A 55976-nucleotide genomic window follows, 5' to 3' on the forward strand; every position below is an offset into this window, starting at 1 on the left:
CGAAATCGACATTCATGCCGATCCGCTTCAGCAGGTCGGCGGTGACGTCGCCCATCGCCTTGGTGATCGGCTGGTCCTGCGCGACCAGGCAGGTCACCGGCTGACCGGCATAGCCGGCCTCGCGCAGCAGCGCGCGGGCACCCTCGACGTTGCGCGGCCCCTTGAGGATGTCGCCGCCCTCTTCGGTGTAGAGCGGCGTGTTCGGCGTGAAGAAGCCGGGCAGCGGGCTCCACAGCGCGCGGTCATTGCCGACCAGCGCGGTCATGTAGTCTTCCTGGCTCAGCGCCATCAGCACCGCGCGGCGGATGCGCACGTCGTTGAAGGGCGCATGCAGGTGGTTCATGCGGAAGCTGCCGATATTGCCGAGCGGATCGGCGATGTCGACGGCGATGTTGCGGTTGCGGCGCAGCACCGGCACGAGGTCGGTGATCGGGTTCTCCCACCAGTCGATCTCGCCGTTCTGCAGCGCGGCGGAGGCCGTGGCCGGGTCGGGCATGATGACCCACTCGATGCGGTCCACGCCCATGCGCTTGCCGCCGGCCAGCCAGCTCGCCGGCTCGTTGCGCGGCACATACTGCTCGAAGCGGCTGAACACGGCGCGCGCGCCGGGCACCCACTCGCCGCGCTCGAAGCGCATCGGGCCGGAGCCGACATACTCGTTGATCTGCGTGAAGCTGTCGAAGCGCGTGGCGATGCGCTCGGGCATGATGAAGCACATCGGCGTGGCGTTCTTGCCCAGCGCCATCGTCATCTTCGGGAAGGGCGCCTTCAGCTTCCAGCGGAAGGTGCGGTCATCGACGGCGACCAGCTCATCGGTCGCGGCGCGCAGCAGCTGGCCCATCGGGTCGCGCGGCATCCAGCGGTTGATGGAGGCCACGCAGTCGCGCCCGCGCACCGGCTCGCCATCATGGAAGCGCAGGCCCTCGCGCAGGCGGAAGGTCCAGGTCTTGCCAGCGTCCGTAACCTCCTCGGCCTCGACCATCTGGCGCTGCGCTTCGAGCTTGTCGTTGAAGCCGTAGAGCGTGTCCCAGACCATCGCCGAGGCGTTGCGCACGACATACTGCGTGCCCCAGATCGGGTCGAAATTGGCGAGGTTCGCCTGCGGCACGAAGCGCAGCGTGCGGTTCGCCGCCTGGCTATAGGCCGGTGCGGCAACGCCGCCCGTGGCCAGCGCCGCGCCGGCGGCCGCGCCGCTCTTCAGGAATGACCTGCGATCCATGTTCACTCGATCCCTTCTTGTCCCAGACGCCCCAGTATTGGGCAGGATGCCTTATCCCTGAGCGGCGCGCCAGCGGGCAGACGGCTTCATGCCGCCTGCGCCACAACCACGCGGAAGGCGAAGCACGTGCCGTGCCACTCCGGCGCGGGTCGCTCAGCCCTTGCCGATGTTCCAGAACACCGTCGCCGGCGCGCGGAACACGCCGGTGAGGTTGCGGCGCCAGGCACTCGGCTGCCAGTAATAGCCCAGCGGCATGTAGTGCATGAACTCCATCGCGCGGCGGTTGAGTGCCTCCGCGATGCGCCGGCTCTCCGCCGGGTCGCCGGTCTCCACCCAGGCGCCGCGCAGGCGCTCGATCTCGGGATCATCGGGCCAGCCGAACCAGGCATTCGCGCCATTGGTGCGCAGGAAGAGGTGGAACACCGGCAGCGCCAGCGACTGGCCCGAGGAGGTGGTGTGGATGATGCTCCAGCCGCCGCGCTCCACCGGTTCCTTGCTGGCGCGGCGCTGCACCAGCGTGCCCCAATCCGTGGAGATCACCTCGAGGTTCATGCCCATGCGCGTGAGGATGTCGGCGGTCACCAGGCTCAGCGCATTGATCTGCGGATAGTCGCCGGGCGCGATCAGCACCACTTTCTCGTTGTTGTAGCCCGCCGCGCGCAGGGCCGCGCGCGCGCGCTCGATGCTGCGCGTCTTGAGGATCTCGCTGCCGGCCTCGTTCGCCAGCGGCGTGTCGCAGGTGAACACGCCCTCGCACACGCCCCAGCCCGAGGGCTCGTTGCCCGCCACCGCGCGCAGATAGTCGCGCTGGTCCACCGCCATCGCCACGGCGCGGCGGATCGCGGGGTTGTTGAAGGGCGGCTGCAGCGTGTTGAAGCGCGCAATGCCGTAGGTGCCATCGAGCAGCCGCTGTTCCACCACCATCTCTCGGGAGCGGCGCAGCAGCGGCAGCAGGTCGTGCAGCGGATATTCCCAGTAATCCTGCTCGCCCTGGGTCATCGCATTCGCGCTGGTCGCGGGATCGGTGATGATGGTCCACTCGATCCGGTCGATGCGCGGGGCCCGCCCGCCGGCGAGGCCATCCACCGCCTCCTGCCGCGGCACATAGCGCTCATTCTTCGTCCAGACGGCGCGCTGGCCCGGATTCCACTCGCCGGGGACGAAGCGGAAGGGCCCGCTGCCCACTGCCTCGCGGATCTGGGTGAAGGCGTCGATGTTCGCGATCCGCTCGGGCATCACGAAGCAGGGGAACTGTGTCTGGCCCAGCGCCATGGTCAGCAGCGGCACGGGGCGATGCAGGCGGAAGCGGAAGCGGCGGTCGTCCAGCGCCTCGACCTCGGCCACGGAGGGCCAGAGCACCTGCATGAAGGGATCGCGCCGCGCCCAGCGCTTGATGGAGGCCACCGCATCCTTCGCGAGAACCCGCTCCCCATCATGGAAGAACAGGCCTTCGCGCAGCGTGAAGGTCCAGGCGAGGCGATCATCCGCGACCGCCCAGCCCTCCGCCATCTGCGGGCGGATGTCGCCGGCCGCGTTCTGCGCGCAGATCTGGTCGTAGATCATGAAGGCGTTGTTGCGGGTGACCACCGCGGTGGTCCACACCGGGTCGAGCGAGGTGAGGTTGGCCTGCGGGATGACGCGCAGCACCCGCGCCGCGCCACCCTGCGCCCCCACCACATTCGGGGCCATGACCGCCCCCGCCCCCGCCGCCAGAACGCCGCGCCTGCCGATCATGCTCGCCTCCCGATGTTCGTGGTGATCTCAGCCGCGCCGGATGCCCCAGTAGAGCGCGAGTCCCGGCACGCGGCCCGTCAGATTCGTGCGCAGCGCCGTCATGGAGAGATAGGCGCCGACCGGCACATAAGGCAGTTCCTCCATCGCCTCGGTCTGCATCTCCCGCGCGAGGCGCTGCTCGGTGGCGAGGTCGGGCGCCTCGAACCAGGCGTCGCGCAATTCCTCGAGCTTCGGCGCCGTGGGCCAGCCGAACCAGGCGCCCGTGCCATTGCCGCGCAGCGGGAAATGCGCCGCGGGGTTGGCGAAGTCGAAGGAGGCGAAGGCGGTGAACAGCATGGACCAGCCGCCGCGCTCCACCGGCTCGCGCGAGGTGCGGCGCTGCACGGTGGTGCCCCAATCGGTCAGCACGATGTCGGCATTGAAGCCCAGGCGCCGCGCGAGATCCGCCCCCACCTGCGTCATCGCCGCGGGCGCGAGGATATCGGTGGGGCCGATCAGGCGCATCGGCTGGTTGGTGTAGCCGGCGGCGCGCATCAACTCCCTCGCCCGGTCGATGCTGCGCGGGCTGGTGAGCGGGCCCATCGCGGCGTCGTTCGCGAGCGGCGTGCCCGGCGTGAAGAAGCCGCAGCTGGAATTGTAGGTCGCCGGGTCAGTGCCCACGATCGCCTGCATGAAATCCTGCTGGTTGATCGCGGGCAGGATCGCCTTGCGCAGCGCCTTGTTGTCGAAGGGCGGATGCAGGTGGTTGAAGCGCAGGATGCCGCAGAGCGGCAGCGGGTCGATCGCCTCGATCTTCACGTTGCGGTTGCGGCGCAGCAACTGCTGGATCTCGGGCGGCGGCTGCTCGTACCAGTCGATCTCGCCGGTCTGGAGGGCGGCGGCGGCGGTCGCGGCATCGGTGATGATGTGCCACTCGACGCGGTCGAAATGCGCCACCTTCGGCCCCGCCGTCAGGCTCGTCGTGCCGCTGGAGACGGGGACGTAGTCGGCGTTGCGCGTGTAGACCACGAGGCTGCCGGAGTTGAACTCATCCGCCTTGAAGCGGAAGGGGCCGCTGCCGATGGGCTCGCGAATCTGGGTGAAGGCGTCGGTCGCCGCGATGCGCGCGGGCATGATGAAGGCCGGGCTGTTCGAGACCTGCGCGAGGGCCGCGAAGATCATCGGGAAGGCGCGCTTCAGGCGGAAGCGCAGCGTGGTGTCGTCCACCACCTCCAGCGCGTCGGTCAGGCTGGCGAGCTTCTGGCCGAAGGGGTTGCGGCGCATCCAGCGCTGCAGGCTCGGCACCACATCCTGCGCGCGCACCGGCTCGCCATCATGGAATTTCAGCCCGGGACGCAGGCGGATGGTGACGATCTTCCCGCCATCGTCCAGCACATGCCCCGCCGCCATCTGCGGCTGCGGCACGAACTGCGCGTCCATGCCGTAGAGCGTGTCGTAGATCATGTGCCCGTGGTTGCGCGTGATGTTGGCCGTGGTCCAGATCGGGTCGAGGCTGGTGAGGTTGGCCTGCGGCACCATCTTCATCACACGGTTCTGCGCCGGCTGCGCGATGGCGAAGCTCGGCGCCGAAGCACCCGCGCCGAGCGCTGCGCCGGCCTTCAGCAGGTCCCTGCGTCGCATATCCTGTCTCCCGATCAGCATCCCGGGCAGGATCAGAACAGGGGATCGCCGATCCCGCAAGCAGGAAGGGCGCCGACCTTGCGATCGACGCCCCCCACCTTGCGCACATCCGGTCCGCGCTCAGCCGCGCTGCACGCTCCAGAACAGCGGCAGGCCCTTGAGAATGCCGGTCAGGCCGCGGCGATAGGCGGTGGCCTGGAAGTATTGGCCGAGCGGCAGATAGGGCACCTCCTGGAAGGCGACCTCCTGGATCTGCCGTGCGATGGCCTGCTGCGCGGCCAGGTCCGGCGCGTCGAACCAGCCCTGGCGCAGTTCCTCGAGCCGCGGGATGGTCGGCCAGCCGAACCAGGCCTGCGCGCCATGTCCGCGCAGGCTCTGGTGCACGCCGGGGTTGAACATGTCCACGCCCGCCCAGAAGGTGAAGAACACGTTCCAGCCGCCGCGATCGCCCGGCTCGCGCGACGCACGCCGCTGCACCACCGTGCCCCAATCGGTCGAGACATAGTCCACATTCATGCCCGCCCGGCGGAACATGTCGTTGCCCACCTGCGCCAGCGCGTTCAGCGAGGGGAAGTCGGAGGCCGCGATCAGCACGATCCGCTCGCCATTGTAGCCCGCGGCGGCCAGGTCGCGCTTCACCTTGTCCATGTCGCGCGGGCCGGTCAGCGCGCCCATCCCGACATCGGAGGCGAGCGGCGTGCCCGGCGGGAAGAAGCCGATCTCCTCCCGCCAGAGGCTGCGATCCGTGCCGATCACCGCCGTCATGTAGTCGGCCTGGTTCACCGCACCGAGCAGCGCACGGCGGATCGCCGGGTTGTTGAAGGGCGGATGGAGGTGGTTGAAGCGGCAGATCGCCATCAGCCCCGTCGGGTCGGGAACCTCAAGCACCACGTTGCGGTTGCGCCGCAGCACGGGCTGCAGGTCGCCGGTGGGCTGTTCCCACCAATCCATCTCGCCATTCTGCAGCGCGGCGGAGGCCGTGGCCGGGTCGGGCGTGACATGCCACTCGACGCGGTCGAAGTTCACGCGCTTGGGGCCCGCGGTCCAGCTCGGCGTGCCTTCGGGGCGCGGCGTGTAGCCCTCGAAGCGCGTATAGACCACGCGCGCGCCGGGCACGCGCTCATTCGCGGCGAAGCGGAAGGGACCACTGCCGATGAGGTCGCCGCGCAGGGGCGTATTGGCGTCCTGGCTGGCCAGCCGCTCCGGCATCATGAAGGCGACTGGCGTGGAGGGCTTGCCCAGCGCCTCGAACATCAGCGGGAAGGGCCGGCGCAGGCGGAAGAGGATGGTGCGGTCATCCGGGGCGGAGAGTTCCTCGGTGACGCTCATCATCACCTGGCCCAGCGCGTCACGCGCCGCCCAGCGGCGGATGGAGGCGACGCAATCGCGCGCGCGCACCGGCTCGCCATCATGCCAGCGCAGGCCCTCGCGCAGGCGCATGGTCACGCGCTTGCCGTCATCCTCGATGCTGTGGCCCTCGACCATCTGCGGCTGCGGCTTGTAGTCGGCATCGAAGCCGTAGAGCGTGTCCCACACCATGTAGCCGTGGTGGCGCGTGACATAGGCGGTGGTCAGGATCGGGTCGAGCACCGCGAGGTCGGCCTGCGGGATGAATTTCAGCACCCGCGCGGCCGCGCCCGTGCCCTGGCCGAGCGCCGGGCCACCGAGGGCGGCCGCACCCATCGCGGCGCCCGCGCCGGTCATCAGATGGCGTCGCAACATCATCTTCGCTCCCTGATCGCGGCGCGCCTTCCTTGGCCGCGCCCCGGCCTGCATCGACGCAAGGGCGCCGGGCCCCGCAAGGCCCGGCGCGCGCGCGCCTCAGGCGCGGCGGATGTTCCAGAACAGCGGCGGCTGGCCCTTCAGCATGCCGGTCAGGTTCCGGCGATAGGCCGTGGGCTGGTAGTACATGCCGGTCGGCACATAGGGCACCTCGTCGAAGGCGATGCGCTGCATCTCCGTCGTCGCGGCCAGGGCGGCGGCGTCGTTCGGCGCGTCGAACCAGGCGTTGCGCTGCGCCTCGATGGCCGGGATGGTGGGCCAGCCAGGCCAGGCATTCTCGCCATGGCCGCGGATCGAGGCATGGCTCGCCGGGTTCCAGTGGTCCACGCCCGACCAGAAGGTGAAGAAGCCCGACCAGCCGCCCTGCTCGAGCGGGTTGCGGCTGGCGCGCCGCGCCACCAGCGTGCCCCAGTCGGTGCTGACCAGATCCACGTTGAAGCCCATGCGGCGGAACAGATCCGCGCCCACCAGCGTCGCCGCGTTGATCGAGGCGAGGTCGGTGGCGTTCAGCAGCACCAGCCGCTGGCCCATCGCGCCCGCCGCCTGCAGCTCGGCGCGCGCGGCGTCGATGCTCTTGCGCAGCCGGTCGAGCCCGACGCGGGAGGCCGAGGGCGATTCCGGGGCGAAATAGCCGATCCCCTCGCGCCGCAGATCCGGCCGGCCCTCGACGCCGGACTGGCCGATCACGGCCGTCATGAAGTCGATCTGGTTGATCGCGGTCAGCACGGCGCGCCGCACGGCGGGGTTGTTGAAGGGCGCCGTCAGGTGGTTCGGGCGGAAGATGCCGATGAGGCCCGAACCGTTGATGATGTCCACCGTGATGTTGCGCGCCGCGGCGCCACGCTGGAAGAGCGGGAAGAGATCCGCCGTCGGCTGCTCCCACCAATCGATCTCGCCCGATTGCAGCGCCGCCGCCGCCGTCGCCTGGTCGGACATGATGTGCCACTCGACGCGGTCGAAATGCGCCACCTTCGGCCCCGCCGTCATCGAGGGCGTGCCCGAGGGCAGCGGCACGTAGTCCGGGTTGCGCGCATAGGCGAGGCGCGAACCCGGCACCCACTCATTCGCGATGAAGCGATAGGGACCGCTGCCGACCGCCTCGGTGATGTTGGTGAAGGGATCCACATTCGCCAGCCGCTCGGGCATGATGAACAGGCAGCTTGTCGTGACCTTCGAGAAGGCCTCGAGCATCTTGGGGAAGGGCCGGTTCAGCCGGATCGAGAAGACGCGGTCGCTCTCCTCATTCATCTCGGCGACGCGGGCCAACAGCTCCTGGCCGAAGGCGTCGCGCCGGCCCCAGCGGCGGATGGAGGCCACGCAGTCGCGCCCGCGCACCGGCGTGCCGTCGTGGAAGCGCAGGTTCTCGCGCAGCGTGAAGCGCCAGAGCAGCCCGCCATTCTCCACCACATGCCCGGCCGCCATCTGCGGCTGGATGCGGAACTGCTCGTCCATGCCGTAGAGCTGGTCATAGACCAGGAAGGCATGGTCGCGCGCGACGAAGGCCGTGTTGGTGAAGGGGTCGATATTGGGCAGGTTCGCATGCGGCACGTATTTCAGCGTGCGCGCGGCGGCGGGCTGCGCGATGGCGAAGCGCGGCAGCGCCGCAGAGGTGGCGGCAAGCGCGCCACCGGCCAGCAGGTCGCGACGTAGCATTTTCTTGTCTCTCCAGAGTGACGTGGCGGGAGGCTAGCGGAGCAGCGGGGCGGCACTCAAGGCCCGTCCGGCCGGTGCCCGAAGCCGAGCGCCGGGCTGGCCGCGGTCTCGACCCAGACGGCCTTGGATTGCGTGTAGGCGTTCAGCGCCTCTATTCCCGAGGAACGCCCATGCCCGCTCGCCCCGAAGCCGCCGAAGGGGACGCTCACATGGATGGTGCGGTAGCCATTCACCCAGAAGGTGCCGGCGCGCACCGAAGCGGCGACGCGATGCGCCCGCGCCCCGTCGCGCGTCCAGACCGCGCCGGCCAGGCCGAAGGGCGTGGCATTGGCCAGCGCGATGGCCTCTTCCTCCGTGTCGAAGGGGATGGCGGCGACGACGGGGCCGAAGACCTCCTCCTGCGCCAGTCGCGCCGTGTTGGGCAGGCCGGCGAGGATGCTCGGCGCCACCCAGAAGCCGCCCGCGGGCAGCCCCGGGTCGCGCGGCGGCCCCAGCAGCGCCCCACCCTCCGCGACCCCGGCGGCGAGCAGCGCCTCGACATGGGCGAATTGCCGCGCATTGCAGACCGGCCCGGCCTCGGTCGCGGCATCGAGCGGATCGCCCAGCCGGATCTTCGCCGAGGCGGCGGCGAGCTGCGCGACGAAGCGGTCATGCACCGAACGCTGCACCAGCAGGCGCGAGCCCGCCACGCAGCTCTGCCCGCTGCCGGCGAAGATCGCCTGCTGCGCGCCCTGGATGGCGGCGGGCAGGTCGGCATCGGCGAAGACGATGTTGGCCGACTTGCCCCCCAGTTCGAGCACGCAGGGGATCATGCGCGCGGCACAGGCGGCGGCGATGCGCGCCCCGCTCACCGCGCCGCCGACGAAGGTCACCATCGCCACCTCCGGGGCGGCGAGCAGCGCCTCCCCGCTCGTCGCCCCGGCACCGGCCACCACCTGCACGAGGCCCGGCGGCAGCCCGGCCTGCACGGCGAGGCGCGCGAAGACCAGCGAGGTCAGCGGCGTGTATTCGCTCGGCTTCAGCACCACCGCATTGCCGGCGGCGAGCGCCGGCAGCACGTTCCAGCCGCAGGTGAAGAGCGGCGCGTTCCAGGGCGTGATGGCCAGCACCACGCCCATCGGCTCCCGCCGCACATAGACGAGATGGCCGGAGGGCACGGGGATGGTGCGGCCCTCGATCTTGTCGCACCAGCCGGCCCAGTACTCGGCCATCTCGGCCACGCGCGCGACCTCGCCCCGGCAATCGCGCAGCGGCTTGCCGGCATTGGCGGATTCGAGCCGCGCCAGCGCCTCGGCCTCGGCGCGGATCGCCGCGCCGAGCGCCCAGAGCCGGCGGCCACGCTCGGCGGCGGGCAGGGCGATCCAGGCGCGCTGGGCCATGGCGGCGCCGACCGCCGCCTGTCGCGCGAGATCAGCGCCCGCATCGGCATAGGCGAGCAAGGCGCCGCCCGTGGCCGGGTCCTGCAGCGCGATGGCCGCCCCCTGCCCCGCGACGATCTCACCGCCGATGACGCTGCCCACCTGCCCGCCGAGCAGCTGGGCGATGCCCTGTTCCACCGTGGCACGCGCGGCGAAGGCGTTCATGCGGCGCCCCCTTCGCGGATAGCAGCGGGCAGGCGGTTGAAGTCGGCGGCATCCGGCACGGTGGCGTCCTCCCACAGGGCGACGGCCGCGGCGCAGGCCGGTAGCGGCGCGCCCAGCGCCTCGGCCAGGCCCAGGGCGAGGCGGGCATCCTTGCGCATCAGCCCCGCCGTGAAGCCGGAATCGAAGGTGCCGGAGAGGATCCAGCGCGGGAAATTCACCTCCGTCGCGGCCGAGCGGCCCGAGGCGGCGTTGATCACGGCCAGCAGCGCCTCGGCCCCCACGCCCGCACGCTCGCCCAGGCGCAGCGCCTCCCCGGCCACGGCGAGGTGCGTCGCGACCAGCAGATTGTTCACCAGCTTCGCCACCTGCCCCGCGCCGCTCTCGCCCACATGGAGGATCCGCGCGGCGAGCAGGGCGAGGCCCGGCCGGGCGCGTTCCAGCGCCGCTTCCTCGCCGCCCAGCATCATGGTGAGCGTGCCGGCCGCCGCCCCGGCCGGCCCACCGGAGACGGGGGCATCGAGATAGGCCACGCCCGCCGCCGCCGCCCGCGCCGCGAAGCCCCGCGCGGCCAGCGGGTCGAGCGTCGAGGTATCGGCGATCACCGCGCCGGGCGGCAGTGCCGGCAGCAGGGCGTCGAGCACCGCCGCCACGGCATCGGCCATCGGCAGGGAGAGGATGACAAGCGGCGCGGCGGCCCCGGCCGGGCCGGCGGCGGGGGTGACGCCCCGCGCGGCCGCGGCGGCGCGCTTCGCGGGGTCCAGGTCGAAGCCCGTCACCGCCGCCCCCGCCGCCACGGCACGCCCGGCCATGCCGAGGCCCATCTGGCCCAGCCCGATCACCCCGATCCGCATCTCGCCTCCGCAAATTGCGCGCGGCGAGGGTTGCAGGCGCGCGGCGGCGCGTCCATCCGCCCCGCCGGTGTCCCGAGCCGCCGCTTTTCCGTCACCAAGGCATGGTCTACGCCGCCGCCATGGATCCCCTGCCCCTGCTCGAACGACTCCTTGGCCCGGCGCGCGCGCGGCTCGCGCTGCAATTCCTGCAATTCGGCGTGGTCGGCACGATCGGCTTCGTGGTCGATACCGCCGTGCTCTATGGCGGGCTGGCGCTGGGCCTCGGGCTCTATGGCGGGCGGGCGCTGTCCTACGTGGCGGCGGCGACCACCACCTGGGCGCTCAACCGCGCCTGGACCTTCCGCGCGGCGGATCGCGCCCCGGCGGCGCGGCAATGGGCGGTCTTCGTGCTGGTGAACCTGCTCGGCTTCGCCTGCAACTACGGCACCTACGCCCTGCTGGTGGCGGGCGTGCCCTTCGTCGCGGCGCATCCGGTGCTGGGCGTGGCGGCAGGCTCGCTGGCCGGGATGGTGGGCAATTTCGTGCTCTCGCGCCGTTATGTCTTCCGCAACGCCTGAAGGTGTCCCTGGCGGGCATGCCGCGAAGCACACGAAACAGCCTGGCAACAAATCGGCGCTTTCTGGCCGAGGCAGCGGTTTGTCGGCCAGGGGCACCGTGCTAGGAAAAGGGTTGAGGCGGGCTTTTCGGCACGCTGCATGAACGATGGTCGGTAAGAGCATGTCGGACAGCGAAACTCGAGCGGCGCCCCCGATGGCGGCCGAAGCGGCGGAGGCGGCAACCCCGGCCCCGGCCGCGCGCGGCGAGCCGCGCCCGGCCCTGCCTGCCGCCCAGCCCCTGCCCCCCCCTGCCGACGCCCCGCCCCCTGCCCCCACCACGGGCCCCTGGCCGACACCGGCGCCGGACGCCAACGCCTTCCGCTCCGACAATCCGGAGATGCGCCTGCGCGACCTGCTGGCCTTCGCCATGGCGGCCGAATCCGGCGCCGCCGCGCCGGATGTGGCGGCGCTGCGCCTGAAGGCGGAGGGCGAGCTGAACGCCTACGCCTTCCGCCTGCTGCACAACCGGGTCGAGGAGATCCGGCGCGAGGCGATGCAGGAGCAGATCGCGGGCCTGCGCCCCACCCTGGGCTTCACCACGCTGGTCGCCGCCAATGCGGTGGCCCTGGCCGCGGCGGGGCTGATCGCGGCCCTGCTCTGGGGCCTGCTCGCGGCGACGGGGGGGCGCTGAGGCCATGTTGCGCCCGATGGCCCTGATGCCCGGCATGCAGGAGAAGACACCCGAAACCGTGCTCTCCAAGGCGCTGGCCAGTTGCAAGCAGCAGCTGGTCGCCGTCGCGCTGTTCAGCGGCGTGGTGAACCTGCTGCAGCTCACCGTCTCGCTCTACATGATGCAGGTCTTCGACCGCGTGCTGTCCTCGCGCAGCCTCGAGACGCTCTACTACCTGACCTTCATCGCCATGTTCGCGCTGCTGATCATGGCCGCGCTGGACGGGCTGCGCAGCCAGGTGATGCAGCGCATCGCCGGATGGGTCGAAGGCAAGGCCGCGCCCGAGGCCTTCATCCGCGCGATCGAGAGCCAGCTGCGCGGCCGCCCCTATCGCATGGAGGCGCTGCGCGACCTCTCCATGTGCCGCAACTGGCTGAGCTCGCCGGCCTCGCTCACGCTCTTCGACGTGCCCTGGGTGCCGATCTTCCTGGCCGTCATCTTCATGCTGCACCCGGTGCTGGGCTGGATCGCGCTGATCGGCGCGGCCATCCTGTTCCTGCTGACGCTGGCCAATGAGTGGACCACCGGCGCCCTGGTGCGCCAGGCCTCCACCGCAGGCATGGCCAGCCAGCGCCGCGCCGAGAGCATCGTGCGCAATGCCGAGGTGATCGACAGCATGGGCATGGCGCCCGCCGTGCTGCAGCGCTGGCGCGAGGGCCTCGCCTCCTCCATGCCGCCGCAGGAGCGCGCGGCGGATCGCGCGGCGATGCTGCTCTCCATCACGCGCTTCTTCCGCCTGACCATCCAGGTCGCGGTGCTGGGCGTGGGCGCCTATCTCGTGCTGGAACAGCAGCTGACCGCCGGTGCCTCCATCGCCGCCTCGATCATCATGGGCCGCGCGCTGGCGCCGGTGGAGCAGATGATCGGCGGCTGGAAGCAGCTGGTACAGGCGCGCCAGGCCTATCGCCGCCTGGTCGGCTTCATGGCGCTGCCGCGCATCCGCCCGCCCGGCATGGCCCTGCCCGAACCCACCGGGCGCATCGCGGTGGAGCGCGTGACCTTCGGCTTCCCCGGCCAGCCCGTGGCGATCATCAAGGGCATCAGCTTCAACCTCGCCGCCGGCGAATCGCTCGCCATCATCGGCCCCTCGGCGGCGGGCAAGACCACGCTGATCCGCCTGCTGATCGGCACGCTGCAGGCCTCGGCCGGCACGGTGCGTCTGGATGGCGCCGACGTCTTCACCTGGCAGCGCGAGGATTTCGGCCGCTATGTCGGCTACCTGCCCCAGGATGTGGAGCTGTTCGACGGCACGGTCATGCTCAACATCGGCCGCATGCGCGACACCGAGCCCGAGCAGGTCTTCGAGGCCGCGAAGCTCGCCGGCTGCCATGAGATGATCCTGCGCCTGCCGCAGGGCTACGACACCGAGATCGGCGATGGCGGCCAGCACCTCTCGGGCGGGCAGCGCCAGCTGATCGGCCTGGCGCGGGCCATGTTCGGCAACCCGCATTTCGTGGTGCTCGACGAACCGAATTCGAACCTCGACGGCGATGCCGAGCAGGCGCTGATCCGCGGGCTCGAGGCGCTGAAGGCGCGCGGCACCACCGTCATCCTGGTCTCCCACCGCCCGACCCTGGTGCAGGGCGTGGACAAGGTGCTGCTGATGCGCGATGGCGCGGCCGAGGCCTTCGGCCCGCGCGCCGAGGTGCTGAAGCGCCTGGTGCAGGGCGCGCCCGGCCGGCCGACGGAAGTCGTGCCCGGCCGCGCGGCAGGAGCTTGAGCCGATGAGCGACGCCACCTTCCCCCGCAGCGCGGTCGTCCCCAAGCCCGCCGGCGGTCCGCCCGCGCTGTGGCAGCCCGAGGGCGAGCAGCTGATCCTGGATGCGCCCAAGCCGCGCACCCGCCTCGCCGTGCTGATGGGCTACATCATCTGCGGCGCCTTCGTCTTCGGCCTGGGCCTCTGGGCGGCGCTGGCGCCCCTGGCGGAAGCGGCGATCGCGCCGGGCATGCTGAAGGTGGAGGGCACGCGCCGCACCGTGCAGCATTTCGAGGGCGGCATCGTGCGCGAGATCCTGGTGCGCGACGGCGATGTGGTGCGCCAGGGCCAGCCGCTGCTGCGCCTGGAACAGCCCCAGGCCTCTCAGCAGACCGAGACGCTGCGCAGCCAGCGCTTCGCCCTGCTGGCGCAGGATGCGCGCCTCGCCGCCGAGGTCGCCCGCGCGCCGGAGATCGTCTTCCCGCGCGAGCTTCTGGTCTCCGACCACCCCCGCGCGCAGGAGGTCATCACCGGCCAGCGCGCGCTGTTCGAGGCGCGGCGCATCGCCCTCGACAGCCAGTTCCAGGTGCTGCGCGCGCGCATCGAGCAGCATGAGGCGACCATCCGCTCCGCGGGCGCGCAGATGAACGCGCAGCGGCGCATGCTGGTGCTGCTGAAGGCCGAAGAGGAGAACACGGCGATGCTGCTGCGCCAGGGCCTCGCGCGCCTGCCGCAGCTGCTCGCGCTCCAGCGCCAGGTCGCCTCGACCGAGGGCAATATCGAGGACATCACCAACCAGACCACGCGCTCCCGCGCCCAGATCGCCGAGGCCGAGCGCGAGATCACGCGCCTGGGCGACACGCGCCTGCAGGAGGCCTCGACCGAACTGCGCGAGGTGCGCGTGCGCCTCTCCGAGGCCGAGGAGCGCCTGCGCGCGGCGGAGAACGTCTCCACCCGCATGGAGGTGACCGCGCCGGAGGATGGCGTGGTGCTGAACCTGCGCGTCTTCACCACGGGCGGCGTGGTGCGCCCCGGCGACCCGCTGCTCGACATCGTGCCCGAGCGCGACCGGCTGCTGGCCGAGGTGCATGTCCAGCCCAACGACATCGACGTGGTGGTGACCGGCCTGCAGGCGGAGGTGCGCCTGCCCGCCTTCAAGCAGCGGCTGGTTCCCTATCTGCACGGCCATGTCGTCTTCGTCGCCTCCGACATCACCGAGGATGAGCGCCGGGGCCTCGCCTATTACCGCGTGCAGATCGAGATCGACGCCGACCAGCTTCGCTCGCTGGAGGGCGTGACGCTGCGCGCCGGCATGGCGGTGGAAGCCATGATCCAGACCGGCACGCGCAGCTTCGGCCGCTACCTCATCCAGCCGCTGCTGGACAGTTTCCACCGCTCCTTCCGCGAACAATAGGAACCCCCGACATGACCGGCATCCCTACCGTCTTCGGCGACGGCGTCATCGATGTGCATGTGGCCAATGGCGTGGCACGCATCACGCTCGGCGCCGCGACCGGCCAGAAGGACGCGAAGCCCAGCCCCTCGGGCCTGCTGATCGTCCCCGTGCTGCAGATGCCCACCCTGGCGCGCGTGCTCGTCGAGGTGACGAAGCAGATCGAGGCGAAGGCGAAGGAAGCGATGGCGCAGGCCCAGGCCAATGCCGCCGCCGGCCCTGCCGCCGAGCCCGCCCCGGCGGCGCCCTCCGACCATGTGGCCGGGGCGTTCCGCTTCAACGGCTGAAGGTCACCCGCGGTCGGCGTAGCCCTTGGGGTGCGCCGACCGCCACGCATAGGCGGTGCGCACGATGTCCTCCAGCGCGGGGAAGCGCGGCGTCCAGCCCGTCTCTTCGCGCAGCCGGGCGGAGGACGCCACCAGCACCGCCGGGTCACCCTCCCGCCGCGGACCCAGCGTGTGCGGCACGGGGCGGCCGACGATGCGGCCCACCGTCTCGATCACCTCGCGCACCGAATAGCCGCGGCCGTTGCCCAGGTTGTAGCGCCGCGAGCGCTCCTCCAGCAGCGGCAGCACGCGCAGATGCGCCTCCGCCAGGTCGGAGACATGCACATAGTCGCGCACGCCGGTGCCGTCGGGCGTGTCGTAATCCGTGCCGAAGACGGTCAGCGGCCCGCGCAGGCCAAGCGCGGCATCGATCGCGAGCGGCACCAGATGCGTCTCCGGCTCGTGATCCTCGCCCGCCCGCCCTGCCGGATCGGCGCCGGCGGCGTTGAAGTAGCGCAGCGAGGCGAAGCGCAGCCCATGCACGCGATCCGCCCAGTCGAGCGCGCGTTCGCAGAACAGCTTGCTCTCCCCATAGGGCGAGACGGGGCCGAGGCGCTGTTCCTCATCGATGGGGATGCGCTCGGGAAAGCCGAACAGCGCGGCGGTGGAGGAGAGCACCATGCGCCGGCAGCCCGAGCGCACCGCGGCATTGGCGACGGCGGAGGTCGTGGCAAGGTTCTCGGTCATGTAGCGCAGCGGCTCGCGCATGCTGTCGCCGACCAGGGACAGGGCGGCGAAATGCAGCACCGCGGCGAAGGGCCCCTGCGCGAAGGCGGCCTCGAGCGCCGCCGGATCGTCGCAGCGCCCCCGCACCAGGCGTGCGCCCGCCGGCACCGCGCCGGCATGGCCCTTGGAGAGATCGTCCAGCACCACGACCTCATCGCCGCGGTCGAGAAGGGCCAGCACGGTATGGCTGCCCACATAGCCGGCACCGCCGGTGACGAGATAGCGACCCAAGGGCGGAATCCTTCGGCGAATCCGGATGACGCAAAGTTGTAACGCGGGAGTGTGGCGCGTACGAGGCAGGGCGCGGTTGAGCGCCCCGGCGGGCCACCGCATGATTGCACGATGCGCCCTCTCCTGCTGCTGCTGTTCCTGCTGATGCTGCCGGCCCCGCCCGCGCCAGCCCAGGCGCCGCCGGCGCGCGCCGCCGATTGGGCAAGCCGCCCGACGCCGAGTCCCGGGCCCAGCCGCGCCATCGGCGGCACGGCACTGGGCTGCCTCGCAGGGGGGGTGCAACTGCCCAGCGACGGGCCGGGCTGGCAGGCGGTGCGGGTCTCGCGCAACCGCCATTGGGGGCACCCGGCGACCATCGCCTTCGTGCAGGACCTCGCGGGCCGCGCCCGCGCGCAGGCCTTCCCCGATCTGTGGATCGGCGACCTCGCACAGCCGCGCGGCGGGCCGATGCCCTGGGGCCATGCCAGCCACCAGAACGGGCTCGATGTGGATGTCTGGCTCGACCTGCGCCCCAAGCCGCGCGTGCCGGTGGCGGCGCGGGAGGAGTTGACCATCCCCTCCCTGGTCCTGGCCGACGGCCAGGGCGTGGACCCCGCGCGCTGGACCGCGCGCCACGCCACGCTGATCCGACTCGCGGCCGAGACGCCGGGCGTGGACCGGCTGCTGGTGAACCCTGCCATCAAGCGCCGGCTCTGCACCGACCACCGGGGCGAGCCCTGGCTGCGGCGGGTGCGGCCCTGGCGCGGCCATGACAGCCACATGCATATCCGCCTGCGCTGCCCGGCCGACAGCCCCGAATGCCGCGACATCGCCCCCCCGCCGCCGGGCGATGGCTGCGATGCCACGTTGGACTGGTGGTTCTCGGCGGAGGCCCGCCGGCCGCCCCCGCCGCCGGGCCCGCCCGGCCCGCCCCCTGCCCTGCCAGCCAGTTGCGGGCCCGTCTTCGCCGCGCCCTGAAGCGTACGATTGCCTAATTATGCAGCAACATGGCCCGGCATGCGGCAAGATGACGCAGCAGACAGGTTGCCGCACCGCATCATCCGCCAAGCGCTGCTTGCGCGGAGGGGGGTGCCTGCCGCACACAGGCACCACGCGCGCCGGCGCTCGGCCAGCGCCACCTTCCTCTGGGGGAGTCGATGGAGCGTCCTTTCGTCGAGATCAACGAGGTCGCCATGCGCTACGGCGGCGTCGAGGGCACGCTGGCGCTGAAAGGCACCACCCTCTCGGTCGCCAAGGGCGAGTTCATTGCCGTCGTCGGCCCCTCGGGCTGCGGCAAATCCACCCTGATGCGGCTGGTGACGGGGCTGTGGCCGGCCACCTCGGGCAGCGTCATCGTCTCGGGCGCCGAGGTCGCGGGGCCGCTCAGCGTCGCCGGCATGGCCTTCCAGAACCCGACCCTGCTGCCCTGGCGCAACATCCTCGACAACGTGATGCTGCCGCTGGAAGTCGTGGAGCCGCACCGCCGCCAGCTGCGCAGCCAGCGCGGCATGTATGAGGCCAAGGCCAAGGACCTGCTCAAGCTGGTCGGCCTCGGTGGCTTCGAGAAGAAGTTCCCCTGGCAGCTCTCGGGCGGCATGCAGCAGCGCGCGAGCCTCTGCCGCGCGCTGATCCACGACCCCGCGCTGCTGATGCTGGACGAGCCCTTCGCCGCACTCGACATCTTCACGCGCGAGGATCTGTGGTCCGTGCTCCAGGATGTCTGGATGGCGCGCAAGCCGACCGTGATCCTGGTGACGCATGACCTGCGCGAGGCCACCTTCCTGGCCGATCGCGTGCTGGTGATGTCGGCCCGCCCGGGCCGCATCATCGCCGAGCGGCAGGTGGAACTGCCCCGCCCGCGCACGCTCGAGACCACCTACCTGCCGGAATTCGTCTCCATGGTGCATGACCTGCGCGAGCACATCAGCGCGGCCCGCAAGGGCGAGGAGGTTGTCCATGCCGCGTGATACCGTCGCCAACGACCCGACCATGTCGCCCGAGGCGCTGGCGCGCCTCGATGCGATGATCGCCGCCGCGCGCCGGCGCCGCCGCATCCAGGCCTGGCTGCCCTACCTGGTGATCGCGGGCATGTTCCTGTTCTGGGAAGTGGCCGTGCAGGCCTTCGACGTGCAGCAATTCATCCTGCCCGCGCCGAGCGACATCGCCGCGAGCATGGTGAAGTGGTGGCGCCCGCTGCTCGACAATTCCTGGCAGACGCTGATGACGACGCTGATCGGCTTCGGCCTCGCCATCGTTTTCGGGCTGCTGCTGGGCATCGCGATCGGCAGCTCGACCATGCTCTATCACGGGCTCTATCCGCTGCTGATCGGCTTCAACTCGATCCCCAAGGTGGCGGTGGTGCCGATCCTGGTGATCTGGTTCGGCATCGGCACCGTGCCGGCCGTGATCACCGCCTTCCTGATCAGCTTCTTCCCCATCGTGGTGAACGTCGCCACCGGCATCGCCACCGTGGAGCCCGAACTGCGCGACGTGCTGCGCGCGCTGGGGGCGCGGCACTCCGACATCATCCGCAAGGTCGGCCTGCCGCGGGCGATGCCCTATTTCTTCGCCTCGCTGAAGATCGCGATCACGGTGGCCTTCGTCGGCTCGATCATCGCGGAGACGGTGGCCGCCAACAAGGGCATCGGGCACCTGATGATCCTGGCCAGCAGCCGCTTCGACGTGCCGCTGGTCTTCGCCGGGCTGATGGTCACCGCGGTGATGGGCATCCTGATGTATGCCGCCGCCGTGACCATCGAGAACCGCACCACGGGCTGGGCGATGCGCGGGCAGAACGACCAGCAGGTGCAGCTCCCGGGCGGCGGCTGAGCCGCCCTGTCGAGAAGAAGCGGGCGGTGGCTCACACCGCCCGCTTCGCCTCCACCACCTCCTCATCCTCCGGGCTGCGCCGCGTGGTGAAGCCGAGCCGCTTCACGAAGGCGAGCATCGGCGCGTTGTCCGCCAGCACCTGGCCGGAGATCGTGCTGATGCCCCCGCTCGGCGCCCAGTCGAACAGGCGCTGCATCAGATGCGCGCCCAGCCCCTGGCCCTTCATGCGCGCATCGACGATCACGGCGAATTCGCCCGTCTCGCCATCCGGCTCGCGGATCAGGCGCGAGACGCCGAGCATCTCCTCCCCGCCGCCGGACAGGGGGCGCATGGCCACGAAGGCCATCTCCCGGTCGTAGTCGATCTGCGTCAGCCGCGCGATCTGCACCGGCGGCAGCTCCTTCAACTGCGAGAAGAAGCGGTAGCGGATATCCTCGGGCGACAGGCGCGCGATGAAGGCGCGATGCGCGTCCGCGTCTTCCGGGCGGATCGGGCGGAGCGTCAGCACCTCGCCGGATTTCGTGGCCCAGCGCGTCACCCATTCCTCCGGGTAGGGCGGGATGGCGAGCATCCCGCGCTCGCCCGCCGGGCGAAGGTCGAGGCTGGCATCGCCCGCCAGCACGCCCTCGGCATCGACGAAGAGCGGGTTGACGCCAAGCGAGGCGACTTCCGGGAAATCCACCGCGATCTGGGAAAGCCGGACCAGCGCCTCTGCCACCGCGGGCTCGGCCGCCGCCTCCTGGTCCCGATAGCCGGCCATGAGCCGTGCCGCGCGGGTGCGCGCGATCAGCGCATGCGCCAGCGTCATGTTCAGCGGTGGCAGATCATGCCCCGCATCGCCGAGCAGTTCCGCCGCCGTGCCGCCCAGGCCGAAGCCGAGATAGGGGCCGAACATCGAATCCTCGGCCAGCCAGAGGCGCAACTCCAGCGCCCGCGCCGCCTGGCGCTGCACGAGGAAACCATCGAGCCGCGCGCCCGGGCGCAGCCGCTCCAGGCGCGCCAGCATCTCCGTCGCCGCCTCGCGCACGGCCTCGGGATTGCGCAGGCCGAGTGCGACGCCGCCCACATCCGTCTTGCGGGAGATCTCGGCACTGCGCAGCTTCAGCACCACGGGAAAGCCGAGCATGGCGGCCGCGTCCACCGCCTCCTCCACGCCCGCCGCCACGCGGCCGGGCACCACCGGCAGGCCATAGGCGGCCAGGACGCAGAGCGCCTCATCCTCCGTCAGCGAGGCCCGCCCTTCGGCGCGCACCGCGGCGAAGAGCCGGGCGACGGCGGCACGGTCGGGCTTGAGCGCCAGCACCTCGCGCCCCGGCAATTCGGCGGCCGCGGCGCGGTTGCGCCGGTCCGCGAGCAGATGCAGCGCGCCATGCACGGCGGCCTCGGGCGTGGGAAACACCGCCAGGCCCGACGCGGCCAGGGCGGCGCGCTGCACCCCGGCCGTCGCCTGGCCCGCCCAGCACAGCAGCACGGGGGCAGCGCGGGTCGCCTTGGCGGCGGCGGTCAGGGCGGCGGCGATGGCCTGCGGATTCTCGCCCGCCACCGGCGCGTGCAGGGCGATCACCGCGTCCACCTCCGGCACGGCGGCCAGCAGGGCGGCTGCCTCGCCCAGCGCCATGCCGGCCAGCGGGGGCAGGATGATGGGGTTGCGCCCCCGAAACCCGCCGGGCAGCGCGATGGCGAGGCTCGCCAGCGCGGCCTCGGGCAGCGGGGCCAGCCGACCGCCCTCCACCAGCACCGCATCGCCCGCCAACTGGCCGAGCCCCGTGCCATTGGCGACGATGGCGATGCGGTCCCCCACCCCGGGCCGGGTCGCGAGCTTGGTGCGCGCCAGCGTCTCGGCGGCCGAGAGCAGATCCTCGAGCCCGCTGACGCGCAGCACGCCGGCGCGGCGCAGCGCCGCCTCCATCACCGCATCGCCCGTGCCGGAGCGCTCCACGAGCCGCCCGCCGGCCCGCAACGCGACCACCGGGCGCGTGCGCGCGGCGGCACGGGCGGCGGAGATGAACATGCGCCGGTTCTTGATGCGCCGCAGGTCGAGCAGGATCGCCCCGGTCCCGGGATCGCGCGAAAGCCAGTCCAGCGCATGGGCGAAGCCGAGATCGCTGTTGGCGCCGATGCCGATGACATGGCTGAAGCCCACGCTCTCGGCCTCGGCCCAGTCCAGCACGGTGCGAATGATCGCCGCCGATTGCCCGACCAGCGCCAGCTTGCCCGCGCGCGGCGGCACATGGCTGAGCGAGGCGTTGAGTCCGATGGCCGGCACGCAGATGCCGAAACTGCCCGCGCCCAGCGCGCGCACGCCGGTGCGGCGGCAGATGGCGGCGAGGTCCGGCGCATCGCCCGGCACCACGGCGGCGAAGCAGCCGCGCGCGGCCAGAGCCACCATGGCGGGCTCCAGCGCCGCCTCCGGCAAGGCGAGCACGGCGAGATCCGGCAGGTTCGGCAAGGCGGCGATGCTTGGCGCCTCGGTCAGCCCCTCGGCGGTCATGCCCACCACCGCGAGCGAGCCGCGGAAGCCGCCCGCCGCGAGGTTGCGCGCCAGCAGCCCGGCGATGGGCAGGGCCGGATCCGCGATCAGGGCGACATGCCGGGGGCGGTAGAGGGCGCGCTCATCGAAGCGGCCGGGGCGCGGGGCCAGGGAGGTCAGGGTCATGGTGCGATGCAGCATGTGGGGTCGCGCGGGGCGTCGCAACGCATCATCGCATGACGCTTCGGCCATATCCCAGCCTGAAGGGGTTGCGGTGTGCGGCGGCGCGCCATTCCATGGGCCTCGAGTCAGCATGAGGAACGCCATGCCCGCCCCCGATCCCCGCTGGGACCCCGAGATGCTCGCCTTCAGCGCGATGATGGAGGCGGAAGGGGCGCGGCACCCGCCCATCGAACTCGCCCTGCCGCTGGATGGCGCGCGCGCGACGACCGAGGCGCTGAACCTGCCGCTCTGCGCCGGCGGGCCGACCCTGCAGGAGAGCGCCGATCTGTGGCTGCCGATCCGCGGCCGGCGCCTGCAATGCCGCTTCCACCGCCCCAAGGACGGCGCCTTGCCCGTGCTCGTCTACATCCATGGCGGCGGCTGGATCTGGAACAGCATCGATACGCATGACCGCATGATGCGCGAATATGCCCAGGGCGGGGGCTGCGCCGTGATCGGCCCCGACTATTCGCTCAGCCCCGAGGCCGCCTTCCCCCAGGCGCTGGAGGAATGCGCCGCGGTGGTGCGCTGGGTGGCGCGGGAGGGCGCGGCACAGGGCCTCGACCCGAGCCGCATCGCGCTGGGCGGCGACAGCGCCGGGGCGAACCTCGCCATGGGCGTGGCGCTGCTGCTGCGCGAGACGGATCCGGACCTCAGGCTCTCGGGCCTGCTGCTGAACTACGGCGTCTTCGATTCGCGCACCGACACGCCGAGCTACGCCGAATTCGCCGATGGCTACTTCCTGACGCGCGAGAAGATGCGTTTCTACTGGAACTGCTACGCGCCGCGCCCGGCCGACCGGGTGAACCCGCTCGCCGCACCGCTCCGCGCCGATCTGCGCGGCCTGCCGCCGGTGCTGCTGCACATCGCGGAGCTTGACGTGCTGCTGAGCGAGAACCTCGCCATGGGCGAGAAGCTGCGTGCCGCGGGCGTGGCGGTGGAGCAGGCGGTGTTCGCCGGCACCGCCCATGGCTTCCTGCGGGCGGCCAACCATGTCGCCAAGGCGCGGGACTCGCTGGCCCAGGCGGGGGCCTGGCTGGGGCGGGTGTTGGGTTAGCGCCCGGCCAGGGCGCGCTTCGCCACCTCGGCGAGGAAGCCGCTCGCCGTCGGCAGGATCGAATCGTTGAAGTCGTAGCCGGGGTTGTGCAGTTCGCGCCCGCCCTCGGCCGGGCCATTGCCGATCCAGACGAAGGCGCCCGGCGCCTCCTTCAGGAACCAGGAGAAATCCTCCCCCGTCATGGCCGGCGGCACGTCGCGGCGCAGCGGTGCGACGGCGGCGGCCGCGGCGGCAGCCAGGTCGCGTTCCTCCGGATGGTTGGCCGTGACCTCCACCCCCTGGCGGAAGCCCACCGTGGCGCGCACGCCGAAGGTGGCGCCGATGCCCTCCCCCACGCGCCGGATGCCCTCTTCCAGCGCCGCGCCGGCGCTGTCGTTCAGCCAGCGCGCGGTGCCCTTCAGCACGACGCGGGAGGGGATCTGGTTCTGCGCCTCGCCGCCCTCGACCACCGTGACGCTGACCACCCCGCCCGAGAGCGGGTCGATGTTGCGCGCCACGATGCTCTGCAGCGCGACGATGCAATGCCCCGCCGCCAGCATCGGGTCGCGCGAGAGGTGCGGCAGCGCGGCATGGGCGGCGTGACCGTCGAAGGTCACGTCGAAGCGCGCGCCGGCGGCCATCACCGGGCCGTCATGCACCGCGATGGTGCCCGCCGGCAGGCCGGGCCAGTTGTGCCAGCCGAAGATGCGCTCCATCGGGAAGCGCTGGAACAGCCCCTCCGCCACCATGCGCTTCGCGCCGCCGCCGCCTTCCTCCGCCGGCTGGAACACCAGATGCACCGTGCCGGTCCAGCCCGGATCGTTCAGCAGGAGCTGCGCGGTGCCGAGCAGCGCGGTGGTGTGGCCATCGTGCCCGCAGGCATGCATCACCCCCGGGATGGTCGAGCGATAGGGCAGGCTCTCATTCAGTTCCTGGATCGGCAGCGCGTCCATGTCGCCGCGCAGGCCGACGCTGCGGTTGCTCGCGCCGCGCCGCAACGTGGCGACCACGCCATGCCCGCCCACACCTTCCGCGATCTCGGCCACCCCCATCTCGCGCAGCCGGGCCACGACGAAGGCGGCGGTCGCGCCCTCCTGCAGGGTCAGGCCCGGATGGGCATGCAGGTGGCGCCGCCAGGCGGTGAGAGTCTCGGCGAAGGGCTTGTCCATGTCATAATCCTAGCCCGCCCGCGCCGGCCTCTCCACCCCCGAGATCGCCGCCCGGGCCCAACCAGAGGGAATCGCCGGATCTTCGCCGCCCGCCTGCTCCTGGCCCTGCTGTTGCTGATGGGCGTGCTCCCCGCGCAGGCGCAGGAGCGCGCGGCTGACTCCAACCCCGAATCCGTGCCGGGCGCCCTGCCCGTCGCCATCACGCTGCTGCCCACGGGGATCGAGCGGCTGGACGATCTGCTGGCCGCCACCTCCAACCTCCGCCGCCTGGCCGAGCCCGCCCCGGTCGATGCCTATGGCCTGGTCGCGCGCGCCGGCGCCGAGCCCGCGGTGCTGGAGGAGGTGCTTCGGGCCGAGGGCTATTGGGGCGGGCTGGTGGAGATCCGCCTCGCCGGCCTGCCGATGACGACACCGGGCCTCGCAGAACGCCTGGCCGCCGCGGGCAGCCCGGTGCCGATCGAGATCAAGGTCACCCCCGGCCCGCTCTACCGCCTGCGCCAGATCGACCGGCGGGTGCGCGACCCGGCGGAGGCCGAGGCGCTGGCGGCGATCACCCCCACCCCGGCCCTCACGCCCGAGGACCCGGCCCGTGCCGGCGCCGTGCTGGATGCCGAGGCGGGCGTGATCCAGGCGCTGCGCGAGGCCGGCCACCCGCTGGCCAGCGTCGTCTCCCGCGACGTGACCGTGGACCATGACGCCAAGGTGATGGATGTCGCCTGGGTCTTCGCCCCCGGCCCGCAGGCGCGCTTCGGCACGCCCGAGATCAGCAGCAGCGGCCGGGTGAACCCCGCCCTGCTCGCGCGCCTCGCCGGGCGGCTCGACGGGCAGGTCTTCAGCCCCGGCGCGGTGGAGCGGACGCGGCGCGACTTCCTCCAGCTCGGCGTCTTCGACACGGTGCGCGCCCGCACCGGGCAAAGGCTGGATGAGGCCGGCCGCCTGCCGGTGACCTTCGCCACCACCGACCGGCCGCGCAACGCGGCGGGATTCTCCGTCGCCTATGAGACCAATTACGGCCCGACCGGGCGGATCTACTACGAACGGCGCAACGTCTTCGGCAATGCCGAGCGGCTGCGCCTGGAGATGGAGGGCTCGCGCCTCGGCCTCGGCACGGAGGATTCCAACGCGCGGATCGCCGCCAATTTCCGCCGCCCGGCGCTGTTCCAGGGCCAGACCAGCCTGGTGGTGGACGCCCAGGCGCTGCGTGAGCGGCTGAAGGCCTATGACCGCGACGCGATCGTGCTGGCCGTCACGCTGGAACACCCGTTGGCCGATCGCTGGGTGCTGCAGGCGGGGCCGGTGCTGGACCTCAGCCGGGTCGGCCGGGACGGGCAGCTCGACCCCTCGAATCTCGTGGGCGTGCTGGTGGGGCTGCGCTTCGACACCACGGATTCCGTGCTGGACCCGCGCAGCGGCATCCGCGCCCAGGCCAATGTCATCCCCTATACCGGGCTCGATGGCAGCGACGGCTTCGTGCGCATGGTGGGCACGCTGCGCACCTATTTCGACCTGTTCGGCGATGGCGGCTCGGTGGTGGCGCTGCGCGGCACGCTGGGCAGCATCACCGGGGCGGAGGCCGCCGTGCCGCTCGACAAGCGCTTCTATTCCGGCGGCGGCGGGTCCGTGCGCGGCGTCTCCTACCAGTCGATCGGGCCGCGCGATTCGCAGGGCCGGCCCGAGGGCGGGGTGAGCCTCGCCGAGGCCTCGGTGGAGCTGCGCCAGCGCATCCGCGGCAGCTTCGGCATGGTCGCCTTCCTCGATGCCGGCACCGTCGGGCAGAATCCTTTCCCGGATTCGGCCGATCTGCGCATGGGCGCGGGCCTGGGCGTCCGCTACGCCACCGCCATCGGGCCGCTGCGGCTCGACCTCGCCATTCCCCTGCGGCAGCGCGCCGGGGACGATTCCTACGGGCTCTATGTCGGTCTCGGCCAAGCCTTCTGAGCCGCCGCGCCGCTGGGGACGGCGCTGGGCGCTGCGCCTGGGCGCCGCGCTCGGCTTCGTGCTTCTGCTGCCCGTGCTGGTGCTGGCGGCCGGGCTGCTCTGGGCGAATACCGAGGGCGGGCGCGCCAGCCTCGCGCGGCTGGTGGCGTCGCAGGTGCCGGGGCTGACGCTCGCCGGGCTGGAAGGGCCGCTGCCCGGCCGCCTCGGCCTCGCCCAGGCCAGCCTTGCCGATGGCGCGGGGGTGTGGCTCGAGGTCGAGCAGGCCAGCCTGAAGCTCGATCTGCGCGCGCTGCTCGGCGGCACGCTGCGGGTCGAGGCGCTGGAGGCCAGCCGGATCACCCTGCACCGCCTGCCCGAAAGCGCGCCCGACGCCGCGCCCCGCCCGCCCGGCCCGCTGCTGCCCGAATTGCCGCATCTGCCCGTGGCGGTGCAGCTCGATCGGCTGCAGGTGGGCGAGATCCGGCTGGGCGAGGCGGTGCTCGGCCAGGCCCTGGCGCTGCGGGCGGAGGGGCGCGCGCGGCTCGACCCCTGGGGGCTGACCGCGCTGCTGGATGTGGCGAGCCCCGAGGGCACCACGCTGCTGGGGCTCGAGGCCTCGCTGCGCCCGGGCACGGGGCGGCTTGGCGCCAAGCTGATGCTGCGCGACGCCGCGGGCGGGCCGCTGGTGCGCCTGCTCGGCATCACCGACCAGGCCCTGGCGCTGGACCTGACGCTCGATGGCCCGGCCGAGGGCGCGACGCTGCGGGCCGAGGCCGATGCCGGACCCGACATCGCGCTGCGCCTGGAAGGCACGCTGCGCGCGCCCGATACCGCCCGCCTCGCCGTCGAGATCGGGGGGGAGCTGCGCGCCGCGCCGCTGCTGCCCGCCCGCTTGGCTGGCCCCCTCGCCGCGCCGCTGGCCTTCGAACTCCGCGCCGCGCGCCGGCCGGACGGGGCGCTCGACCTCGATGCGCTGCGCCTCGCGCATCCGCTCGGCACGCTCTCGGCCCAGGGCCGCGTGACGCCGACCGGCGCGCTCGATCTGCGCGCCGAGGCCCTGCTGCCGGACAGCGCGAGCCTCGCGCCCCTGCTGCCCGAGGCCATCGGCTGGGCCGGGCTGCGCGCCACCGCGCAGCTCACTGGCCCGCAGGCGGCACCACGCCTCGTGCTGGAGGTTGCGCCCGAGGGGCTGCGCAGTTCCCTCGCCCCCCTCGCCGCCCTGCTGGGCCCGACGCCGCGCCTGACCCTGGACGCCACGGCGCCGGACCGGATCACGCGCCTCGCGATCACCGGCGCGGGGCTCGACGCCCAGGCGCAGGGCCGGGTGGGCGAGGTGCTGGACCTCGCGCTCTCCCTTCAGGCGCGGCTGGAGGAAGGCGATGTCACCGGCAGCTTCGGCCTCACCGCCGAAGCCAAGGGCCCGCGCGCCGATCCCGCGCTGCGCCTGACCGCCGAGAGCGACCGGTTGAGCGCCGCGGGGCGGGTGCTGGAGGGCTTCCGCCTCGCCGCCGAGATCGCCACGCCGCTCAGCGCCCCGCGCGTCACCGCAACCGCCGAGGGCCGCTTCCAGGACCTGCCGCTCAGCCTCGATGTCGCCGGCGCGCCGGAGGATGAGGGCTGGCTGCGCCTGGCCCGCACGGCGCTGCGCTTCGGCCCGGCCGAGGCCAGCGCGGCGGGCCGCCTGCACCCCGAGCGGCGGCTGTTCGACGGCACGCTCGCCGTGACGGCGCCGGATCTCGCCCCCTTCGCGGCTATCCTAGGCCGCCCCCTCGCCGGTGCGGCGACGCTGCAGGCCGCGCTGACCGCGCCGGAGGGGCGGCAGCGCGGCGAGGTGGTGCTGGAGATCCCGCGCCTCACCCTGGCCGAGGCCTCGGCCAGCGGGCTGCGCGCCACGGCGCGGGGCGACCTCGCGGGGCTCGACCTCGCGCTGCGCGGGCGGATCGACCAGATGGAGACGGAGTTCGCCGCGCGGCTCAGCGAGATCGAGGGCGGCGCCAGGCGCATCGACATCGCCACGCTGCGCGCCACGGGGGCGGGCGAGGCGGTGCGCCTCACCGCCCCGGCGCGGCTGACGCTCGGCGCGGATGGCGGGCTGGAGGTCGCACCGCTCACCCTCGCCCTCGGCCGCGGTGCCACGCTGCGCGCCGAGGGCCGCTACGGGCCGGAACGCGCCGATCTGCGGCTGGTGATCCCGCCCTTCCCCGCCGCCGGCCTCGCCAATCTCCTGCCCGGCACGCAGCCGAGCGGCACGCTGGGGGCGGAGCTGCGCATCACCGGCGCGGCCGCCAGCCCCGACCTTGCCCTCACGCTGCGCGGCAGCCAGCTGCGCGACGCCCGGCTGCGCGGCGTGCCGGCGGCCGAACTCCGCGCCGAGGCGAAGCGCGAGGGGGCGGGGGCGATCACCGCCCGCGCCGAACTCGGCATGGGCGCCGCCGCGCGGCTGCTCGCCACGCTGCGCCTGCCCAGCGGCCCCGGCGGGGCGGTGGAGGGCGCGCTGGACGGCAATGCCGACATCGCCACGCTCACCGCGCCGCTGCTCGCCACGGGGGCGAGCCGCGCGGGCGGGCGGCTCAACCTCGCGCTGCGGCTCACCGGCACGCTGGCCGCGCCGCAATTCGGCGGCGAGGCGCGGCTCACCGGCGGATCCTACCGCAACCCGCTCTTCGGCACCGCGACCTCCGACATCAACGGCACGCTGCGGGCCGAGGGCGAGCGGCTGCGCGTCGCGCTCACAGGGCGCAGCGGCAGCGGGCGGCTCAGCCTCGCGGGCACCCTCGCGCCGCTGACGGAGGGCTTCCCCCTCGACCTGCTGCTGACGGCGGAGGGCGCGCAGCCCGTGGCGATGGACCTGCTGCGCGCCACGCTGGATGCCGAGCTGCGCTTTGCCGGGGCGCTCGGCACGGGTGCGACGCTGAGCGGGCCGATCCGGCTGCGCCGCGCCGATATCCGCGTGCCGGAACGCCTGCCGCCCACGGTCCGCTCGCTCGGCCAGGTGAGGGAGATCGGCAGCCCGCCGGGCCGCCCGCCCCGCCCGGCCCTGCCCGCCGCCCCGCCCGCCCCGCCCCAGACCAGCGCGCCGATCAGCCTCGCCGTCAGCTTCGCCGCGCCGCGGCAGGTCTTCGTGCGCGGGCGCGGGCTGGATGTGGAAATGGGGGGCGATCTGCAACTGGTGGGCACGCTGGACGCCCCCGACATCACCGGCGAGTTGGCGATGCGGCGCGGCGACGTGCAGGTGCTGGCACGGCGCCTCGCCTTCGAGCGCGGGCGGCTTTCCTTCGATGGCGGGCTGATGCCGGAACTCGATTTCCGCGCCACCAGCGCCAGCGGCGACACGACGGTAGCGGTGGAGGTCACCGGGCCGCCCAACGCGCCGATCATCGCCTTCACCTCCGTGCCCGAATTGCCGCAGGACGAGGTGCTGGCGCGGCTGCTCTTCGATCGCCCCGCCGGGCAGCTCTCCCCGCTCGAGGCCGCGCAGATCGCCCAGGCCATCGCGGGGGCGACGGGCATCGGCAATGGCACCGTGGCCGGGGTGATGAACCGGGTGCGGGAGACCTTCGCGCTCGATCGGCTGGCGGTGACGGGCGGGAATGAAAGCGCCTCCTCCCGCACCGATCCGGATGAACGGCGCGGGGCGACGCTGGAGGCCGGGCGCTACATTGCCGAGGGGGTCTATGTCGGCGTGCGCCAGGGCACGGAGACGGGCAGCACGCGCGTGGGCGTGCGCGTGGAACTCACCCCGCGCGTGCGGCTCGAGGTCGAGACCGGCGATCGCGAGGCGGGCGAGCGGGTGGGCGTCTCGATGGAGTGGCAGTGGGGGAGGTAGCTACACCCGCATCCAGCCCAGCCACTCCCACCAGGTCGCTGCCAGCAGCAGCATCACGCCCCAGCCGGCCAGCGTGATCACCACGCCCGAGCGCGTGAACTCCCGCCCCTGGAAGCAGCCCGTGCCATAGGCCACCAGGTTCTGCGGCGCATTCACCACCAGCATGAAGCCGAAGGAGACGGCGAATTGCAGGATCATGGTCACGCCCAGCACATTCACCGGCACGCCCGCGCGCGAGACCTCCTGCAGCACCGCGATGACGATGGGGATGAAGGCCGAGGCGAGCGCGGTGGCCGAGGCGAAACCCAGATGCACCAGGATCAGGAAGGCGGAGAGCACGGCCACGATGGCGAAGGGCGTGGCGGTCTTGAGGCCGAAGCCTTCCACGATCAGCCCCGCCAGCCAGGGCGCGCCGCGCGTGGCGACCAGCACGGTACCCAGCGCCACGCCCACGCCGAACAGCAGCAGCGTGCCCCAGGGCACCGCGGCCTGCGCCTGCTTCCAGCTCATCACCCCGATGCCCGGCAGCAGCAGCACGGCGATGGCCATGATGGTGGTGCTGGCGGTGTCGAGAGGGTGCAGCTTGCCCTCGGTGGACCACAGCAGCAGCAGCCCGGCCGCCGCCAGCAGCGTGCGCCATTCCGGCCCCGTCATCGGCCCGAGCGCGGCGAGATCCGCCTGGATGCGCGCGCCACCGCCCTCGATCCGCTCGACCTCGGGCCGGTGCATGCGCCAGAGGATGACATAGAGCACCGGCGCCATGATGAGCCAGAAGGGCAAGGCGGCGATGAACCAGTCGAGCCAGGTGACACTCTGCCCCAGCGCGCGCTGCGTGAAGCCGAGCATGGTGGCGTTCTGCGCCGCCGCCGTCAGCACGCCGACATTCATCACCGAGCAGATCTGCGCCGAGCCGATCATCAGCAGCGCGGCGAGGCGCGATTCCCGGCTGATGCCGAAGGCCGCGATGATGCCGAGCATGATCGGCACCACCGCCGAGACCCGCGCCGTGGCCGAGGGCACCAGGAAGGCCAGCAGCACGCCCACCGCCAGCGCGCCGGCAAAGACCGCGCGCGTCTCGGACCCGACTCGGGACAGGACCAGCAAGGCGATCCGCCGATCGAGCCCCGTGGCGCCGACCGCGCCGGCGAAGACCAGCGCCGCGCCCACCAGCACCACCGCATTGTTGGCGAAGCCCGCGATCGCCCAGTCCCGCGCGCGGGTGATGCCGATGGTCCTGCTGGCATCGGCGATGTCGGGCGCCGTGCCGATCAGCAGGATGATGGCGACCGCGATCAGGATGGCGCTGACGGTGGTGTCCACCGCCTCGCTCACCCAGAGGATCACCGCGAAGACCAGGATGCCGATGGCGCGCTGCCCGGCCACGGGCAGGCCCGCGAAGGGGGGCAGCAGGCAGATCAGCGCCAACGCCGCCGCCGCGCCCAGCAGCCCTACCCAGACCCGTGGCGGCACCGCCGCCTTCATCGCGCTGTCCATGCCGCCCCCCATCGCCATTGGCAAAGGCTAGGAGTGATCCTGGCCCCGCGCCTTGCGCGGGATCAACCCGGGCCCTGCCCCGCGCGGGATCAACCCGCGACCGCCGGCACGCGTCGCACCAGCATCGCATCCAGCTCGGCCCGGCGCGCCCAGAGATCGCGATACCAGGCGAGCCGCGGGGCGACCTGCGCATGCAGCATCCGCTCCGCCGAAACCCAGGCGCGCGCCGCCTCGGCCATGGCCAGGGCGCGCGCGGGCGCATCGAGCAGGGCGCGCAGCTCAGCCGCGAAGGCCTCCGGCGTGGGCACGATCAGCCCCGTCTCGCCATGCCGGATGCTGCCCGCATAGACGACGGGGCTGGCGAGGCAGCACAGCCGATGCCCGCCGGCCTCGATCGCCTTCAGGTCGGATTTCATGCGGTTGAAGCGCGTATCCGCGAGCGGCAGGAAAGCCAGTTCGCAGCGCGCCAGCACCTGCCGGTAGCCGGCGTAATCGGTGGTCGGGGTGAAGCGCTTGTGCGGCGTATCCAGCGCCTCGAAGCTGCGGCGGTCATGCACCACCTCGATGGCCAGGCGCCCCTCGGCCTCGGCGAGCAGGGTATTCAGTGCCGGCAGGAAGGGCGCGATGTCGGCCTCGCGGTTCAGCGCGCCGAAGAACAGCGTCAGGCACCGGGGATCGCGGAAATTGCGCGGCGGCGGCAATTCGGCCAGCGCGTTGGGGAAGACGCCGATGGTCTCGTTGAAGGGGGAGAGCAGGTCGCGCAGCACCGGCGTGGAGGTCTGCACCGCATGCACGCCGCGGAAGGCCAGATGGTCGGTCTGCGCGATGGTCGGCCAATGCGCCGGGTCGTCGTCGAATTCCTGCACGATGACCGCGCCGGTGGCACGCAGGCTGCGGATATAGGCGGGGCTGTCCGGGCTGTTCAGCAGGCGCCGATGCAGCACGATGATGCGCGGCACGTCGGGCTCCAGCGCCGGCATCTCGGCCGCCTGCCCGGCCAGCGTCATCACGCCGGGGCGCGTGGCGAGCGCGCTCAGCGGCTCCAGGATCCGCACATCGTTGACGCCGCCCACGGGCTTGAGCGTGCGCGCCACCACCACCATCGGCCGGGGCGGGCTGCGCGTGGCGCGCCAGACATATTGCAGCGGCGCGCTGCGCCGCAGCCAATCGGCGGGTGTGACGCCCATGGCCTGCAGCGCGGGCGCCATCTGCCGCGCGAAGGCCTCGGCCTTGTCGCGCCCGAAGATGCGCGGGACGACCTCCAGCGGGGTGAGTCCCGCCTGCTCCAGCGCGGCCTTCATGCTGCCGCGCGTGAACCAGCGCAGATGCGTCTGGTCGAACAGGCCCGTCTTCTCGTAGCGCCACTGCCCGCTGAGCAGCCGCGCGGCGAAGGACCAGTGCTCGACATTCGGCACGCAGACCAGCAGCACGCCCTCCTCGGCCAGCAGCTGGGCGTCGCGCTTCAGCACGCCCCAGGGGTCGCGCAGATGTTCCAGCACATCGCCGAAGACCATGGCATCGAGCGTGCCAGGTGCCACCGGCGGCGCCGTCGTTTCGATATCGAGGCGCAGCACCTCGTCGCAATGCGCCGCGGCGGCGCTGGCGAGGGCCTCGTCCGGCTCGATGCCGAGGAAGCGCGTGGCGGGATTGCGGCGCTTGAAGGCGGCGGCGAGCCCCCCCGCGCCGCAGCCGACATCCAGCACCAGCCTCGCATCCAGCGGGATGCGGCCCAGCAGGTCCGGGTTGGCGTGCAGGCCATAGGTGTCGTCAGGGGCGCTCATGGACCGATCCTGCACGGCCGGGCGGGCGGTTCAAGGGGCGGTTCCTTGACCCGCGCGCGCGGGCGCGACCTTGACGTGGCCCCGGATGCCAAGCACCTCAGCGCCATGGCACTGCCCCCCCTTCTGCATCTGCGCGACATCCGGCTTCGGCTCGGTTCAACCCAACTGCTCGACGGGGCGGAGATCGCGGTGGCGCCGGGGGACCGCCTCGCGCTGGTGGGGCGCAATGGCAGCGGCAAATCGACCCTGCTGAAGATCGCTGCCGGTCTCCTCGACGCCGATGCCGGCACGCGCTTCGTCCAGCCGGGGGCGACGATCCGCTATCTGGCGCAGGAGCCCGACCTGGCCGGCTTCGCCACCACCGGCGCCTATGTGGCCGCCGGCCTTGGCCCGGGCGATGACCCGCATCGCGGCCGCGTGCTGCTGGAGGGCCTCGGCCTGAGCGGGGAGGAAGAGCCCTCCCGCCTCTCGGGGGGCGAGAAGCGCCGCGCGGCGCTGGCCCGCGCCCTCGCCCCTGAGCCCGACATCCTGCTGCTGGATGAGCCCACAAACCATCTCGACCTGCCCGCGATCGAATGGCTGGAACAGGAGCTTGCCGGCCTGCGCAGCGCGCTGGTGCTGATCAGCCATGACCGGCGATTCCTGGAACGCCTCTCCCGCGCCATGGTCTGGCTCGACCGCGGCACGACGCGGCGGCTCGAGCAGGGCTTCGGCCAGTTCGAGGCCTGGCGCGACCAGGTGCTGGAGGAGGAGGAGACGCAGGCCCACAAGCTCGCCCGCAAGATCGTGCGCGAGGAGCATTGGCTGCGCTACGGCGTCACCGCGCGGCGCAAGCGCAATGTGAAGCGCCTCGCCGGGCTGCAGGAGCTGCGCAAGCGCCGCAAGGAACGCGTGACCGCACCCGGCACGGTGCGCATGGCAGCGAGCGAGGCCTCGGAATCGGGCAACCTCGTCGCCGCGCTGGAGGGCGTGACCAAGGGCTTCGCCGGGGCGGCACCTGTGGTGCGGGACCTGACCACGCGTGTCATGCGCGGCGACCGCGTGGGCATCGTCGGCCCGAATGGCGCGGGCAAGACCACGCTGCTCAACCTGCTGACCGGCGTGTTGGCACCCGATTCCGGCACGGTGCGGCTGGGGGCGAGCCTGCAGATGGTGACACTCGACCAGAATCGCGAAAGCCTCGACCCCGACGCGACGCTGCAGGATGTGCTGACCGGGGGCTCGGGCGATGTGGTGCGCATCGGGTCCGAGACGAAGCATGTGGTCGGCTACATGAAGGACTTCCTCTTCCTGCCCGAACAGGCGCGCACGCCCGTGGCCGCACTTTCGGGCGGCGAGCGCGGGCGGCTGATGCTGGCGCGGGCGCTCGCCACGCCCTCGAACCTGCTGGTGCTGGACGAGCCGACCAACGACCTCGACCTCGAGACGCTGGACCTGTTGCAGGAGTTGCTGGCCGACTATGCCGGCACGGTGATCGTGGTCAGCCATGACCGCGACTTCCTCGACCGTGTCGCGACCAATGTGCTGGCCTCGGAGGGCGATGGGCGCTGGCAGGACTATGCCGGCGGCTACTCGGACATGGTGGCGCAGCGCGGCCGCGGCGTGCAGGCCAAGGCCCTGGCCGCCGCCGCTGCCGCGACCCCGCGCGAGGCCAGCGAGGGCGTGCGCATCGCCGCCCGGCCGAAGATGTCCTTCAAGGACAAGCACGCGCTGGAGACCCTGCCCGCGCGCATCGCGACGCTGGAGCGCGAGATCGCGGCACTGCAGACGGCGCTGGCCGACCCCGCGCTCTACACCCGCGACCCTGCCGGCTTCGCCGCGCGGACCTCGCTGCTCGGCAAGAAGCAGGCCGAGCGCGACGCGGCGGAAGAGGAATGGCTGCGCCTGGAATTGCTGCGCGAGGAGCTGGAATCCTGAGCCCGTGATCCCACCGGCCGGACGGATCGACCTGCGGCCAGCGGCGCTGGCCGAGCGGCCGGATGGCCGCCGCGCCGAGTGGCGCGCAAGCCAAGCGGCCGGATGGCCGCGCCCGGCGCTTGAGGGCAAGGATGAGATACCAATGAGTCACTGCAAGTGACCGTTGGTATCGGCACGCCGCAGCAGCCCCGCATCCTGCTCGGCATCGGCTTCATGCTGCTTGCCGCGAGCCTCTTCCCGGTGATGAACGGGCTCGTGCAGTGGCTCTCGCCGCGCTACCCCTCCGAGCAGATCATCTGGGCGCGCATCGCCGGGCATCTGCTGGTGATGCTGGCGGTGATGTTGCCGGGCAGCGGCTGGCAGGTGCTGGCCACGCGCCGACCGCTGGCACAGATCGGGCGGTCGCTGTGCCAGCTCGGCTCGACCACGCTCTACTTCATCAGCATCGCCACGGTGCCGCTGGCGAAGGCGGCGGCGATCTCCTTCATCGCGCCCTTCATCGTCACGCTGCTCGCCTGGCCCCTGCTGGGCGAGAGGCCGAAGCTGCACCGCATGGCGGCGGTGTGCATGGGCTTCCTCGGTGTGATCGTGGTCATCCGGCCGGGCTCCGAGGTGTTCCAGCCGGCTTCGCTGCTGCTGCTGGCCGCGGCGTGCTTCTACGCGCTCTATCAGGTGCTCACGCGCAAGGTCGCACCGCATGACCGGGCCGAGACCTCGGCGCTGTACAGCGCATTGCTGGGGGCTGTGGTGCTGAGCCTGCTGGTGCCCTTCTTCTGGGTAACGCCGCAGAACCTGGCCGATACGCTCGCCTTCCTCGCACTGGGCATGCTGGGGGCAAGCGGGCACTATTTCATCGCGCGCGCGATGGCCTATGCGCCGGCGGCCATCGTCTCGCCCTTCCAGTATTGGCAGATCGTGGGTTCGGTGATCGTCGGCTTCCTCATCTCCGGGCTCTGGCCGGATTGGGGCACCTGGGTCGGCGCGGCCATCGTGGTGGGCGCGGGGCTGTTCCTCGCCCTGGCCGAGGGCCGGCGCCGCACCCCGTGACCGCGGCCGCGCGCCGTGCTTGTTTCGCAGCATCAGTGAGGGGGATCGAGGCATGACCATCGGCGTGGGCGGTTCGGATTTCGCCACGGAACTCGCCGCCATCCGCAATGAACGCGACGTGGTGCCGCCGATCGGCGCCGAGGAGCATGAACGCCGCGTCGCCCGCGCCCAGGCGCGGATGCGCGAACTCGGCATCGCCGCACTCTGGCTCGACGGCACGACCAACCTGCAATGGCTGACCGGCATGAAGCACGGCCAGAGCGAGCGCCCCTTCGGCGCCGTGCTGCCCGCGACCGGCGCGCTGACCTATCTCTGCCCGCAATTCGAGGTCGAGAAGGCGCGCACCCTGCTGCTCGTCCCCGGCGAGATCCGCGGCTGGGAAGAGGATGAGGACCCCTACGCGCTGTTCGGCGACATATTGCGGGAGACGGATACGGCGGGCGGCACGGTGGCCATCGACGACATGGCCCGCATGTTCCTCGCCGAGGGGCTGCGCGGCGCGCTGCCCAACCATCGCTTCGTCGCCAGCGGGCCGGTCACTTCCTTCTTGCGCGAACGCAAGACCGAGCATGAGGTCGCGCTGCTGCGCCAGGCCATGGGCATGACGCTGCGCATCCAGGCGGCGGCGGCGCGCGCGCTCGCCCCCGGCGTCACCACCACCGAGGTCCAGGCCTTCCTGGTGGCCGCGCATCAGAAGGCCGGCTTCGATACCGCGCCCGCCTTCTCCATCGTGCTGTTCGGCGAGCCCAGCGCCTATCCGCATGGCGTGCCCTATCCGCAGACGCTGCAGGAAGGCGACGTGGTGCTGGTCGATGTCGGCGGGCCGCTGCACGGCTATGTCAGCGACATCACGCGCAGCTATGTCTTCGGCGAACCCACCGCGCGGCAGCGCGAGATCTGGAACCTCTCGCACCGCGCCCAGGCCGCGGGTTTCGCCGCCGCGAAGCCCGGCGCGCCCTGCGGGGGCATCGACGATGCCTGCCGGGCGGAGGTGGTGAAGTTCGGCTTCGGGCCCGGCTACAAGACACCCGGCCTGCCGCATCGCACCGGCCATGGCATCGGCATGGATGTGCATGAGGCGCCCTATTTCGTCGGCTCCAACCGCGCGCCGCTCGCGCCGGGCAATACCGGCAGCATCGAGCCCACCATCGCCATCTATGGCGAGTTCGGCATACGGCTCGAGGACCATGTGGTGATCACCGAGACGGGGGCGGAATGGCTGACGCCACCGGCGAAATCCGTCGATGAACCTTTCGCGGGAGTCTGAAACGATGCTGACCATCTATGGCGTCTATCGTTCGCGCGCGCTGCGCAACATCTGGCTGCTGGAGGAGATGGGCCAAGCCTATCGCCATGTGCCGGTGATCCAGCCCTACCGCGCGGGGGCGGCGGAAATGATGCATTCGCGCTCGCCGGAATTCCTCGCCATCAGCCCCAATGGCGGCATCCCGGCGATGCAGGATGGCGATCTGGTGCTGTCCGAATCGCTGGCCATCAACCTCTACATCGCGCGGAAGTACGGCGGCCCGCTGGCCGGCGCCGACCTCGCGGAAGAGGGCCGCATCGCGCAATGGACGCTCTTCGGCGCGACCGAGATCGAGCCGCGCTCCATCCAGATCCTCTACAACCGCGTGCAACTGCCGCCCGAGCAGCGCAGCGAGGCGAAGGTGAGCGAGGCCATCGCCGCGCTGCGCACGCCGCTCGCCGCGCTGGATGCGGCCCTTGCCGCCACGGGCTATCTGGTGGGCGGGCGTTTCACCGTGGCCGACATCAATGTGGCCGAGGTGGTGCGCTACACCCTGCCCGCGCCCGAGGTGCTGGAGGCCGCGCCGCGCGTGAAGGCGTGGCTGACCGCCTGCCATGCCCGCCCGGCCTGGAAGAAGATCTTCGCGCGACGCGAGGAAGAGCCGGCGCTGTAGCGCTTCGCCCAAAGCGGCGTCACCTGCGCAGCATTCTGCCCAGGATAAGGGCAGGCGTCGCCTTCGTCGGACGTGAGCCGGGCGCCCGTTGTGGCACGCCGCTGGCATGGGCGCGCCGCCACGCCGCAAGGACACGATGCCAGCGGCGCGTGGCGACAACAAAGACCGGGATGAAGAAATGAACCGCCGCCACTTGCTGGCCAGCGCCACCGCGCTCGCCATGCCTGCCCTGTTGCCTTCGGGCGCCCTGGCCCAGGGCGCCTTTCCGAACCGGCCGATCCGGATCGTCAGCCCCTTCTCCCCCGGCGGGACCTCCGATGGCGTGGTGCGCCTGCTGAGCCCGACGCTGGAACGCGTGCTCGGCCAGCCCATCGTGCTCGACAATCGCCCCGGCGCGGGCGGCACGGTGGGCACCGCGCATATCGCCGCCGAGCGGCCCGATGGCTATTCGCTGGTGCTGGCCAATGCCGGGCCGATGGCCATCGCGCAGACGCTGTTCCGCAACCTCGCCTATGATGTCCGCCGCAGCTTCTCCTACGTCATGCTCGTGGGTGGCGCGCCGATGGTGGTGGGCGTGCGCCCGGGCGGGCCGATCACTTCCATGGCCGACTACCTCGCCGCCGCCCGCGCCCGGCCCGAGGCGATGAGCTATGGCAGTGCCGGCATCGGCTCGGTCGGGCATCTCGCCGGGATGCTCTGGGCGCGCGAGGCGGGCGTGCAGTTGCTGCATGTCCCCTTCCGTGGCGGTGGCGAGGCCGAGCAGCAGGTGCTTGGCGGCAGCCTGGGTTCCCTGTGGAACACGCTCGGCGCCCATGCCGGCAGCGTGCGCGGCGGCACGTTGCGCGCGCTGGCGGTGACCAGCGGTGAGCGCATGTCCACCTTCCCCGATGTGCCGACCATCGTCGAGGCCGGCTTCCCGAACGCCACCGCGATCAACTGGTTCGTGCTGGCCGGCCCCGCCGGGATGCCGGAGCCCGTCATGGCGCGCATCCGCGAGGCCTTCACGGTCGCCATCGCCGAACCGGGGATGAAGGAGCGCATCGCCGGTCTCGGCGTGCTGACCATGACGGATAACGGGTCCGCCGATGTGCAGGCCTTTGTCTCGCGCGAGGTGGACCGCTGGGCGCCGATCGTGCGCGACAGCGGTGCCACGCCGAGCTGAGGCGCCGGCTGGTCCGATCCGACCGTCGCGGTCGGATCGGACCGGCTGCATCAGCCCTTCATCACGCTGAGAAGGCCGGGCACCGCCAGTGCCGCGAAGTGCTGCGCCACGGGGATATCGGCCTCGGTGTACCAGTTCGCGTGATGCAGCAGGTTGATCGTGCCGATGCTGGCGCCGTTCCAGCGCACCGGCACGTTCAGCACGCTCTCGCAGCCGAGCGAGCGGATCAGCTCGTGGTCGAAGAAGACATCGGCGATGTCCTCATAGGTGCGGCCGATATAGGGCCGCCCCTCATCCAGCACCGAGCGGAACCAATGCGTCTTGTTGATCGGCTTGCGGCCGCCGACGGGGTATTCGCGCGGCATGTTGGAATAGTAGCGCTGGCTCTCCTGCGCGCCGGGATGGATGACCAGGATGGTGAAGAGCCGATGCCCGATGGCCCGGCCCATCGCCGCATCAAGCGCGGCAAAGAGCGGTCCGGGCTGGTCGGGCTCGGCCATCGCCGCCATCACGTTGTGGAGCAAAGGCGCGGGATCGTGGCGGGTCATGGCGTGGACCTTGTGCGGGTTCGTTCGGGAATGAGCCCCTGCGGGCGGAAACGCAGCAGCAGGATCAGCGAGAGGGCGATGATGCCCTCCCGCAGCGCGGCCTTCTGCACGGGGGTGACGCCGGGGATCTCGGCGGCAAGGAAGCGCGTGCCCTCGATCAGTGCGATGACGAACAATGCGCCGATCACCGCGCCGCGCATGGAACCCACGCCGCCCGCCGTCAGCGCCAGGACGATGTAGATCGTCAACAGCGGCGCGAAGCCATCGGGCGCGATATAGGCGTTGTAGTGCGCATAGAGTGCGCCCGCGGCGCCGATGATGGCCGCGCCGATCACGAAGGCCCGCACCTTGAACCAGAGCACCGGCTTGCCCGCCACGGCGGCGACATCCTCATCCTCGCGGATCGCGCGCAGCACCCGCCCGAAGGGCGAATGCGACAGGCGCGCAAGCAGCGCGAAGCCGACCGCGACCGCCGCCCAGACGAGGCCCAGGAAGATCAGGTTGAAGCCCTGCGGCGAGACATCGCCGCGCCAGGGGCCGGGGATGCCGCTGATCCCGTCCGTACCGTTGGTCAGCCAGATCTCGTTCGAGGCGACGAGCCGGATCACCTCCGCGAAGCCGAGCGTCACGATGGCCAGGTAGTCGCCGCGCAACCTCGCGACGATCAGCGCCATCACCCCGCCGGCCGCCGCCGCCACCAGCGCGCCCGCGGCCCAGCCCAGCGGCATCGGCCAGAACAGCTTCGTCGTGAGCAGCGCCGAGGCATAGGCACCGAGCCCGAAGAAGCCGACCAGGCCCAGATTGACCATGCCGGTCAGGCCCCAGATCACGTTCAGCCCCAGCGCCATCAGCGCGTAGAAGCCGGCGAACACCAGCATGGCGACGAGATAGGCTTCCATCAGCCGCGCGCCCCCAGCAGGCCGGAGGGGCGAAACATCAGCACGAGCAGGATGGCAAGGAAGGCCGTGACGGTGCGGTAGGCGGGCTCCAGCACCACGCCGGCCAGTTCCTCTCCCACGCCGACCACCATGGCGCCGAGTGCCGCGCCTGGAATCGAACCCAGCCCGCCCACCACGGCGGCCGCGAAAACACTCAGCACGACGCGGAAGCCGGTCAGCGGATCGATCGAGGTGTCGAGGCCGATCAGCATCCCCCCGAAGCCCGCCAGCCCCGCGCCGATGAAGACGGCGACACGCGCGATGCGGTCCGGATCCACGCCCTTGATGTCGGCCAGCATCGGGTTGTCGGCCACCGCGCGCATCGCCCGGCCGAGCCGCGTGAAGGCGAGCAGCGCAAAGAGCGCGCCGGCGGCCGCGATGGCGTAGAGCGTATTCGCGAGCTGCTGCGGGCTCACGCGGATGCCATCGAAGCGCCAGTCGCGCAGGATCGGCAGGTCATAGCCCTTCAGGTCGTTGCCGAAGGCGAAGCGGACCACGTTCTCGAGCAGGATGGTGAGCGCGACCGAGGCGATGGCGACCGTCAGAGGACCTGCCGGACGCAGCGGCTTCAGGGCCAGTTCCTCGCACAGCAGGCCAACGGCGCCCGCGGCGAGGAAGGCGATCAGCAGCGCCAGGCCAGCCGGCAGACCCCATTGCACATTCGCGATCCAGCCCGCGAAGGCGCCCATGGTCGCGAAGCCGGCCACGGCGAAGTTCGGGTAGCGCAGGACGGCGAAGATGCAGTTGAAGCCGATGGCGGGCAGCATCAGCATGCTCCCCGCCATCACGCCATTCAGAAGGATCTGCGCGAGGTCCCGCCAGTCCTGGATCAAGTCAGGGCCATCAGCACGAAGCGCCCGCCCTCGGCGCGCTCATAGCGGAATTTCGTGCCGCGGATGTCGCCGCGATCGTCGAAATCCACGGGGCCGGAGGCGCCCTCGAAGTTGATCGGTCGCCCGGCGGCGATCAGGCGCAGGCCATCGGTGACATTGTCCACCTTCTCGCCGTCACCGGCCGCGATGCGGCGCACATTGTCGCGGATCGCGACACCCGTCGCATCCCCGGCCGCCGCGGCGGCGAGGATGGCGAGCGAGGCGTGGTCATTGGTCTGCGCCGAATAGGGATCGACCTCGACATTGCCGAAGCGGGTCTGCAGCCGGCGGAAGGCGCCCGATTCGATGTCCGGGCTCGGCTGCCAGGTAATGACGCCGTTCGTCACCTCGTTGGGCAGGGTCTGGAAGCTGCTCTGGTTCACCGCATAGGCCGGCGTGAAGCGGCGGCCCTCGAAGCCGGCACGGAAAAGCTCGCGCAGCAGGATGGTGACATCCGGCAGGTAGCCGTTGAGGAACACCGTATCGACGCGCGCGCGCATGATCTGGTCGACTTCCGAGCGGAAGGCGGTCTTGTCGCGCTCATACACCACATAGCCGGCGACCGTGCCGCCGGCGGCGCGGAAGCGCTCGGTCAGCACGTCCTGGCTGGACTGCGCGAAGGGCGACTGCGCGGCCAGGTGGAAGACGCGGCGCGAGCCCTGGCGAAGCAGGAAGTCGGCGCCGGTCGCGATCTGCAGGCGGCTGTTGGGCTGGGTTCGGAAGATGAAGCCCTGGTGGGGCAGCAAGGTGATGGAATCGGCGCCCGAGACGGTGAACAGCGGCAGCCGGTTCTCCCAGCACAACGGCGCGACGGCGGTGGTCACCGAACTCGCCCAGGTGCCCATCAGGGCGGTCACGCGATCCACATCGATCAGCTTGCGCGCGCCGCGCACGCCGGCATCGGGGTTGGTCTGGTCATCCTCGGCGACCACGCGGATCTGCCGGCCGCGAACACCGCCGGCGGCGTTCGCCTCATCCACCACCGACTGGATGGCGCGCAGCATGGCCGGGCCATAGGGGCCACCCGCACCGGTGAGCGGCGGCAGGGCGCCGAAGACGATCGGCGCGCCCTGGCCGAAAGCCTTGCCGCCGATGGTGAAGCTGGAGGCGAGGCCGGCAGCGCCAAGCAGCGCGGCGCGGCGGGTGGTGGTGAAACGCGTCATCCCAGTCATCTCCCCGTTTGCGGTTTTCAGGATAGCCAGACTCATCCGCCAAGGAACAGGCGGCGCACCTCGGGATCTGCGGCCAGGGCAGCGGCCGCGCCAACGCGCGCGACGCGCCCATCGACAAGCACTATGCCTTCTTCGGCGATGGCCAGCGCCTCCAGCGCATTCTGCTCGACCATCAGGATGGCCGTGCCCTCGGCATGGATCGCCGCGATGCTGTCGAACAGCGATTCGGCGGCCTTGGGGCTCAATCCGGCGGAGGGTTCATCGAGCAGCAACAGCTTCGGATCCACCATCAGCGCCATGCCCATGGCCAGGATCTGCCGCTGTCCGCCCGAGAGCGTGCGCGCCGCCCTGCGGCGCTTCTCCGCAAGAATGGGAAAGCGGGCGAACAGCGCCTCGACGCGCCGCACCACCTGCGCGCGGGGTTCGAGATAGCCGCCCATCTCCAGGTTCTCGCGCACGGTGAGGCTGGGGAAGATGTTGGCTTCCTGGGGCACGAAGGCCACGCCGCGGGCTGCGACGCCGCGCGGCGGCAGGCCGGTCAGCACCTCGCCCGACAGGCGCACCTGCCCTGCCTTGGGCTTGATCATGCCCGCGATGGCCTTGAGCAGCGTGGACTTGCCTGCCCCGTTCGGCCCCACGATCGCCGCCATGCGTCGTTCCGGCAACGCCAGCGTGATCCCCTTCAGGATCTCATCCGCCGCGCCATAGCCGCCGACGAGCCCCTCGACCTCCAGCAGCGCGCTCATGCGTGCGCCCGCCTGCCCATATAGGCTTCCTGCACGCGCGCATCCTCGGCGACATCGCGGAAGGCACCGCTGGTGAGGAAGCGCCCCTCGGCCATCACGATCACCTCGTCGCAGAGCGAGGCGACGAAATCCATGTGGTGCTCGACCACCAGCACGGTCATGCCCTCATCGCGCAGGGCGCCGATATGGGTGGCGATCTCGGCCGAGAGCGAGGGGTTCACCCCCGCCACGGGTTCATCGAGCAGCAGCAGGCGCGGTTCGGCCATCAGCGCGCGGCCGATCTCCATCAGCTTCTTCTGCCCGCCCGAGAGTGCGGCCGCCTGATTGTCCAGCACGCGGGTGAGGTTGAGCCGGGCCGCGACGCGCTTGGCACGCTCGCGCAGCATCTCTTCGCGCGCGCGGGTCGCGCCCGGGCGCAGCAGCGCGCCCAGCACCTGCTCGCCCGGCTGCGCGGGGCCGTAGAGCAGGAGGTTCTCGAGCACCGTCAGGCGCGGGATGCCACGCGCGATCTGGAAGCTGCGCACCAGCCCCGCGCCGGTGATGCGGTCCGACCGCCAGCCGGTGATGTCCTGGCCGTCGAAGACGACCTGCCCCGAATCGGGACGGATGACGCCGGAGATGCATTGGAAGGCGGTGGATTTGCCCGCGCCATTCGGGCCGATCAGCGCCGTGACGGTGCCGCGCCGGACGGAGAAGTCCAGGCCGGCCAGCGCCACGACCCCGCCGAATCGCCGGCCGAGGCCGCGCACGTCGAGGATCGAGGCGGTCATGCGCGCAGACGCTACACGACCAAGGATGCGGCGCAATCCCGCCGAGGCTGGCTCAGCTCAGCCTGGCTGCACCTTAGCCAGGGCTGCCTTGACCGAGCCTGCCTGGGCCTCGCCCGGCAGGACCGGGGCGGCGGGCTTCAGCGGCCGTGGCGGCAGCACAAGGGCGGGCGGCGGCTCCGGGGCGCGCAACAGACCCGAGGCGAGCATCTGCTCGCGTCGGAAGGCCTGCTGGTCCATGTCCATCCTCCTCGGGCGGAATCCGCCGTGCCACACAGGTGACGCCCTTACGCCCGCTTAGTCCAGCGCCGATGGCACGACCGCGGCAAAACAGCGTCTGGCGGATGAAAGCATGCCCGCGTTAGCGAAGCGTGAGCGGGGCTCGGCCTACTCCTCCCAGCCCGGCGCCTCGCCGGCCAGCCAGCGCCGGCCCGCGGCGTAGAGCGCCTGCACGCGCTCCCCCTTCAGCCCCGGCATGTCGGTCTTCACCGTGTAGCCGATCTGGGTCTGCAGATAGGCAAGATGGCGGTAACCCTCGGGGAAGCGCGCCAGCAACGCGGGATCGAGGCTGAGCTTCGCGGCCGGGTCCACCGGGTCCATCCGGTCCTTCTCGTAGATCGGCTGGCGCAGCACGATGCCCCATTTGCCGTCGCGCTCCTCGATGAAGTCGTGGAAGCGGCCCGTGCAGACGACATCGACCAGCACGCCATGCACCTCGGCGCGCTGGCTGATCGTCATCTTGGTCTGGGCGATGGCGCGGTGGCCGGCGAGATCGACCGAGCAGCCGCCGAGGAAATGCAGGATCGAGACACCCTTCGCCCAGCCGGCCTTGGAGGCCTCGATGAACTGCGCGGCCGGGGCCTGGCACCAGGTGGCGAACATGCGGCCATCGCTGTGCCAGCAACTGGCGAAACGCTCCCAATCCCCGGCATCGCGCCAGACCGCCCAGTTCTGCACGAGTTCGGCCACCTGCAGGCGGCGGAGTTGGTCATTGGCGGTCATGGCAGGCCTCTTCGATGCTCGGCCGCGCTTATCGCGCGCCCCGGCGCCCCGCAAGACAGCTTGACGCGCCGCCCCCGTCGCGTAGGAGAGCGCGCAACAAACGATTGCACGTCCGAGGAGACAGCCAATGACCCTGACGCGCCGCGCCACGCTGGCCACCGCCCTGATGCTGCCCGGCCTGGCGCACGCCCAGCCGCGCCCGGTCTGGCCGGATCGCCCCGTGCGCCTGCTGCAGGGCTTCGCGGCCGGCGGCGGCACCGACATCCTCGCCCGCCTCGTCGCGCCCAGCCTCGCGGCCGCCTTCGGCCAGCCCGTGGTGGTGGAAAGCCGCCCCGGCGCGGGCGGCACGCTGGCGGCCGAGGCGCTGGCGCGGGCGACCGACGGGCATACGCTGATGATGCTCAACAACGGCTTCGCCGTTTCCGCCGCGCTGTATCGCCGCCTGCCCTATGACCCGCGCGCCGACATCGCGCCGGTGGCGATGGTGGCCAGCAGCGGGCTCGTGCTGCTCGTCGCCAATACGCCCGACGCACCGCGCGACCTGGCGGAGCTGATCGCGCGCGCCAGGGCGCGGCCGGATGCGCTGAACCTTGCCACCGTCGGCGTCGGCAGCACGCAGCACTTCGTCGCCGAGGCGGTGCAGGCGGCTGGCGATTTCCGCCTCACCCATGTGCCCTATCGCGGCACCCCGGCCGCGCTCATCGCGCTGCGCGCGGGCGAGGTGCAGGTGGTCTCGGAAGTGGCGGCCGCGGTACTCGGCCAGATCCGCGATGGCGAGGTGCGCGCGCTCGCCATCACCTCGCCGCGGCGCTCGCCCCTGCTGCCGCAGGTGCCGACGGTCGCCGAATTGCTCAACCTCTCCGATTTCGATATCGAGACCTGGTATGCCATCGGCGCGCCCGCCAGCATGCCGAGCTTTGTCATCGAGCGCATCACCGAGGCGGTGCGCGGCCTCGCCGCGAATGCCGAGCTCGGCCCGCGGCTGGCCGCCCTCGGCCTCACGCTGCGCGAGGCCGGCACGCCGGCCAGCACGCGCGCGCAGGTGCATGCCGAGATGGCGCGCTGGGCCGAGGTGGTCGAGCGCACCCGCATGGAACGCCAATAGAGGACTGCCACCCAGCATGACCGACCGCATCGCCGCCACCGACCACCCCGTCCATGCGCTGATCGCCGCGCGCTGGAGCCCGCGCAGCTTCACCGAGGCGCCGGTGACGGCCGAGCAGACGGCGAGCCTGCTGGAAGCCGCGCGCTGGGCGGCCTCCTGCGTCAACGACCAGCCCTGGTATTTCGTGATCGCGCGGCGCGATGCCGATCCGGCGGGCTTCGCGAAGCTGCTCGGCCTGCTCACGCCCAACAACCAGGGCTGGGCGAAGCGGGCGGGGCTGCTGATGATCGCGGTGGCGCGCATGAACTTCGCCGCCAACGGCAACCCCAACGCGGTGGCGACCTATGACCTCGGCCAGGCGGCGGCGCATATCGCGCTGCAGGCCACGGCCCTCGGGCTGCAGGCGCACCAGATGCGCGGCTTCGATGTGGAACGCGCGCGCAGCGAGCTCGGCGTGCCGGCCGGACATGAGCCGATGGCGGCGATCGCGGTGGGGCATACCGGCGACCCCTCCCTGCTGCCGGAAGCCCTTGCGGTGCGCGAAGTGGCGCCACGGACCCGCAAGCCGATCGATGCCTTCGCCTTCGTGGCGCAGTGGGACGCAAAACTCGTTCCGTGACGCGCTCTTGCCAAGCGCGGCGGAGGCAGAATATCGGTTGCGGATAACCAAGCCGGGAGCCAATGCCGATGCAACGTCACCTTCTTCTGCCGCTGGCCGCGGCAGCGGCTTTCCTTCTCGCGCCAACGGCGCAGGCACAGGATGCCGATGCCGGCCAGCGCGTGTTCAACCAGTGCCGCGCCTGCCATGTCATCGCGTCCGGCGGCCGCAACGGCGTGGGCCCGAACCTCTACGGCGTCTGGGGCCGTGCCGCCGGCGCGGTGGAGGGCTTCCGCTACTCCGCGCCGATGCGCCAGAAGGCCAGTGAGGGCCTGGTCTGGACGGAAGAGAATCTGCGCGCCTACCTGACCGATCCGAAGTCGGTGGTGCCGGCGGGCTCGATGGCCTTCGCCGGCATCCGCAACCCGCAGCAGCTCAACGACCTGATGGCCTATCTGCAGCGGGCCTCGACGGCGCAGTAAGCCTGTGTCGCGCGGCTGGCCATCAGCCGCGCATCACGGGGCCGCGCAGCGCGAGGAATTCGTCCACCGCCTCGACGAATCCCGCGCGCTCCGCCTGCCCGACCATCAGTGACAGCGCGACCATGCCGCGGCGGGCGATGTACCAGCCGCGCTCGAGCAGATCCAGGAACAGCAGTTCCTTCATCGCCTGGTCGCCCGCGGCCGCCTCCGTCGCGTCCCGTGGCGCGGCGGCAGTGAAGTGGAAGGACATCATCGAGCCGCGGCCGGTGACGACCATCGGCACGCCATGCGCCGCGGCGCGGGCATTCAACGCATGGCGCAAGTCATCGCCTGCGGCATTGTGCGCGACGGCGACCTCCGGCGTGTAGATCTCCGACAGCGCGGCGATGCCGGCCGACATGGTCAGCGTGTTGTTGTTGAAGGTGCCGGCATGGCCGATGGCATCCGCGCGCCGCGGATCGAAGCGCGACATCAGATCCGCCCGTCCGCCGAAGGCACCGAAGGACATGCCCCCGCCGATATACTTGCCCAGCGTCACCAGATCCGGCTTCAGCCCCATCGCGCCATGCAGCCCGCCAGGCGCGAGGCGGCTGGTCATGACCTCATCGAGGATGAACAGCGCGCCGGACGCCGCCGCGGCGGCCTGGAGCCCCTCGAGGAACGCCGGCGTCGCCGGGATGCAGCCGCCCCCGCCCAGCATCGGCTCGAGGATGATGGCGGCGAGATCACCGGCATGGGCCTCGATCAGCGCCTGCGCGCCCGCGAGATCATTGTAGCGCGCCAGCACCACGCGATGCGGCACGTTCAGCGAGGCAAGGCCGCTCGCGAAGGAGAACAAGCCGCCATGATAGCCGCCCTCGAAGGCGAGGATGGTGCGCCGCCCCGTCGCGATGCAGGCGAGGCCGAGGGCCATGAGGTTCGCCTCGGTGCCGGAATTGCAGAAGCGCACCCGCTCCACGGCCGGGAAGCGCGCGCAGACGAGGCGCGCGAACTCGCCCTCCAGCGCATTGTGCCCGGTGAGGTTTACGCCGAGATCGAGGGCCCGCAGCACCGCTGCGCGGATCGCCGGATGCGAGTGCCCGAAGAGCCCGGCGGAATACTCGCCGATCATGGAGACGTAGCTGTGGCCGTCGGAATCGGTGATCCGGCACCCCTCCCCGCTTTCGACGCGGAAGGGAAAGGGGCCGTGGAAGATCACGCTGCGGGTATTGCCGCCGGGCATATGGGCGGCGGCCTCCAGATGGTGCGCCTGGCTGCGCGGGCGGCGCCGGGCATAGGTCTCGCGCGCCTCTTCCAGCGCGTCGGTGAGATCGGCGTTGCGCATGCGGCCCTCCGGCGCCGGCTTTGCCTCCGCCTGGCGCTGCCGGCATCATGACCCCTCGGGGCGGGAGGTGACCAGATGGGATTGCTCGCGGGCCGCATCGCGGTGGTGACGGGCGCGGCGCGTGGCCTGGGTGCGGCCATCGCCGCGAGGCTGGCGGCCGAGGGCGCGGCGGTGACGGGGCTCGACCTGCCCGAGTGCGACGTGACCGAGGAAGCGCAGGTGGCGCAGGCCATGGCGCGGCTGCCGCATATCGACATCCTCGTCGCCAATGCCGGCGTGGTGCCGCCCTGGCGCGGCGTGGAGGCGCTCGACCTCGCCGAGTGGGACCGGGTCTTCGCCGTGAATGTGCGCGGTGTCGCCGCCTGCATGAAGCACGCCGCCCCCCGCATGGGCGCGGGCGGGGCGATCCTCGCCATGGCGAGCCTGAATGCCGAGCGCACGGCGGCGGGCCAGGCGCTCTACACCGCGAGCAAGCACGCCGTGCTGGGGCTGGTGCGCGCCGCGGCGCTGGATCTCGGCCCGCGCGGCATCCGCGTGAACGCGCTTGGCCCCGGCCCCGTTGCCACCGCGGCGCTGCGCGGTCGCATCGCCGCGCGCGGCATGGCGGAGGACGAGGCGCTGGCCCATGAGGCCGCGCGCACGCCGCTCGGCCGCATCGCGACCGAGGCGGAGGTGGCGAATGCGGCGCTGTTCCTCGTCTCCGATCTCGCCAGCGGCATCACCGGCAAGATGCTGCGCGTCGATGGCGGGCTGGCGTGATCAGTGCCGCCCTTGGGCCGCCGCCCGCCGGTTGAGGTAGAAGGCGTAGCTCGGCGGCAGGATATCGGCCGGCTTGGCCACGCCCAGCGCGCGCGACGCGCGATAGGGCCAGGCCGGATCGGCGATGAATTCGCGGGCCAGCGCGATGGCGTCCGCATGGCCCTCGGCCAGGATCTGCTCGGCCAGGACGGGATCCGTGATGAGGCCCACCGCCATGGTCGGAATGCCGACCTCACGCTTCACCGCCGCCGCCAGCGGCACCTGGAAGCCATGCGTCTGCGGCACCTGCGAGAGCGAAACCGGCAGGCCGATGCCGCCTGCCGAGCAATCGATCATGTCCACGCCGCGCGCCTTGAGTTCGCGCATGACGGGGATCGAATCCTCAAGCGTGAGCCCGCCCGGCATGTTGTCCGCCAGCGAGGCGCGCCAGAGCAGCGGCATGCGCTCGGGGATCACCGCGCGCACCGCCTCCGCCACGCGCAGCGGCAGCTTCATCCGCCCGGCCGCATCGCCGCCATAGGAATCGCTGCGCTGGTTGGTGAGCGGCGAGAGGAAGGCGTGCAGCAGATAGCCATGCGCGCCATGCAGTTCGATCAGGTCGAAACCGGCCGCCACGGAACGCCGCGCGGCGGCGGCAAAACCCGCCACGATGCGGTCGATGTCCTCGAGGCTTGCCGCGCGCGGGGCACGCCAGCCCTCGCGCATCGGGATCGCCGAGGGGCCGATGGTCTCCCAGAAGGCCTCGGGGCCGCTTTCGGGCAGCGGGCCATTGCCCTCCCAGGGGCGCTGTGTGGCGCCCTTGCCGCCTGCGAAGTTGAGCTGGATGCCCGACGCCACGCCCTGCGCGCGATGCAGCGCGTTGATCTCGCGCCAGGCCGCCACCTGCTCATCGTTCCAGATGCCGGCGCAGCCATGGGTGATGCGCCCCTCGCGCAGCACCGCGGTGGCCTCGGCGATCATCAGGCCGACGCCACCGAGCGCGAAGCGGCCGTGATGCGCGCGGTGCCAGGCGTTCGGCACGCCCTCTTCCGCCAGGTACTGGCACATCGGCGCAACGGTGATGCGGTTGCGGAGCGTCACGCCGCGCAAAGTCAGCGGCGTGAACATCACGGGATCGCTCATGCGGGGCGCTTTTCCCATCCATGCTGCGCCAGGATGTCGTGGCTGGCCGCGAGGTCGCCATCCGGATCCGTGCCCGGCTGCGCGGCATCGGTGATGATCTCGAGCACGGTGAGGCCGGTATAGCCGATCTCGCGCAGCGCCGCGGCGGCAGGGCCGGGCTCTACGATGCCGGTGCCCAGGCGATCATGCTTGAAGTCGCCATAGCCGGTGTCGCTGATGTGCACGTTCTTGATGCGGCTGCCGAGCATCTTGATGGCAGCGCCGACATCCTCCTTGATGTAGGCGCTGTTGCAGACATCGAAGTTGATGCCGACGGAGGAATCGATGTCGTTCGCGACGTCGAGCATGTCCTTCGCCGTGGGCAGGAAGGTGAAGGGCACGTTCTCGAGGATGATCTCCGTGCCGCTGCCCTTCGCATGGGCCACGAGTTCCTTCGTGCCCTCCACGAACCAGTCGCGCATCCACTTCACGGGCGGGTTGATGAGCGAGTTCACCGGACCCGGAATGGCGCAGACATAGGGGCAGCCCCAATCGGCGGCGAGGTCGATCGCCTCCTTGTAGCGATCGAGGGTGTAGCGCCGCATGATCGGGCAGACGCTGTTCGGGTTGTTGTCGAGCAGCGGGTAGCAGAAGCTGGTGATGCGCCCGCCGATGTCGTTGAGCCAGGACTTCACCGCACGCTTCTCCGCCGGCGTCATCGAGGACGGCCAGAGATGCGGCGGGAAGATCATCATCTCGAAATTCCGGTAGCCCTGGCTCGCCAGATGCTGCAGCGCGCCGAGGCCGGAATGCGAATAGAGGAAGGGAAAGGTCGAGGCTGCCACGCGGAAATCGGCCATCTGGATTCTCCTCAGAGCATGGATTCGAGGCGGGTGTTCACGATCATCTCCGCCACATGCGCCTGCTCCGGCAGGCGCAGCAGCAGGGAGACGATCTCGGCGATGGTATCGGGCCGCAGGCGGCCCGGCCCGGGGGTGACGCCGGGCAGGCTCGCAACCAGTTCCGTGTCGATCGCACCGGGGCAGAGCGCGGTGGCGCGCAGCCCCTCCGCATGGCCGGCGAAGCGCGTCGCGTGGGTGAGTGCCACCAGCGCATGCTTCGACATGGCGTAGCCCAGCGTGACCGAGATGTCGCGGATGCGCTTGCCGTCGGTGGAAGCAATGTTCACCACGCGGCCATGGCCCGAGGCGCGCAGATGCGGCAGCGCCGCGCGCGTGACGCGCAGCGGCGACTTGACGTTCACCTCCCACATCGCGTCCAGCGCATCCTCATCGTCATCGTCGAAGGTGACGCGGGCGAGGATGCCGGCATTGTTCACCAGCGCGTCGAGCCGGCCATGCGCGGCCACCGCCTCCGCGATCCAGGAGGCCGCGGTCGCGCGCTGCGTGGCATCGAAGCGATGGAAGGTCACGCGCGCACCACCGGCGAATGCCAGGCGCGCAGCGGCGCCCTTCGGGTCGCGCACACCAAGCGCGAGCGCGAAGCCTTCCGCATGCAGGCGCCGCGCGATGCTCGCACCCAGCCCCCGCCCCGCCCCGGACAGGGCGACGACCCGGCCTTCGGCGGGGAGCATCGCGGCACTCACTCAGAACAATCCCTGATAGACGCCGCCATCATTGACGATGTTTTGCGCCGTCATGAAGCCCGCCTGCGCGCTGCAGAGGAAGGCCACCAGATCACCATTCTCCGAAGGATCGGCGAAACGCCCAGCCGGGCAGTTCTTCAGCCGGTCCTGCACGATCGCCTCATAGGTCACGCCGCCGCGCGCCGCATGGCCATGCAGATTCGTGCGCAGCGCATCGGTATCGAACAGGCCAGGGCAGACGCTGTTGATCGTCACGTTGTGTCCGATCAACTCGCGCGAAAAGGAAGCGATCGCCGCGGCCAGGCCGGCGCGCGCCGAATGGCTGTGCGCAAAGCCGACCTGCGGGAACTTGATGAAGCTGACCGAGATGTTGACGATGCGTCCGAACTTGCGCTCGCACATGCCCGGCGCGGTGCGGCGGATGAGATCGACGGCCGAGTAGAAATGCTCGTCCCACCAGCGGCGCCACTCGGCCTCATCCCAGCTGCGGAAATCGCCCGGCACCTGGCGCGTGCCCGGGCTGGTGACCAGGATGTCCGGCGCCGGACAGGCCGCGAGCAGCGCGTCGCGACCCGCGGCGGTGTTCACATCGCCCGCCACGGTGCGCACTTTCACGCCGTGCCTCGCCGTGATCTCCGCTGCCGCCTCCTCCAGCGGTCCGGGGGTGCGTGAGATCAGCGTGAGGTCGCAGCCCTCCCGCGCGAGGCTCTCCGCACAGGCGCGGCCCAGCCCCTTGCTGGCCGCGCAGACAATGGCCTGACGGCCGCGAATGCCCAGATCCATCAGCGTGCAATCCCGAGATCGCGCAGCCCCTGCTTGAGGCCTTCAAGCGGCTCGCCCACACAGGGCTGCAGCGGCATGCGCGGTGTGCCGCCTCCCGGATAGCCAAGGAAATCCATCGCAGCCTTGGTGGCCGGATAGAGCGTGCGCCCGCCGCTGACGAAAAGATCCGTCAGGCGCCGGCAGGTCGCCTGCAGTTGCTCGGCCTCCGCCATCCGTCCCGCCTTGGCGGCGTGGTAGAGATCCGTGCAGCCCTTCCAGACATTCGGAAAGCAATCGACCGTGCCATCGGCGCCAAGCGTCACGGCCGGCACGCCGAAGACCGAGGAGGGCCCGCAGAAGACACGCAGCTGGTCCTTCACCGCGATCAGCGTCGCGTAGAAATTGTTCCAGTCGCCGCTGCTCTCCTTGATCGCGACGACCTTCTCCAAGGAAGCGAGCCGCAGCGCGAGCGCGGGCGAGATCGCGTTCACCGCATTGCCCGGAATGTTGTAGGCCATGATCGGCAGCGGCGAAGCGGCAGAGACGGCCGCGAAATGCGCGAAGATCTCGTCATCCGTCAGCTTCACGAAATAGGGCGGCAGCACCAGCACGCCATCGGCGCCGCATTCGGCAGCCATCTTCGCGAAGGCGATGGTGTCCGCCGCACCGACGCAGCCCACGCCGACGATCGCCGTGCCGCGCCCCTTGGTCGCGGTCACCGTGTCGCTATAGAGCGCGCGGCGTTCCTCGGCGCTCAAGGTCCAGAATTCGCCGGTGCAGCCGCAGGCGACGACGCCCGTCGCGCCCTCATCCAGCAGCCGCGCGATGTTGGCGCGGAAGCCCGCACGGTCGAGGCGCCCTTCGGCATCGAAGGGCGTCGTCACGGCCGGCATCGGCCCCGACCAGGTGACGCTGTTGCGATCCATCTTCGGCACTTCCTCTATCGTTACAGAAGCGGCGCCACATCCATTCGCCGCAAGCGGGCGCGGTGGAAGTCTGATGCCCCGCGGTTTCGTCGCATTCCCAGGCGCGCGCGTCGACATGGCCTGCCTTCACCCCGCGGCAAAGCCATGGCCGACGCACATGGCCTGCCACCGCGACAACACAAGGCAAATGGCCTCCCCATTGCGGGGAGGCCACCCTGGCTTGCCTGCGGCGTCCAGCCGGCTCAGCTGTCGAGGGTAATCCCAAGTTCGCGGATCAGCGGCTGCCAGGTAGCGACTTCCTGACGTACGAGATCGCGCATCGCGTCGGTGCCCAGATTGTTCGGCTCCAGCGCCAGCCCCCGCAGACGGGTGACGAAGTCGTCGCTCTGCACAACGCGGCTCACCTCCGCCTCAAGCCGGCGGACGATCGGCTCCGGCGTGTTGGCGTGCACGGCGACGCTGTTCCAGGCGTAGATTTCCGCGTTCATCACGCCCTGCTCGGCGAAGGTCGGCACGTTCGGGAAGGTGCCGACGCGCGACGGCATCGAGGTGCCGAGCGCCTTCACCTGGCCGGTCTGGATTGCCTGGACCGCGACCGCGACATCGCTGAAGCAGGCGTTCACGACGCCTGCGATGGTGTCCTGCAGCGCCGGCGCGCCACCGCGATAGGAGACCTGGTTCACCTCGATCCCCGCGGCGCGGGTCATGCGCACGATGCCGAGATGGTTCGGCGAGCCCACGCCCGCGTGGGAAACCGACACCTGGCCCGGCCGCGCACGGCACTGCGCGACGAACTCCTGCAGCGTGTTCGCCGGGAAGGAGGGGTGCACGAGCAGCATGTACGGAAAGCGCCCCATACCGTGCACGATCCGGATGTCGCGCTGCGGATCGTAGGGAATGCGCTGCGACATGGCCGGAATGAAGACGAGGCCCGTCAGGTCGGCCGAGAACAGCGTGTAGCCATCGGCCGGCGCGCGCACGAAGACTTCGGTCGCCGGGATGGTCGCGCCGCCCGCACGATTCTCGACCACGATCTGATGGCCGAGCGGACCGCTGATCCCCTGCGCGACAAGGCGCCCGACGAAGTCCGAGGAGCCGCCGGCGGCCCAGGGCACGATCCAGCGCGGCGGCCGGTTAGGGTAGTTTCCCTGCGCGAAGGCGGGCGCGGCGAGGCCCGCCAGCGGAAGAGCCGCAAGGCTGCGGCGGCTGATGTTCGTCATGGAAGCTCCTCCCTGAGGTCTGGGTGAAAGTGTTTACGGAATAGGTTCGCAGGGCAAGCCCTTTTGCAGAAATTGTTCGCTGTGCGGCATGCAGCGGCGGACAGGGTCGTGCTGCGTCACCCGCACCCAGGGCGCATCTCGATGGCGGCCTGTCCCCTCCGCCGAATTGCTGCCTCGCGACAACAATGATGCCTGCTGGCCAAGGTGAATCGGTGCCGGGCGCACGCCCCTGACGGGCACCTGAGGCGATCGGATGCGGGTCGCAGCGCACCGCGACCTGAGCCACGCCCACCGCGCTTGATCGCTCCGGCGTCGAAGCTGTCGGCGTGGAGGGTCGGCATCTTGTTCGCTGGACGAACAAGCAGCAGGATAGTCCTGACACCAGGAACGCCCGAGCATGGACCACCCCCACCCCTCCAACGACGACGACCTTCCGAGCGACCAATTGCTTGAGGAGGAGAGTGGCCGCGGCGCCGATCGTGAGCTGGTGCAATCCGCGCTACGCCTGTTCGAGGTGCTGCGCGCCTTCAGCCGTGCCCGCCCGAGCATGACCCTGAGCGAAGTGGCCGAACAATCCGGCCTGACCCGCGCCAGCGCGCGGCGCTTCCTGCTCACGCTCGTCCATGCGGGCTATGCCGAGACGGATGGCAAGCGCTTCGCCCTGACAGCCAAGCTGCTCGAACTCGGCCAATCCGTACTGGCGGCCGCGAGCATCTGGGACGTGGCGCGCCCGATCCTGGCACAGGCGTCCGACAGGCTGGGCGAGAGCTGCTACGGCGCCGTGCTGGACGGGGCCGAGGTGCTCTATGTGCTGCACATCCCGTCGGCGCGGCATCTCGTGAATGTCGATCTGCGCGTGGGCAGCCGCACGCCGGCCTATTGCAGCTCGGTCGGGCGCGTGCTGCTCGCGGGCCTCACGCCCGAGGCCGTGGAGCGCGTGCTGGAAGAGATCAAGCCCGAGCCGCGTACGCCACGCACCATCACCGCCAAGTCGAAGCTGCGCGAGCAGGTGGACCAGGCGCGCCGCCAGGGCTGGGCCGTGGTGGATGAGGAGCTGGAACTCGGCCTGCGCAGCCTCTCCGTGCCGCTGCGCGGGCGCGATGGCGTGACGGTCGGCGCGATCAATGTCTGCGGCCCGAC

The 55976-nt window shown here is 71.4% G+C and carries 48 protein-coding genes (2 of these 48 only partly in view); 21 read left to right on the forward strand and 27 right to left on the reverse strand.

Features of this window, described 5'->3' with window-relative positions:
* From AC2D9U_RS02560 to AC2D9U_RS02590, 7 genes are all read right to left on the reverse strand, one after another.
* Window positions 1-1219 carry the 5' portion of an ABC transporter substrate-binding protein gene (locus AC2D9U_RS02560; RefSeq protein WP_484746153.1) on the reverse strand. 383 nt of this gene lie to the left of the window's left edge, so only the first 1219 of its 1602 coding nucleotides appear in the window; its start codon is at window positions 1217-1219; its stop codon lies off the left edge, out of view.
* A gap of 153 nt (window positions 1220-1372) precedes the next feature.
* The gene (locus tag AC2D9U_RS02565; protein ID WP_484746155.1) at window positions 1373-2953 is read right to left on the reverse strand and encodes an ABC transporter substrate-binding protein; all 1581 of its coding nucleotides are present in this window, start codon (window positions 2951-2953) and stop codon (window positions 1373-1375) included.
* A gap of 27 nt (window positions 2954-2980) precedes the next feature.
* Complete coding sequence (locus AC2D9U_RS02570) at window positions 2981-4573, reverse strand: ABC transporter substrate-binding protein (RefSeq protein WP_484746158.1); 1593 nt, start codon at window positions 4571-4573, stop codon at window positions 2981-2983.
* 120 nt (window positions 4574-4693) lie between these two features.
* Entirely contained in the window at window positions 4694-6295 is a 1602-nt protein-coding gene (locus AC2D9U_RS02575) for an ABC transporter substrate-binding protein (protein ID WP_484746162.1), read from the reverse strand.
* A 99-nt stretch (window positions 6296-6394) separates the two neighbouring features.
* Window positions 6395-8008, reverse strand: a complete 1614-nt coding sequence (locus AC2D9U_RS02580; protein WP_484746165.1) for an ABC transporter substrate-binding protein — start codon at window positions 8006-8008, stop codon at window positions 6395-6397.
* A gap of 56 nt (window positions 8009-8064) precedes the next feature.
* Window positions 8065-9591 (reverse strand): aldehyde dehydrogenase family protein, encoded by a 1527-nt coding sequence (locus tag AC2D9U_RS02585; protein WP_484746169.1) that lies wholly within the window; start codon window positions 9589-9591, stop codon window positions 8065-8067.
* The gene (locus tag AC2D9U_RS02590) at window positions 9588-10442 is read right to left on the reverse strand and encodes an NAD(P)-dependent oxidoreductase (protein ID WP_484746172.1); all 855 of its coding nucleotides are present in this window, start codon (window positions 10440-10442) and stop codon (window positions 9588-9590) included. Before AC2D9U_RS02590 ends, AC2D9U_RS02585 begins: the two co-directional genes overlap by 4 nt.
* Before the next feature lie 119 nt (window positions 10443-10561).
* Between AC2D9U_RS02590 and AC2D9U_RS02595 the strand changes: the two genes are divergently transcribed.
* The 5 genes from AC2D9U_RS02595 (at window position 10562) to AC2D9U_RS02615 (ending at window position 15144) form a co-directional block, all read left to right on the forward strand.
* The gene (locus tag AC2D9U_RS02595; RefSeq protein WP_484746175.1) at window positions 10562-10999 is read left to right on the forward strand and encodes a GtrA family protein; all 438 of its coding nucleotides are present in this window, start codon (window positions 10562-10564) and stop codon (window positions 10997-10999) included.
* Window positions 11000-11192: 193 nt separating this feature from the next.
* Window positions 11193-11669 carry a hypothetical protein gene (locus AC2D9U_RS02600; protein ID WP_484746177.1) on the forward strand — a complete coding sequence of 159 codons (477 nt, stop codon included), beginning with the start codon at window positions 11193-11195 and terminating at the stop codon, window positions 11667-11669.
* 16 nt (window positions 11670-11685) lie between these two features.
* Window positions 11686-13428 carry a type I secretion system permease/ATPase gene (locus AC2D9U_RS02605; protein WP_484746180.1) on the forward strand — a complete coding sequence of 581 codons (1743 nt, stop codon included), beginning with the start codon at window positions 11686-11688 and terminating at the stop codon, window positions 13426-13428.
* Window positions 13429-13432: 4 nt separating this feature from the next.
* Window positions 13433-14818 (forward strand): HlyD family type I secretion periplasmic adaptor subunit, encoded by a 1386-nt coding sequence (locus tag AC2D9U_RS02610; RefSeq protein ID WP_484746183.1) that lies wholly within the window; start codon window positions 13433-13435, stop codon window positions 14816-14818.
* A gap of 11 nt (window positions 14819-14829) precedes the next feature.
* Window positions 14830-15144, forward strand: a complete 315-nt coding sequence (locus tag AC2D9U_RS02615; RefSeq protein ID WP_484746185.1) for a hypothetical protein — start codon at window positions 14830-14832, stop codon at window positions 15142-15144.
* Window positions 15145-15147: 3 nt separating this feature from the next.
* Here AC2D9U_RS02615 and galE read toward each other — a convergent pair whose 3' ends face one another.
* Window positions 15148-16140: a UDP-glucose 4-epimerase GalE gene (gene galE / locus AC2D9U_RS02620; RefSeq protein WP_484746188.1), complete on the reverse strand. Its 993-nt coding sequence runs from the start codon at window positions 16138-16140 to the stop codon at window positions 15148-15150.
* Window positions 16141-16251: 111 nt separating this feature from the next.
* On the opposite strand from galE, the gene mepA reads away from it, so the two are divergent.
* The 3 genes from mepA (at window position 16252) to AC2D9U_RS02635 (ending at window position 18948) form a co-directional block, all read left to right on the forward strand.
* A complete protein-coding gene (gene mepA / locus AC2D9U_RS02625; RefSeq protein WP_484746192.1) occupies window positions 16252-17097 on the forward strand; it encodes a penicillin-insensitive murein endopeptidase in 846 nt (281 codons plus the stop codon).
* 179 nt (window positions 17098-17276) lie between these two features.
* Window positions 17277-18086, forward strand: a complete 810-nt coding sequence (locus AC2D9U_RS02630) for an ABC transporter ATP-binding protein (protein WP_484746194.1) — start codon at window positions 17277-17279, stop codon at window positions 18084-18086.
* Window positions 18076-18948 (forward strand): ABC transporter permease, encoded by an 873-nt coding sequence (locus AC2D9U_RS02635; RefSeq protein WP_484746196.1) that lies wholly within the window; start codon window positions 18076-18078, stop codon window positions 18946-18948. The genes AC2D9U_RS02630 and AC2D9U_RS02635 overlap by 11 nt, the downstream gene beginning before the upstream one ends.
* Before the next feature lie 31 nt (window positions 18949-18979).
* On the opposite strand, the gene AC2D9U_RS02640 is transcribed toward AC2D9U_RS02635, so the two are convergent.
* Complete coding sequence (locus AC2D9U_RS02640) at window positions 18980-21604, reverse strand: bifunctional acetate--CoA ligase family protein/GNAT family N-acetyltransferase (protein ID WP_484746198.1); 2625 nt, start codon at window positions 21602-21604, stop codon at window positions 18980-18982.
* A 139-nt stretch (window positions 21605-21743) separates the two neighbouring features.
* On the opposite strand from AC2D9U_RS02640, the gene AC2D9U_RS02645 reads away from it, so the two are divergent.
* Entirely contained in the window at window positions 21744-22697 is a 954-nt protein-coding gene (locus tag AC2D9U_RS02645) for an alpha/beta hydrolase (protein ID WP_484746199.1), read from the forward strand.
* On the opposite strand, the gene AC2D9U_RS02650 is transcribed toward AC2D9U_RS02645, so the two are convergent.
* Complete coding sequence (locus AC2D9U_RS02650; protein WP_484746201.1) at window positions 22694-23845, reverse strand: amidohydrolase; 1152 nt, start codon at window positions 23843-23845, stop codon at window positions 22694-22696. The two genes, AC2D9U_RS02645 and AC2D9U_RS02650, sit on opposite strands and share 4 nt — an antisense overlap.
* Window positions 23846-23962: 117 nt before the next feature.
* Here AC2D9U_RS02650 and AC2D9U_RS02655 point away from each other — a divergent pair, with 117 nt between their 5' ends.
* Complete coding sequence (locus AC2D9U_RS02655; RefSeq protein WP_484746202.1) at window positions 23963-25783, forward strand: autotransporter assembly complex protein TamA; 1821 nt, start codon at window positions 23963-23965, stop codon at window positions 25781-25783.
* Window positions 25758-29588 (forward strand): translocation/assembly module TamB domain-containing protein, encoded by a 3831-nt coding sequence (locus tag AC2D9U_RS02660; protein WP_484746204.1) that lies wholly within the window; start codon window positions 25758-25760, stop codon window positions 29586-29588. The genes AC2D9U_RS02655 and AC2D9U_RS02660 overlap by 26 nt, the downstream gene beginning before the upstream one ends.
* Here AC2D9U_RS02660 and AC2D9U_RS02665 read toward each other — a convergent pair whose 3' ends face one another.
* Together AC2D9U_RS02665 and AC2D9U_RS02670 are read right to left on the reverse strand one after the other, a co-directional pair.
* Window positions 29589-31100, reverse strand: coding sequence for a DASS family sodium-coupled anion symporter (locus tag AC2D9U_RS02665; protein WP_484746210.1), 1512 nt, complete (start codon window positions 31098-31100; stop codon window positions 29589-29591).
* Window positions 31101-31171: 71 nt separating this feature from the next.
* On the reverse strand, window positions 31172-32863 hold the full coding sequence (locus tag AC2D9U_RS02670; protein ID WP_484746213.1) for a methyltransferase domain-containing protein: 1692 nt from the start codon (window positions 32861-32863) through the stop codon (window positions 31172-31174).
* 105 nt (window positions 32864-32968) lie between these two features.
* Between AC2D9U_RS02670 and AC2D9U_RS02675 the strand changes: the two genes are divergently transcribed.
* The 5 genes from AC2D9U_RS02675 (at window position 32969) to AC2D9U_RS02695 (ending at window position 38908) form a co-directional block, all read left to right on the forward strand.
* The gene (locus AC2D9U_RS02675) at window positions 32969-34780 is read left to right on the forward strand and encodes an ABC-F family ATP-binding cassette domain-containing protein (protein ID WP_484746215.1); all 1812 of its coding nucleotides are present in this window, start codon (window positions 32969-32971) and stop codon (window positions 34778-34780) included.
* Window positions 34781-34936: 156 nt separating this feature from the next.
* Entirely contained in the window at window positions 34937-35827 is an 891-nt protein-coding gene (locus AC2D9U_RS02680) for a DMT family transporter (RefSeq protein WP_484746219.1), read from the forward strand.
* Window positions 35828-35879: 52 nt separating this feature from the next.
* Window positions 35880-37094 carry a M24 family metallopeptidase gene (locus tag AC2D9U_RS02685; protein WP_484746221.1) on the forward strand — a complete coding sequence of 405 codons (1215 nt, stop codon included), beginning with the start codon at window positions 35880-35882 and terminating at the stop codon, window positions 37092-37094.
* A gap of 4 nt (window positions 37095-37098) precedes the next feature.
* The gene (locus tag AC2D9U_RS02690; RefSeq protein ID WP_484746223.1) at window positions 37099-37746 is read left to right on the forward strand and encodes a glutathione S-transferase family protein; all 648 of its coding nucleotides are present in this window, start codon (window positions 37099-37101) and stop codon (window positions 37744-37746) included.
* 178 nt (window positions 37747-37924) lie between these two features.
* Window positions 37925-38908, forward strand: coding sequence for a Bug family tripartite tricarboxylate transporter substrate binding protein (locus tag AC2D9U_RS02695; protein ID WP_484746225.1), 984 nt, complete (start codon window positions 37925-37927; stop codon window positions 38906-38908).
* Window positions 38909-38958: 50 nt separating this feature from the next.
* On the opposite strand, the gene AC2D9U_RS02700 is transcribed toward AC2D9U_RS02695, so the two are convergent.
* From AC2D9U_RS02700 to AC2D9U_RS02735, 8 genes are all read right to left on the reverse strand, one after another.
* On the reverse strand, window positions 38959-39456 hold the full coding sequence (locus AC2D9U_RS02700) for a GAF domain-containing protein (protein WP_484746226.1): 498 nt from the start codon (window positions 39454-39456) through the stop codon (window positions 38959-38961).
* Window positions 39453-40355, reverse strand: a complete 903-nt coding sequence (locus tag AC2D9U_RS02705) for a branched-chain amino acid ABC transporter permease (RefSeq protein WP_484746229.1) — start codon at window positions 40353-40355, stop codon at window positions 39453-39455. The genes AC2D9U_RS02700 and AC2D9U_RS02705 overlap by 4 nt, the downstream gene beginning before the upstream one ends.
* Window positions 40355-41227 (reverse strand): branched-chain amino acid ABC transporter permease, encoded by an 873-nt coding sequence (locus tag AC2D9U_RS02710; RefSeq protein ID WP_484746231.1) that lies wholly within the window; start codon window positions 41225-41227, stop codon window positions 40355-40357. The genes AC2D9U_RS02705 and AC2D9U_RS02710 overlap by 1 nt, the downstream gene beginning before the upstream one ends.
* Window positions 41224-42429: an ABC transporter substrate-binding protein gene (locus AC2D9U_RS02715; protein ID WP_484746234.1), complete on the reverse strand. Its 1206-nt coding sequence runs from the start codon at window positions 42427-42429 to the stop codon at window positions 41224-41226. Before AC2D9U_RS02715 ends, AC2D9U_RS02710 begins: the two co-directional genes overlap by 4 nt.
* Window positions 42430-42470: 41 nt before the next feature.
* The gene (locus AC2D9U_RS02720; RefSeq protein ID WP_484746236.1) at window positions 42471-43184 is read right to left on the reverse strand and encodes an ABC transporter ATP-binding protein; all 714 of its coding nucleotides are present in this window, start codon (window positions 43182-43184) and stop codon (window positions 42471-42473) included.
* Window positions 43181-43954, reverse strand: a complete 774-nt coding sequence (locus AC2D9U_RS02725; protein ID WP_484746238.1) for an ABC transporter ATP-binding protein — start codon at window positions 43952-43954, stop codon at window positions 43181-43183. Before AC2D9U_RS02725 ends, AC2D9U_RS02720 begins: the two co-directional genes overlap by 4 nt.
* Before the next feature lie 57 nt (window positions 43955-44011).
* Complete coding sequence (locus AC2D9U_RS02730) at window positions 44012-44191, reverse strand: hypothetical protein (RefSeq protein WP_484746240.1); 180 nt, start codon at window positions 44189-44191, stop codon at window positions 44012-44014.
* Between the two features lie 147 nt (window positions 44192-44338).
* Complete coding sequence (locus tag AC2D9U_RS02735) at window positions 44339-44953, reverse strand: nuclear transport factor 2 family protein (RefSeq protein WP_484746243.1); 615 nt, start codon at window positions 44951-44953, stop codon at window positions 44339-44341.
* 127 nt (window positions 44954-45080) lie between these two features.
* Between AC2D9U_RS02735 and AC2D9U_RS02740 the strand changes: the two genes are divergently transcribed.
* From AC2D9U_RS02740 to AC2D9U_RS02750, 3 genes are all read left to right on the forward strand, one after another.
* Window positions 45081-46058, forward strand: a complete 978-nt coding sequence (locus AC2D9U_RS02740; RefSeq protein ID WP_484746245.1) for a tripartite tricarboxylate transporter substrate-binding protein — start codon at window positions 45081-45083, stop codon at window positions 46056-46058.
* A 16-nt stretch (window positions 46059-46074) separates the two neighbouring features.
* Window positions 46075-46677 carry a nitroreductase family protein gene (locus AC2D9U_RS02745; protein ID WP_484746246.1) on the forward strand — a complete coding sequence of 201 codons (603 nt, stop codon included), beginning with the start codon at window positions 46075-46077 and terminating at the stop codon, window positions 46675-46677.
* A gap of 68 nt (window positions 46678-46745) precedes the next feature.
* On the forward strand, window positions 46746-47138 hold the full coding sequence (locus tag AC2D9U_RS02750; RefSeq protein ID WP_484746248.1) for a c-type cytochrome: 393 nt from the start codon (window positions 46746-46748) through the stop codon (window positions 47136-47138).
* A gap of 22 nt (window positions 47139-47160) precedes the next feature.
* Here AC2D9U_RS02750 and AC2D9U_RS02755 read toward each other — a convergent pair whose 3' ends face one another.
* Window positions 47161-48462 carry an aspartate aminotransferase family protein gene (locus AC2D9U_RS02755; protein ID WP_484746250.1) on the reverse strand — a complete coding sequence of 434 codons (1302 nt, stop codon included), beginning with the start codon at window positions 48460-48462 and terminating at the stop codon, window positions 47161-47163.
* Window positions 48463-48537: 75 nt separating this feature from the next.
* Here AC2D9U_RS02755 and AC2D9U_RS02760 point away from each other — a divergent pair, with 75 nt between their 5' ends.
* Window positions 48538-49221 (forward strand): SDR family oxidoreductase, encoded by a 684-nt coding sequence (locus tag AC2D9U_RS02760; protein ID WP_484746253.1) that lies wholly within the window; start codon window positions 48538-48540, stop codon window positions 49219-49221.
* Here the strand turns inward: AC2D9U_RS02760 and AC2D9U_RS02765 are convergent, their stop codons facing one another.
* The 6 genes from AC2D9U_RS02765 to AC2D9U_RS02790 form a co-directional block, all read right to left on the reverse strand.
* Window positions 49222-50343, reverse strand: coding sequence for an NADH:flavin oxidoreductase/NADH oxidase (locus tag AC2D9U_RS02765; RefSeq protein WP_484746256.1), 1122 nt, complete (start codon window positions 50341-50343; stop codon window positions 49222-49224).
* On the reverse strand, window positions 50340-51182 hold the full coding sequence (locus tag AC2D9U_RS02770) for a sugar phosphate isomerase/epimerase family protein (protein WP_484746258.1): 843 nt from the start codon (window positions 51180-51182) through the stop codon (window positions 50340-50342). The genes AC2D9U_RS02765 and AC2D9U_RS02770 overlap by 4 nt, the downstream gene beginning before the upstream one ends.
* An 11-nt stretch (window positions 51183-51193) precedes the next feature.
* Window positions 51194-51916, reverse strand: a complete 723-nt coding sequence (locus tag AC2D9U_RS02775; RefSeq protein WP_484746260.1) for an SDR family oxidoreductase — start codon at window positions 51914-51916, stop codon at window positions 51194-51196.
* Between the two features lie 12 nt (window positions 51917-51928).
* Entirely contained in the window at window positions 51929-52711 is a 783-nt protein-coding gene (locus AC2D9U_RS02780) for an SDR family oxidoreductase (protein ID WP_484746262.1), read from the reverse strand.
* Window positions 52711-53616 carry a dihydrodipicolinate synthase family protein gene (locus tag AC2D9U_RS02785; protein WP_484746264.1) on the reverse strand — a complete coding sequence of 302 codons (906 nt, stop codon included), beginning with the start codon at window positions 53614-53616 and terminating at the stop codon, window positions 52711-52713. Before AC2D9U_RS02785 ends, AC2D9U_RS02780 begins: the two co-directional genes overlap by 1 nt.
* Window positions 53617-53858: 242 nt before the next feature.
* Window positions 53859-54836 carry a Bug family tripartite tricarboxylate transporter substrate binding protein gene (locus AC2D9U_RS02790; protein WP_484746266.1) on the reverse strand — a complete coding sequence of 326 codons (978 nt, stop codon included), beginning with the start codon at window positions 54834-54836 and terminating at the stop codon, window positions 53859-53861.
* Window positions 54837-55233: 397 nt separating this feature from the next.
* Between AC2D9U_RS02790 and AC2D9U_RS02795 the strand changes: the two genes are divergently transcribed.
* Window positions 55234-55976 carry the 5' portion of an IclR family transcriptional regulator domain-containing protein gene (locus AC2D9U_RS02795; protein WP_484746268.1) on the forward strand. 88 nt of this gene lie beyond the right edge of the window, so only the first 743 of its 831 coding nucleotides appear in the window; the start codon lies at window positions 55234-55236; its stop codon lies beyond the right edge, outside the window.

The sequence above is a fragment of the Roseomonas sp. TF40 genome (genome assembly GCF_057219975.1).

Excerpts from the sequence above, each read along its gene's own strand:
- AC2D9U_RS02565 (WP_484746155.1), bottom strand. The coding sequence starts at position 2,953 with ATGATCGGCAGGCGCGGCGTTCTGGCGGCGGGGGCGGGGGCGGTCATG.
- AC2D9U_RS02570 (WP_484746158.1), bottom strand. The coding sequence starts at position 4,573 with ATGCGACGCAGGGACCTGCTGAAGGCCGGCGCAGCGCTCGGCGCGGGT.
- AC2D9U_RS02575 (WP_484746162.1), bottom strand. The coding sequence starts at position 6,295 with ATGTTGCGACGCCATCTGATGACCGGCGCGGGCGCCGCGATGGGTGCG.
- AC2D9U_RS02580 (WP_484746165.1), bottom strand. The coding sequence starts at position 8,008 with ATGCTACGTCGCGACCTGCTGGCCGGTGGCGCGCTTGCCGCCACCTCT.
- AC2D9U_RS02585 (WP_484746169.1), bottom strand. The coding sequence starts at position 9,591 with ATGAACGCCTTCGCCGCGCGTGCCACGGTGGAACAGGGCATCGCCCAG.
- AC2D9U_RS02590 (WP_484746172.1), bottom strand. The coding sequence starts at position 10,442 with ATGCGGATCGGGGTGATCGGGCTGGGCCAGATGGGCCTCGGCATGGCC.
- AC2D9U_RS02595 (WP_484746175.1), top strand. The coding sequence starts at position 10,562 with ATGGATCCCCTGCCCCTGCTCGAACGACTCCTTGGCCCGGCGCGCGCG.
- AC2D9U_RS02600 (WP_484746177.1), top strand. The coding sequence starts at position 11,193 with ATGGCGGCCGAAGCGGCGGAGGCGGCAACCCCGGCCCCGGCCGCGCGC.
- AC2D9U_RS02605 (WP_484746180.1), top strand. The coding sequence starts at position 11,686 with ATGGCCCTGATGCCCGGCATGCAGGAGAAGACACCCGAAACCGTGCTC.
- AC2D9U_RS02610 (WP_484746183.1), top strand. The coding sequence starts at position 13,433 with ATGAGCGACGCCACCTTCCCCCGCAGCGCGGTCGTCCCCAAGCCCGCC.
- AC2D9U_RS02615 (WP_484746185.1), top strand. The coding sequence starts at position 14,830 with ATGACCGGCATCCCTACCGTCTTCGGCGACGGCGTCATCGATGTGCAT.
- mepA (WP_484746192.1), top strand. The coding sequence starts at position 16,252 with ATGCGCCCTCTCCTGCTGCTGCTGTTCCTGCTGATGCTGCCGGCCCCG.
- AC2D9U_RS02630 (WP_484746194.1), top strand. The coding sequence starts at position 17,277 with ATGGAGCGTCCTTTCGTCGAGATCAACGAGGTCGCCATGCGCTACGGC.
- AC2D9U_RS02635 (WP_484746196.1), top strand. The coding sequence starts at position 18,076 with ATGCCGCGTGATACCGTCGCCAACGACCCGACCATGTCGCCCGAGGCG.
- AC2D9U_RS02640 (WP_484746198.1), bottom strand. The coding sequence starts at position 21,604 with ATGACCCTGACCTCCCTGGCCCCGCGCCCCGGCCGCTTCGATGAGCGC.
- AC2D9U_RS02645 (WP_484746199.1), top strand. The coding sequence starts at position 21,744 with ATGCCCGCCCCCGATCCCCGCTGGGACCCCGAGATGCTCGCCTTCAGC.
- AC2D9U_RS02650 (WP_484746201.1), bottom strand. The coding sequence starts at position 23,845 with ATGGACAAGCCCTTCGCCGAGACTCTCACCGCCTGGCGGCGCCACCTG.
- AC2D9U_RS02655 (WP_484746202.1), top strand. The coding sequence starts at position 23,963 with ATGGGCGTGCTCCCCGCGCAGGCGCAGGAGCGCGCGGCTGACTCCAAC.
- AC2D9U_RS02660 (WP_484746204.1), top strand. The coding sequence starts at position 25,758 with ATGTCGGTCTCGGCCAAGCCTTCTGAGCCGCCGCGCCGCTGGGGACGG.
- AC2D9U_RS02665 (WP_484746210.1), bottom strand. The coding sequence starts at position 31,100 with ATGGCGATGGGGGGCGGCATGGACAGCGCGATGAAGGCGGCGGTGCCG.
- AC2D9U_RS02670 (WP_484746213.1), bottom strand. The coding sequence starts at position 32,863 with ATGAGCGCCCCTGACGACACCTATGGCCTGCACGCCAACCCGGACCTG.
- AC2D9U_RS02675 (WP_484746215.1), top strand. The coding sequence starts at position 32,969 with ATGGCACTGCCCCCCCTTCTGCATCTGCGCGACATCCGGCTTCGGCTC.
- AC2D9U_RS02685 (WP_484746221.1), top strand. The coding sequence starts at position 35,880 with ATGACCATCGGCGTGGGCGGTTCGGATTTCGCCACGGAACTCGCCGCC.
- AC2D9U_RS02690 (WP_484746223.1), top strand. The coding sequence starts at position 37,099 with ATGCTGACCATCTATGGCGTCTATCGTTCGCGCGCGCTGCGCAACATC.
- AC2D9U_RS02695 (WP_484746225.1), top strand. The coding sequence starts at position 37,925 with ATGAACCGCCGCCACTTGCTGGCCAGCGCCACCGCGCTCGCCATGCCT.
- AC2D9U_RS02700 (WP_484746226.1), bottom strand. The coding sequence starts at position 39,456 with ATGACCCGCCACGATCCCGCGCCTTTGCTCCACAACGTGATGGCGGCG.
- AC2D9U_RS02705 (WP_484746229.1), bottom strand. The coding sequence starts at position 40,355 with ATGGAAGCCTATCTCGTCGCCATGCTGGTGTTCGCCGGCTTCTACGCG.
- AC2D9U_RS02715 (WP_484746234.1), bottom strand. The coding sequence starts at position 42,429 with ATGACGCGTTTCACCACCACCCGCCGCGCCGCGCTGCTTGGCGCTGCC.
- AC2D9U_RS02720 (WP_484746236.1), bottom strand. The coding sequence starts at position 43,184 with ATGAGCGCGCTGCTGGAGGTCGAGGGGCTCGTCGGCGGCTATGGCGCG.
- AC2D9U_RS02725 (WP_484746238.1), bottom strand. The coding sequence starts at position 43,954 with ATGACCGCCTCGATCCTCGACGTGCGCGGCCTCGGCCGGCGATTCGGC.
- AC2D9U_RS02730 (WP_484746240.1), bottom strand. The coding sequence starts at position 44,191 with ATGGACCAGCAGGCCTTCCGACGCGAGCAGATGCTCGCCTCGGGTCTG.
- AC2D9U_RS02735 (WP_484746243.1), bottom strand. The coding sequence starts at position 44,953 with ATGACCGCCAATGACCAACTCCGCCGCCTGCAGGTGGCCGAACTCGTG.
- AC2D9U_RS02740 (WP_484746245.1), top strand. The coding sequence starts at position 45,081 with ATGACCCTGACGCGCCGCGCCACGCTGGCCACCGCCCTGATGCTGCCC.
- AC2D9U_RS02745 (WP_484746246.1), top strand. The coding sequence starts at position 46,075 with ATGACCGACCGCATCGCCGCCACCGACCACCCCGTCCATGCGCTGATC.
- AC2D9U_RS02750 (WP_484746248.1), top strand. The coding sequence starts at position 46,746 with ATGCAACGTCACCTTCTTCTGCCGCTGGCCGCGGCAGCGGCTTTCCTT.
- AC2D9U_RS02755 (WP_484746250.1), bottom strand. The coding sequence starts at position 48,462 with ATGCGCAACGCCGATCTCACCGACGCGCTGGAAGAGGCGCGCGAGACC.
- AC2D9U_RS02760 (WP_484746253.1), top strand. The coding sequence starts at position 48,538 with ATGGGATTGCTCGCGGGCCGCATCGCGGTGGTGACGGGCGCGGCGCGT.
- AC2D9U_RS02765 (WP_484746256.1), bottom strand. The coding sequence starts at position 50,343 with ATGAGCGATCCCGTGATGTTCACGCCGCTGACTTTGCGCGGCGTGACG.
- AC2D9U_RS02770 (WP_484746258.1), bottom strand. The coding sequence starts at position 51,182 with ATGGCCGATTTCCGCGTGGCAGCCTCGACCTTTCCCTTCCTCTATTCG.
- AC2D9U_RS02775 (WP_484746260.1), bottom strand. The coding sequence starts at position 51,916 with ATGCTCCCCGCCGAAGGCCGGGTCGTCGCCCTGTCCGGGGCGGGGCGG.
- AC2D9U_RS02780 (WP_484746262.1), bottom strand. The coding sequence starts at position 52,711 with ATGGATCTGGGCATTCGCGGCCGTCAGGCCATTGTCTGCGCGGCCAGC.
- AC2D9U_RS02785 (WP_484746264.1), bottom strand. The coding sequence starts at position 53,616 with ATGGATCGCAACAGCGTCACCTGGTCGGGGCCGATGCCGGCCGTGACG.
- AC2D9U_RS02790 (WP_484746266.1), bottom strand. The coding sequence starts at position 54,836 with ATGACGAACATCAGCCGCCGCAGCCTTGCGGCTCTTCCGCTGGCGGGC.